This window comes from Micromonospora echinaurantiaca (assembly GCF_900090235.1).
GTDB lineage: Bacteria > Actinomycetota > Actinomycetes > Mycobacteriales > Micromonosporaceae > Micromonospora > Micromonospora echinaurantiaca.
Map to the genome: position 1 here is coordinate 56,749 of NZ_LT607750.1, position 56,801 is coordinate 113,549.

50 protein-coding genes (2 of these 50 only partly in view) are annotated in these 56,801 nt (G+C 74.4%); 27 read left to right on the forward strand and 23 right to left on the reverse strand.

Translation table 11 applies throughout. The features are described from left to right. The 3 genes from rplM to glmM form a co-directional block, all read left to right on the forward strand. Positions 1–342, forward strand: the 3' portion of a protein-coding gene (gene rplM / locus GA0070609_RS00290) for a 50S ribosomal protein L13 (protein WP_018720634.1). It extends 102 nt beyond the left edge of the window; the window shows 342 of its 444 coding nt (coding positions 103–444); the start codon falls outside the window, past its left edge; its stop codon occupies positions 340–342. A gap of 20 nt (positions 343–362) precedes the next feature. After that, positions 363–827, forward strand: coding sequence for a 30S ribosomal protein S9 (rpsI, locus tag GA0070609_RS00295; protein WP_088991922.1), 465 nt, complete (start codon positions 363–365; stop codon positions 825–827). Between the two features lie 115 nt (positions 828–942). Next, positions 943–2,295: a phosphoglucosamine mutase gene (gene glmM, locus GA0070609_RS00300; protein ID WP_088991923.1), complete on the forward strand. Its 1,353-nt coding sequence runs from the start codon at positions 943–945 to the stop codon at positions 2,293–2,295. A 42-nt stretch (positions 2,296–2,337) separates the two neighbouring features. On the opposite strand, the gene GA0070609_RS00305 is transcribed toward glmM, so the two are convergent. Together GA0070609_RS00305 and GA0070609_RS00310 are read right to left on the reverse strand one after the other, a co-directional pair. Then, positions 2,338–3,087, reverse strand: a complete 750-nt coding sequence (locus GA0070609_RS00305; protein WP_088991924.1) for an ABC transporter ATP-binding protein — start codon at positions 3,085–3,087, stop codon at positions 2,338–2,340. A 5-nt stretch (positions 3,088–3,092) separates the two neighbouring features. Further along, the gene (locus GA0070609_RS00310) at positions 3,093–5,921 is read right to left on the reverse strand and encodes an FtsX-like permease family protein (RefSeq protein WP_157748021.1); all 2,829 of its coding nucleotides are present in this window, start codon (positions 5,919–5,921) and stop codon (positions 3,093–3,095) included. Between the two features lie 75 nt (positions 5,922–5,996). Between GA0070609_RS00310 and GA0070609_RS00315 the strand changes: the two genes are divergently transcribed. Continuing rightward, on the forward strand, positions 5,997–6,602 hold the full coding sequence (locus tag GA0070609_RS00315) for a PadR family transcriptional regulator (protein WP_088991926.1): 606 nt from the start codon (positions 5,997–5,999) through the stop codon (positions 6,600–6,602). A gap of 51 nt (positions 6,603–6,653) precedes the next feature. Here the strand turns inward: GA0070609_RS00315 and GA0070609_RS00320 are convergent, their stop codons facing one another. The 5 genes from GA0070609_RS00320 to GA0070609_RS00340 all read right to left on the reverse strand — a co-directional run bounded on the left by GA0070609_RS00320 (position 6,654) and on the right by GA0070609_RS00340 (position 13,684). Then, entirely contained in the window at positions 6,654–9,494 is a 2,841-nt protein-coding gene (locus GA0070609_RS00320; protein ID WP_088991927.1) for an FtsX-like permease family protein, read from the reverse strand. Between the two features lie 92 nt (positions 9,495–9,586). Then, the gene (locus GA0070609_RS00325; protein ID WP_088991928.1) at positions 9,587–10,696 is read right to left on the reverse strand and encodes a threonine aldolase family protein; all 1,110 of its coding nucleotides are present in this window, start codon (positions 10,694–10,696) and stop codon (positions 9,587–9,589) included. Next, the gene (locus tag GA0070609_RS00330) at positions 10,693–11,892 is read right to left on the reverse strand and encodes a pyridoxal phosphate-dependent aminotransferase (protein WP_088991929.1); all 1,200 of its coding nucleotides are present in this window, start codon (positions 11,890–11,892) and stop codon (positions 10,693–10,695) included. The genes GA0070609_RS00325 and GA0070609_RS00330 overlap by 4 nt, the downstream gene beginning before the upstream one ends. A 43-nt stretch (positions 11,893–11,935) precedes the next feature. Then, positions 11,936–12,769: an MmpS family transport accessory protein gene (locus GA0070609_RS00335; protein WP_088991930.1), complete on the reverse strand. Its 834-nt coding sequence runs from the start codon at positions 12,767–12,769 to the stop codon at positions 11,936–11,938. Positions 12,770–12,979: 210 nt separating this feature from the next. Beyond that, entirely contained in the window at positions 12,980–13,684 is a 705-nt protein-coding gene (locus GA0070609_RS00340) for an MmpS family transport accessory protein (protein ID WP_088991931.1), read from the reverse strand. A gap of 231 nt (positions 13,685–13,915) precedes the next feature. Here GA0070609_RS00340 and glmS point away from each other — a divergent pair, with 231 nt between their 5' ends. Next, a complete protein-coding gene (gene glmS / locus GA0070609_RS00345) occupies positions 13,916–15,829 on the forward strand; it encodes a glutamine--fructose-6-phosphate transaminase (isomerizing) (RefSeq protein ID WP_088991932.1) in 1,914 nt (637 codons plus the stop codon). Between the two features lie 219 nt (positions 15,830–16,048). Here glmS and GA0070609_RS00350 read toward each other — a convergent pair whose 3' ends face one another. After that, the gene (locus GA0070609_RS00350; protein WP_157748023.1) at positions 16,049–17,749 is read right to left on the reverse strand and encodes an alpha/beta hydrolase; all 1,701 of its coding nucleotides are present in this window, start codon (positions 17,747–17,749) and stop codon (positions 16,049–16,051) included. Positions 17,750–17,802: 53 nt separating this feature from the next. Beyond that, complete coding sequence (locus GA0070609_RS00355) at positions 17,803–18,099, reverse strand: hypothetical protein (RefSeq protein WP_088991933.1); 297 nt, start codon at positions 18,097–18,099, stop codon at positions 17,803–17,805. A 175-nt stretch (positions 18,100–18,274) separates the two neighbouring features. Between GA0070609_RS00355 and GA0070609_RS00360 the strand changes: the two genes are divergently transcribed. From GA0070609_RS00360 to ung, 6 genes are all read left to right on the forward strand, one after another. Beyond that, complete coding sequence (locus GA0070609_RS00360) at positions 18,275–18,643, forward strand: holo-ACP synthase (RefSeq protein ID WP_088991934.1); 369 nt, start codon at positions 18,275–18,277, stop codon at positions 18,641–18,643. Between the two features lie 38 nt (positions 18,644–18,681). Further along, positions 18,682–20,151 (forward strand): NAD(P)H-hydrate dehydratase, encoded by a 1,470-nt coding sequence (locus tag GA0070609_RS00365; RefSeq protein WP_088991935.1) that lies wholly within the window; start codon positions 18,682–18,684, stop codon positions 20,149–20,151. A gap of 57 nt (positions 20,152–20,208) precedes the next feature. Then, positions 20,209–21,327 (forward strand): alanine racemase, encoded by a 1,119-nt coding sequence (gene alr, locus GA0070609_RS00370; RefSeq protein ID WP_088991936.1) that lies wholly within the window; start codon positions 20,209–20,211, stop codon positions 21,325–21,327. 76 nt (positions 21,328–21,403) lie between these two features. Next, positions 21,404–22,477 carry an alpha/beta fold hydrolase gene (locus GA0070609_RS00375; protein ID WP_231928823.1) on the forward strand — a complete coding sequence of 358 codons (1,074 nt, stop codon included), beginning with the start codon at positions 21,404–21,406 and terminating at the stop codon, positions 22,475–22,477. Between the two features lie 13 nt (positions 22,478–22,490). Beyond that, entirely contained in the window at positions 22,491–22,973 is a 483-nt protein-coding gene (gene tsaE, locus GA0070609_RS00380) for a tRNA (adenosine(37)-N6)-threonylcarbamoyltransferase complex ATPase subunit type 1 TsaE (RefSeq protein ID WP_088991938.1), read from the forward strand. Positions 22,974–23,033: 60 nt separating this feature from the next. After that, a complete protein-coding gene (gene ung / locus GA0070609_RS00385) occupies positions 23,034–23,735 on the forward strand; it encodes a uracil-DNA glycosylase (RefSeq protein ID WP_088991939.1) in 702 nt (233 codons plus the stop codon). 58 nt (positions 23,736–23,793) lie between these two features. Here the strand turns inward: ung and GA0070609_RS00390 are convergent, their stop codons facing one another. Then, complete coding sequence (locus GA0070609_RS00390) at positions 23,794–24,507, reverse strand: helix-turn-helix domain-containing protein (RefSeq protein ID WP_088997392.1); 714 nt, start codon at positions 24,505–24,507, stop codon at positions 23,794–23,796. Positions 24,508–24,787: 280 nt separating this feature from the next. Between GA0070609_RS00390 and tsaB the strand changes: the two genes are divergently transcribed. The 7 genes from tsaB to GA0070609_RS00425 all read left to right on the forward strand — a co-directional run bounded on the left by tsaB (position 24,788) and on the right by GA0070609_RS00425 (position 32,519). Beyond that, positions 24,788–25,465, forward strand: a complete 678-nt coding sequence (gene tsaB, locus GA0070609_RS00395) for a tRNA (adenosine(37)-N6)-threonylcarbamoyltransferase complex dimerization subunit type 1 TsaB (RefSeq protein ID WP_088991940.1) — start codon at positions 24,788–24,790, stop codon at positions 25,463–25,465. Continuing rightward, entirely contained in the window at positions 25,462–25,941 is a 480-nt protein-coding gene (rimI, locus tag GA0070609_RS00400) for a ribosomal protein S18-alanine N-acetyltransferase (RefSeq protein WP_088991941.1), read from the forward strand. Before tsaB ends, rimI begins: the two co-directional genes overlap by 4 nt. Beyond that, positions 25,934–26,980 (forward strand): tRNA (adenosine(37)-N6)-threonylcarbamoyltransferase complex transferase subunit TsaD, encoded by a 1,047-nt coding sequence (gene tsaD / locus GA0070609_RS00405; RefSeq protein ID WP_088997393.1) that lies wholly within the window; start codon positions 25,934–25,936, stop codon positions 26,978–26,980. The genes rimI and tsaD overlap by 8 nt, the downstream gene beginning before the upstream one ends. Positions 26,981–26,991: 11 nt before the next feature. Continuing rightward, positions 26,992–27,246 carry a hypothetical protein gene (locus GA0070609_RS00410; RefSeq protein ID WP_088997394.1) on the forward strand — a complete coding sequence of 85 codons (255 nt, stop codon included), beginning with the start codon at positions 26,992–26,994 and terminating at the stop codon, positions 27,244–27,246. 58 nt (positions 27,247–27,304) lie between these two features. Further along, complete coding sequence (locus GA0070609_RS00415) at positions 27,305–29,005, forward strand: ABC transporter transmembrane domain-containing protein (protein WP_088991942.1); 1,701 nt, start codon at positions 27,305–27,307, stop codon at positions 29,003–29,005. Beyond that, complete coding sequence (locus GA0070609_RS00420; protein WP_088991943.1) at positions 29,005–30,801, forward strand: ABC transporter ATP-binding protein; 1,797 nt, start codon at positions 29,005–29,007, stop codon at positions 30,799–30,801. The genes GA0070609_RS00415 and GA0070609_RS00420 overlap by 1 nt, the downstream gene beginning before the upstream one ends. Positions 30,802–30,941: 140 nt before the next feature. Next, a complete protein-coding gene (locus GA0070609_RS00425; RefSeq protein WP_088991944.1) occupies positions 30,942–32,519 on the forward strand; it encodes a Na+/H+ antiporter in 1,578 nt (525 codons plus the stop codon). A gap of 12 nt (positions 32,520–32,531) precedes the next feature. On the opposite strand, the gene GA0070609_RS00430 is transcribed toward GA0070609_RS00425, so the two are convergent. From GA0070609_RS00430 to GA0070609_RS00475, 10 genes are all read right to left on the reverse strand, one after another. Next, entirely contained in the window at positions 32,532–33,266 is a 735-nt protein-coding gene (locus GA0070609_RS00430) for a DUF4142 domain-containing protein (RefSeq protein WP_088991945.1), read from the reverse strand. 124 nt (positions 33,267–33,390) lie between these two features. After that, positions 33,391–33,687: a DUF1707 SHOCT-like domain-containing protein gene (locus tag GA0070609_RS00435; RefSeq protein WP_088991946.1), complete on the reverse strand. Its 297-nt coding sequence runs from the start codon at positions 33,685–33,687 to the stop codon at positions 33,391–33,393. A 188-nt stretch (positions 33,688–33,875) separates the two neighbouring features. Next, entirely contained in the window at positions 33,876–35,066 is a 1,191-nt protein-coding gene (locus GA0070609_RS00440; RefSeq protein ID WP_088991947.1) for an ROK family protein, read from the reverse strand. A gap of 28 nt (positions 35,067–35,094) precedes the next feature. Beyond that, positions 35,095–36,354, reverse strand: a complete 1,260-nt coding sequence (locus GA0070609_RS00445) for a sugar ABC transporter permease (RefSeq protein ID WP_088991948.1) — start codon at positions 36,352–36,354, stop codon at positions 35,095–35,097. Beyond that, positions 36,351–37,169 (reverse strand): ATP-binding cassette domain-containing protein, encoded by an 819-nt coding sequence (locus GA0070609_RS00450; protein ID WP_088991949.1) that lies wholly within the window; start codon positions 37,167–37,169, stop codon positions 36,351–36,353. The genes GA0070609_RS00445 and GA0070609_RS00450 overlap by 4 nt, the downstream gene beginning before the upstream one ends. A 116-nt stretch (positions 37,170–37,285) precedes the next feature. Further along, positions 37,286–38,383 carry a sugar ABC transporter substrate-binding protein gene (locus tag GA0070609_RS00455; RefSeq protein ID WP_088991950.1) on the reverse strand — a complete coding sequence of 366 codons (1,098 nt, stop codon included), beginning with the start codon at positions 38,381–38,383 and terminating at the stop codon, positions 37,286–37,288. A gap of 259 nt (positions 38,384–38,642) precedes the next feature. Then, positions 38,643–39,125 (reverse strand): Cys-tRNA(Pro) deacylase, encoded by a 483-nt coding sequence (ybaK, locus tag GA0070609_RS00460; protein WP_088991951.1) that lies wholly within the window; start codon positions 39,123–39,125, stop codon positions 38,643–38,645. A 91-nt stretch (positions 39,126–39,216) separates the two neighbouring features. Then, a complete protein-coding gene (locus GA0070609_RS00465) occupies positions 39,217–40,407 on the reverse strand; it encodes a THUMP-like domain-containing protein (protein ID WP_088991952.1) in 1,191 nt (396 codons plus the stop codon). 202 nt (positions 40,408–40,609) lie between these two features. Further along, positions 40,610–40,801 carry a DUF397 domain-containing protein gene (locus GA0070609_RS00470; protein ID WP_088991953.1) on the reverse strand — a complete coding sequence of 64 codons (192 nt, stop codon included), beginning with the start codon at positions 40,799–40,801 and terminating at the stop codon, positions 40,610–40,612. Beyond that, positions 40,792–41,592, reverse strand: coding sequence for a helix-turn-helix domain-containing protein (locus GA0070609_RS00475; protein WP_088991954.1), 801 nt, complete (start codon positions 41,590–41,592; stop codon positions 40,792–40,794). The genes GA0070609_RS00470 and GA0070609_RS00475 overlap by 10 nt, the downstream gene beginning before the upstream one ends. Before the next feature lie 356 nt (positions 41,593–41,948). Here GA0070609_RS00475 and groES point away from each other — a divergent pair, with 356 nt between their 5' ends. From groES to GA0070609_RS00490, 3 genes are all read left to right on the forward strand, one after another. Next, positions 41,949–42,263, forward strand: a complete 315-nt coding sequence (gene groES / locus GA0070609_RS00480; protein WP_018222648.1) for a co-chaperone GroES — start codon at positions 41,949–41,951, stop codon at positions 42,261–42,263. A 70-nt stretch (positions 42,264–42,333) separates the two neighbouring features. Then, positions 42,334–43,983: a chaperonin GroEL gene (gene groL / locus GA0070609_RS00485; protein ID WP_088991955.1), complete on the forward strand. Its 1,650-nt coding sequence runs from the start codon at positions 42,334–42,336 to the stop codon at positions 43,981–43,983. Positions 43,984–44,268: 285 nt separating this feature from the next. Next, entirely contained in the window at positions 44,269–46,029 is a 1,761-nt protein-coding gene (locus tag GA0070609_RS00490; RefSeq protein WP_088991956.1) for a molybdopterin-dependent oxidoreductase, read from the forward strand. Positions 46,030–46,209: 180 nt separating this feature from the next. Here GA0070609_RS00490 and GA0070609_RS00495 read toward each other — a convergent pair whose 3' ends face one another. Next, positions 46,210–46,593, reverse strand: coding sequence for a WhiB family transcriptional regulator (locus tag GA0070609_RS00495; RefSeq protein ID WP_088997395.1), 384 nt, complete (start codon positions 46,591–46,593; stop codon positions 46,210–46,212). A 255-nt stretch (positions 46,594–46,848) separates the two neighbouring features. Between GA0070609_RS00495 and GA0070609_RS00500 the strand changes: the two genes are divergently transcribed. Then, the gene (locus tag GA0070609_RS00500) at positions 46,849–47,676 is read left to right on the forward strand and encodes a helix-turn-helix transcriptional regulator (RefSeq protein ID WP_088991957.1); all 828 of its coding nucleotides are present in this window, start codon (positions 46,849–46,851) and stop codon (positions 47,674–47,676) included. A gap of 94 nt (positions 47,677–47,770) precedes the next feature. On the opposite strand, the gene GA0070609_RS00505 is transcribed toward GA0070609_RS00500, so the two are convergent. Next, a complete protein-coding gene (locus GA0070609_RS00505; RefSeq protein WP_088991958.1) occupies positions 47,771–48,181 on the reverse strand; it encodes a DUF5319 domain-containing protein in 411 nt (136 codons plus the stop codon). Positions 48,182–48,366: 185 nt separating this feature from the next. On the opposite strand from GA0070609_RS00505, the gene guaB reads away from it, so the two are divergent. From guaB to GA0070609_RS00525, 4 genes are all read left to right on the forward strand, one after another. Next, the gene (gene guaB / locus GA0070609_RS00510; RefSeq protein ID WP_088991959.1) at positions 48,367–49,929 is read left to right on the forward strand and encodes an IMP dehydrogenase; all 1,563 of its coding nucleotides are present in this window, start codon (positions 48,367–48,369) and stop codon (positions 49,927–49,929) included. Between the two features lie 30 nt (positions 49,930–49,959). Further along, on the forward strand, positions 49,960–51,078 hold the full coding sequence (locus tag GA0070609_RS00515) for a GuaB3 family IMP dehydrogenase-related protein (protein ID WP_088991960.1): 1,119 nt from the start codon (positions 49,960–49,962) through the stop codon (positions 51,076–51,078). Positions 51,079–51,167: 89 nt separating this feature from the next. After that, positions 51,168–52,586: a M1 family metallopeptidase gene (locus GA0070609_RS00520; protein ID WP_408630622.1), complete on the forward strand. Its 1,419-nt coding sequence runs from the start codon at positions 51,168–51,170 to the stop codon at positions 52,584–52,586. 127 nt (positions 52,587–52,713) lie between these two features. Continuing rightward, positions 52,714–54,168, forward strand: a complete 1,455-nt coding sequence (locus GA0070609_RS00525) for a M1 family metallopeptidase (protein ID WP_088991961.1) — start codon at positions 52,714–52,716, stop codon at positions 54,166–54,168. A gap of 34 nt (positions 54,169–54,202) precedes the next feature. Here GA0070609_RS00525 and GA0070609_RS00530 read toward each other — a convergent pair whose 3' ends face one another. Then, entirely contained in the window at positions 54,203–55,330 is a 1,128-nt protein-coding gene (locus GA0070609_RS00530; RefSeq protein ID WP_088991962.1) for an LCP family protein, read from the reverse strand. A gap of 142 nt (positions 55,331–55,472) precedes the next feature. Here GA0070609_RS00530 and GA0070609_RS00535 point away from each other — a divergent pair, with 142 nt between their 5' ends. Then, positions 55,473–56,801 carry the 5' portion of an FAD-dependent oxidoreductase gene (locus tag GA0070609_RS00535; RefSeq protein WP_088991963.1) on the forward strand. It continues 369 nt past the right edge of the window, so only the first 1,329 of its 1,698 coding nucleotides appear in the window; the start codon lies at positions 55,473–55,475; the stop codon falls past the right edge of the window.

The following is a 56,801-nucleotide window of genomic DNA, read 5'->3' on the forward strand; positions in this document are numbered from 1 at the left end:
TTGCTGCGTGGTAAGCACAAGCCGACTTTCGCGCCGCACGTCGACACGGGCGACTTCGTCGTCATCGTGAACGCGGGCAAGGTCGCGCTGACCGGCAACAAGCGGCAGCAGAAGATCGCCTACCGCCACTCCGGCTACCCGGGTGGCCTGAAGCAGGTCGGCTACGACGAGCTGCTGACCAAGCGTCCCGAGCGGGCCATCGAGCTCGCCGTCAAGGGGATGCTCCCGCACAACAAGCTCGGCCGTAAGCTGATCAAGAAGCTGAAGGTCTACGCCGGTGCCGAGCACCCGCACGGCGCGCAGCAGCCGGTGCCGTTCGAGATCAAGCAGATCGCGCAGTGAGCGCGGGCGAAGGAAACAGCATGACCGACATCACCGCCACCGAGGTTGCCCCCGAGGCCACCGAGGCGCCGGCGCCCGTCGCCCGCGCGCCTCGTGGTGACCGGCCGATCCAGACCGTGGGTCGCCGCAAGGAGGCCATCGTCCGGGTCCGCATCGTGCCGGGCTCCGGCAAGATCACCTGCAACGGCCGGGACCTCGAGGCCTACTTCCCGAGCAAGGTGCACCAGCAGCTGATCAAGGACCCGCTGGTCACCGCCGAGAAGCCCGAGGCGTTCGACGTCATCGCCAACCTGCGCGGCGGCGGCACCACCGGTCAGGCGGGCGCGCTCCGGCTCGCCATCGCCCGGGCGCTGATCGTCAGCGAGCCGGACGACCGCCCGGCGCTGAAGAAGGCCGGCTTCCTCACCCGGGACGCCCGGGTCAAGGAGAGCAAGAAGTACGGCCTCAAGAAGGCCCGCAAGGCTCCCCAGTACTCGAAGCGCTGACCAACAGCTTCACGTTGTACTTCTGACGGACGGCCGGTCCGCCTCCCCGCGACGGGAGGTGGGCCGGCCGTTCCGCTTTCTCCTTCATCGGCAGTTTCCACGGAGGTTGGCGGGTATGGGCCGGTTGTTCGGCACGGACGGCGTACGCGGGCGGGCGAACGCCGATCTCACCCCCGAGTTGGCGCTCGCGGTGGCCGTCGCCGCCGCCCACACGCTCGCCGAGTCGGATCGGAGCCATCCGCCGCTCGCCGTGGTGGGCCGGGACACCCGGGCCAGCGGCGAGATGCTGGAGGCCGCCGTGGTGGCCGGCCTGGCCAGCGCCGGGGCGAACGTGGTCCGGGTCGGCGTGCTGCCCACCCCGGCCGTGGCGTTCCTCACCGCGGAGGCCAAGGCCGACCTCGGGGTGATGCTCTCTGCCTCGCACAACCCGATGCCGGACAACGGGATCAAGCTCTTCGCCGCCGGCGGGCACAAGCTGCCGGACGAGATCGAGATGCGGATCGAGGCGGCCGTCGAGGCGAACGCCACCACCGCCTGGGAGCGGCCGGTCGGCGCCGGGGTGGGCCGGGTGCACGACCTGCTCGACGGCGCCGACCACTACGTGCAGCACCTGGTCGGCACGGTGCCGCACCGGCTGGACGGGATCAAGGTCGTGGTCGACTGCGCCAACGGGGCGGCCGCCGAGGTGGCCCCGGTGGCGTACCGGGAGGCCGGCGCCGAGGTGATCGCGATCCACGCCGAGCCGGACGGGCTCAACATCAACGACGAGTGCGGCTCCAACCACATCGAGGCGCTGCGCGCCGCGGTGGTCGAGCACGGCGCGCACCTGGGTATCGCGCACGACGGCGACGCCGACCGGTGCGTCGCGGTGACCGCCGACGGCGACGAGGTCGACGGCGACCAGGTGATGGCCATCCTGGCGCTGGCCATGCGGGAGGCCGGCACGCTGACCGGTGACACCCTGGTGGCCACGGTGATGAGCAACCTCGGCCTGCGGCTGGCGATGTCCCGGGAGGGCATCCGGCTGGTCGAGACCAAGGTCGGCGACCGGTACGTGCTGGAGGAGCTGCGGGCGTCCGGGCTGGCGCTGGGCGGCGAGCAGAGCGGGCACATCGTCATGCCCGCGTACGCGACCACCGGCGACGGCGTGCTGACCGGGCTGCACCTGATGTCCCGGATGGCGGCGACCGGGAAGTCGCTGGCCGACCTGGCCGCGGTGGTGACCCGGCTGCCCCAGGTGCTGATCAACGTGCCGGTCGGCGACCGTACCGTCGGCGCGGCCGCACCCGCCGTCCGGGCCGAGGTCGAGCGGGCCGAGGCCGAGCTGGGGGAGACCGGCCGGGTGCTGCTCCGCCCGTCCGGCACCGAACCGCTGGTCCGGGTGATGGTCGAGGCCGGCACCGAGGCGACCGCCCGCGACATCGCCGAGCGGATCGCCGAGCAGGTCCGCGCCGCCAGCCCAGCCTGATCCCGCCGCCCGCCCGGCTCTACCCGGACGGCGGGCCGGGCGTCAGAGCCGCAGGCCGCTGGCCCGGGCGTACGTGGTGGCCGGGTCCTCGCCGCCGGTGAGGTCCACGTCCTCCACCACCCGACCGTCGCCGAGCCGGACCAGCCGGTCGCAGCGGGCGGCGACCGCCCGCTCGTGGGTGGCCAGCAGGATCGTCATCCCGTGCTGGTCGCGCAGGCCGAGCAGCAGGTCGAGGATCTGGGCGCCGGTGGCCGAGTCCAGGTTGCCGGTGGGCTCGTCGGCGAGCAGCAGCCCCGGCCCGCCCATCAGCGCCCGGGCGATCGCCACCCGTTGCTGCTGGCCGCCGGAGAGCTGCGCCGGCAGCGCTCGCTCCCGGCCGGCGAGGCCGACGGCGTCGAGCAGTTCGCGCGCCCGGGCCGCGTGGTCGCCGTGCCCGCGGCGCGGGAGCACGGGAGCGATCACGTTGTCCAGCACGGTGAGCGCGGGCAGCAGGTGGTAGCGCTGGAAGACGAAGCCGACCCGCTGGCGGTAACGGGCCAGCGCGGCCCGGCGCAGGCCGGTCACGCTCACCCCGTCGACCGTCACGGTGCCCTCGTCGGCCTGCTCGATCGCCCCGATCAGGTGCAGCAGCGTCGACTTGCCGGATCCGCTCGGCCCGGTCAGGGCCACCACCGAGCCGGCGGCGATGTCCAGCGTGACCCCGTCGACCGCGCTGATCGGCTCCGCGCCGCCGCCGAACCGTTTCACCAGACCCGCGATCTCGACGCGGCTACCGGCGGTGTCGTCGTCCATCGGTCTCACTCCTCTGCCAGTAGTCGTGCCGTGGGTAGGCGGCGTAGCAGCGTGGCGGGTGCCAGCGCCGCGGTGGCGGTGAGCAGTACGCCGCTCGCCGCGGTGAGCCCGGCGACCAGGATCAGTGCGCCGGGGAGGTCGCCGACGAGCCAGGCCGCGCCGGTCATGCCGAGTGCCGCGCCGGTGAGTGCGCCGAGTGTGCCGAGGAGTAGTCCTTCGTAGCCGATGAGCCGGCCGAGTTCGAGGTCGGTCCAGCCGGTGGCGCGCAGGGCGGCCAGTTCGGTCGCCCGGTCGCGGATGTTGAGGTAGAGCACGTCGGCGACGGCGGCGGCGCCGAGTAGCACGGTCGCGGCGGCGGCGAGGGCGTCGGCGCCGCGCACGGTGAGTGCGACGGTGTCGCCGAGGAGGTTGCCGACGATCGCGCCGTGAAAGGCGTAGCTGACGGCGGCCACGACGGTGAGTGCCGCCACGCCGATGGCCAGGGCGCCGGCGCCGAGCAGGGTGCGCCCGGGGGTGCGCACCAGGTTGACCAGGGCCAGGCTCAGCAGGGTGCGGGGTCGGCGTACCCAGCCGGCGGTGGCGACCGGTGGGCGCAGGGCGGCGGCGGGGTGGGCGCGTGCGGCCCGCAGGGCCGGCGTCAGGCCGGCGACCAGCGCGAGCAGCAGGGCCACCGGTACGGCGAGCAGCGCCCGCCGCCAGTCGACGTCGATGCCGAGCGCGGCGCCGAGCGGCCCGGTGAGCCCGATGGCGAGCAGCCCGGCCACCAGGCCCAGCAGCGCGACCTCGCCGAGGATCAGCGCGGCGATGCGCCGGGCCGGCCAGCCGAGGCAGGCCAGCACGGCCAGCTCGGGGCGGCGGTCTCGGACGGCGGCGGAGACCGCGTTGCCGAGGAAGAGCCCGCAGACCACCAGCACGAGCAGGAAGAGCACGGCGCTCTTGCGGTCGACCGCCTCGACGATGGTGGACGCCACCCCGAGCGCCGACCAGTTCTCGGTCAGCCGCAGCTCGGGTCGCCCGAACTCGCCCGCGGGCAGCGTGACGGTCTGCGGGGCCGGGGAGGAGCCGAGGGTGATGTCGACGTCCAGGCCGGTCGCCCGGTTGATCTGCTCGGCGATCAGCCGGACCCGCTCGGCGGCGGCCTCGTTGTAGCCGTCCACACCGGCGACCCGGACCCGGATCGCGCTGATCGGCGCGCCGCGCTGCGGGCTGTTGCCGCCCTCCAGCAGCTTCGGCACGCTGGCGAGGTTGGTGAGCACCAGCGGCGGCGCGGAGAGGTAGCCGGCCGGGTTGCCGCTCGGCTCCAGCGGTCGGCCGCCCAGTGCGGCGCGGCTGCGGTCGTCCGCCCCCTCGGCGCGCGGCGGCTCGTACGTCTCCAGCGGGACCGCGCCCAGGTCGCTGAAGCCGGTTAGCTTCTCCGGGTCGAAGATCCCGACGGCCTGCCACTGGTGGTAGCGGGTGGCCGCACCACCTTCACCCCGGGCGAGGGCCCGGACCGACCGGAAACCGTTGTCCTCGGCCAGCCAGGGCCGGGGCAGGAAGTTGTGGGTGAACTGGGTGCCGTACAGCTCGGGGTCGGCGGGCGGGACCGGACCGGCGCGCAGGGTGCCGTCGGGCAGCTCCTGGTATGCCACCGGCCCGGCCTGGATCACCCGTTGGAACTGGCCGCGGCAGCAGGCGGTGCCGTCGATCCCCTTCGCCAGCTGGTCGCGGTAGGCGGCGCCCGCGTCGACCTCGGCGGACCCGGCCGGGATTCCGGTGGCCCGGCCCAGGGTCCGCTCCAGCTCGACGGCCGGCACGGTGGCCGGCCGGGCCGTGGGCAGCCGGGTGAACCGGGCGCGCATGATGCTGTCGATGAAGGGACGGCTGGTGACGAGCGCCGGTGCGGTACGGGTGACCACGGTGCCGCCGCGCTGCTCGGTCACCGGCTCGTCGGCCCGGACCGACCGTCCGCTGACCACCGCGGCGTCCAGTCCCACCAGCCGGTTCTCGGCCACGGGGTCGATGGCGGCGATCAGCAGCGGCACGGTCAGCTGGTAGGTGAGCACCAGCCGGTCGGCGGTGGTGGGATCGGTGCCCGGGTTGAGCACACCGTTGGCTGCCTCGAACCGGCCGTCCGGCAGCAGCCGCACCGAGTCGAGGCTCCACAGCTCCCGCTCGGAGAGGGTGGCCGGGTTGCCCTGGAGGGCACCGAACTGGGGGTCGCAGATCGGCCGGCTCCGCCCGTCGGGGAGCACCTCCCGGGGCACGGGTCCGCACACGATGTCCCACGGGTACGACCGGCCGTCGGTGTACGGCGTCCCTCGTTCGGACAACTCGCCGTCGAAGCGGGGATAGATGAGGCGGTGCTTCGTCACGTACACGTAGCGCGGCTTGGCGTCGGCCGTGGAGAGGCCACGTTCGGCGACGAAGGTGGGTTCGATGCGGATCACCTGGCGGTCCAGGCTGCGGTCGACGGCGTCGGTGACGTCGAACGACATCGGCACCGGTGCGGTGGAGTGGCCCAGCATCGCGATGGGCGCGGCGACGTCGACGCCGGCCACCGCCTTGACCTGCTCGTACTGTTCCGTGGTGATGCCGCCGAAGAGGCCGGAGAGGTAGTTCGGGCGGACCAGCCGCCGCTCGACCTCCAGTGGGGTGCGCGTCCCCTGCGGACGGACCAGGATGTCGTAGGCGGCCCGGGTGTTCCGCTCGACGGTCCCGGTGACATCCAAACGCGAGGTGGCGGTGGCCCCGGTCAGGGCGACGAACCCGGTGGTCGCCACCAGTACCCCGACCAGCAGGGCCACCGACCGCCCCGCACGGCCGCGAAGCTGCCTCCAGACGAAGCTGAGCATGTCGCGCCTCCCCGTGTGCTGCCCACACTCTGCGCGATACATTGTGACAATGCAAGACCCCGACCCGGAGGTGACATGGCGATCCAGCACGCCGTCCTGGCCCTGCTCGCCCACGGCCCCAGCCACGGCTACCAGCTCAAGGGCGCGTTCGAGGCCGCCGTCGGCCCGCAGTGGGGGCCGCTGAACATCGGCCACCTCTACCAGATCCTGGACCGGCTCTCCCGGGACGGCCTGGTCGTCTCGGCGCGCGAGCCGCAGCCGGTCAAGCCCGACCGGGTGGTCTACGAGATCACCCCCGACGGCCGGGCCGAGCTGGGCCGCTGGCTGTCCGAACCGAGCCCGCGCAGCGGCGGCTTCCGGGACGACTTCTTCCTCAAGGTCACCGCCGCCGCCCGGACGGGCGCGCCGGAGACGGTGCGGTCCGTCCTGGCGAACCAGCGCGGGCACCTGATGCGGGAGCTGCGCAACCTCGACGGGCTGCGTCGGGGCGCCACCGACCCGGTGGTCGGGCTGCTGCTCTCGGCCGCCAGCCGGCACGTCGAGGCCGACCTGGCCTTCGTCGACGACGCCGAGTCGGCGCTGCTCGCCGACGGTGGCGCGACGCTCGCCGCGCTGGCACTCGACCGCCCGGCGGCCACGGACCGGGACGAGGGCGTGGGACCGAGCCGGGCGGCCGGCTGACGACAAACCCGATCCGCCCGCCAGGCCAGCGCGACCGCCGCGCCGGCGGTCTCACTCTTCCGCCAGTAGTCGTGCCGTGGGTAGGCGGCGTAGCAGCGTGGCGGGTGCCAGCGCCGCGGTGGCGGTGAGCAGTACGCCGCTCGCCGCGGTGAGCCCGGCGACCAGGATCAGTGCGCCGGGGAGGTCGCCGACGAGCCAGGCCGCGCCGGTCATGCCGAGTGCCGCGCCGGTGAGTGCGCCGAGTGTGCCGAGGAGTAGTCCTTCGTAGCCGATGAGCCGGCCGAGTTCGAGGTCGGTCCAGCCGGTGGCGCGCAGGGCGGCCAGTTCGGTCGCCCGGTCGCGGATGTTGAGGTAGAGCACGTCGGCGACGGCGGCGGCGCCGAGTAGCACGGTCGCGGCGGCGGCGAGGGCGTCGGCGCCGCGCACGGTGAGTGCGACGGTGTCGCCGAGGAGGTTGCCGACGATCGCGCCGTGAAAGGCGTAGCTGACGGCGGCCACGACGGTGAGTGCCGCCACGCCGATGGCCAGGGCGCCGGCGCCGAGCAGGGTGCGCCCGGGGGTGCGCACCAGGTTGACCAGGGCCAGGCTCAGCAGGGTGCGGGGTCGGCGTACCCAGCCGGCGGTGGCGACCGGTGGGCGCAGGGCGGCGGCGGGGTGGGCGCGTGCGGCCCGCAGGGCCGGCGTCAGGCCGGCGACCAGCGCGAGCAGCAGGGCCACCGGTACGGCGAGCAGCGCCCGCCGCCAGTCGACGTCGATGCCGAGCGCGGCGCCGAGCGGCCCGGTGAGCCCGATGGCGAGCAGCCCGGCCACCAGGCCCAGCAGCGCGACCTCGCCGAGGATCAGCGCGGCGATGCGCCGGGCCGGCCAGCCGAGGCAGGCCAGCACGGCCAGCTCGGGGCGGCGGTCTCGGACGGCGGCGGAGACCGCGTTGCCGAGGAAGAGCCCGCAGACCACCAGCACGAGCAGGAAGAGCACGGCGCTCTTGCGGTCGACCGCCTCGACGATGGTGGACGCCACCCCGAGCGCCGACCAGTTCTCGGTCAGCCGCAGCTCGGGTCGCCCGAACTCGCCCGCGGGCAGCGTGACGGTCTGCGGGGCCGGGGAGGAGCCGAGGGTGATGTCGACGTCCAGGCCGGTCGCCCGGTTGATCTGCTCGGCGATCAGCCGGACCCGCTCGGCGGCGGCCTCGTTGTAGCCGTCCACACCGGCGACCCGGACCCGGATCGCGCTGATCGGCGCGCCGCGCTGCGGGCTGTTGCCGCCCTCCAGCAGCTTCGGCACGCTGGCGAGGTTGGTGAGCACCAGCGGCGGCGCGGAGAGGTAGCCGGCCGGGTTGCCGCTCGGCTCCAGCGGTCGGCCGCCCAGTGCGGCGCGGCTGCGGTCGTCCGCCCCCTCGGCGCGCGGCGGCTCGTACGTCTCCAGCGGCACCTTGCTGAGCTCGCCGAAGCCGGTCAGCCGGTCAGGATCGAACACGCCCACCGCCCGCCAGTCGTGCAGGGCCTCGTCGCTGGGGATGACCAGCCGGCCCACCCGGCGCGAACCGGTGTCGTCGCTGAGCCAGGGCCGGGGCAGCAGGTTGATCTCCGTCCGGTCGCCGAAGACCGCCGGGTCGGGCGGTGACACGCGGGCGATGCGCAGGGTGCCGTCCGCCCCGCGCTCGTAGTCCACCGGGCCCGGCTGGGCGAGCACCTGGAGTTGGCCGCGGCAGCAGCTGTCGAAGGCGTCGTCACCGAGGCCGGCGGCGAGCATGCCCCGGTAGCTCTCCGCGAGGTCGATCTCGGCGCTGCCGGCCGGGGTCCCCTCGGCCCGCCGCAACGCCCCGTCCAGCACCGTGGGCGGCAGCCCCGCCGGGCGGGCCGTCGGCAGCCGGGTGAGGCGGGTGCGCACCGCGCCGTCCAGGAAGGGCCGGCTCGGGACCAGCGCCGGGACGCTCCGGTCGGGGACGAAGCCCGGAATCGAGGTGTCGGTGAGCGTGTCCGCCGCGTTCAGCGGACGGCCGTCGACCACCGCGTCGGCGAGGCCGACCAGGCGCTGCTCGGCGTCCGGGTCCACGGCGGCGATCAGGAACGGCACGGTCAGCGTTTCCTCCAGCGCCAGCCGGCTGACCGTGGTGGGGCCGGGGTCCACGGCGCCGACGGCCGCGCCGAGCGCGCGGTGGGTCACCTCGAAACGGCCGTCGGGCAGCAGGCGAGCGGTGAGCACCCGCCAGATCTCTCGCTCCGACCAGCCGGGGTTGCCGACGACGACGGCGCTCCGCGGGTCGCAGACCGGCCGGCTGCTCCCGTCCGGCTGGACCTCGCGGGGGACCGCCCCGCACTCGTCGGACCAGGAGTGGACGCGACCGTCGGTGTACCGGGCCGAGTCCATCGTGTCCGGCTCGATGACCGGGTAGATCAGCGGGTACCGGGTGACGTACACGTACTCGGGCCTGCCCGGGGCGGTGGAGAGGCCCCGCTCGGCGACGTACGTGCGGTCGATCCGGATCACCTGGCGGTCCAGGGAGCGGTCGACGGCGTCGGTGAGGTCGACCGACATCGGCACGCGCGAGGTCGAGTGACCGAGCATCGCGATCGGGGCGGCCACCTCCACCCCGGCGACGGCCCGCACCCGCTCGTACTGCTGCAGCGTGATGCCGCCGTAGATGCCGGAGAGGTAGTTCGGGCGGACCAGCCGGTGCTCGGCCTCCAGCGCGGTACGCGCCCCCGTCGGGCGGACGAGGATGTCGTACGCGGACCGGGTCTCGCGCTCGACGGCGCCGGTCACCTCCAGCCGGGAGGTGGTGGTGGCCCCGGTGAGGACGACGAACCCGGTGGTCGCCACCAGTACGCCGACCAGCAGCGCCACCGACCTGCCAGCACGGCCACGAAGTTGTCCCCACACCATCCGGAACATGTCGCGCCTCCCCGTGTGCTGCACCACACTCTGCGCGATACATTGCGACAATGCAAGGCCGGTTCCGCCGGGCCGGGCAAGGCCCGTGGCGGTCAGTCCACCGGCAGCCGGCGCAGGAAACGCTCGCCCAGCGCGGCCACCTGGCCCGCGTCCAGCTCCGCCGCCGGGCCGGCGACGGTCACCTCGGCCGTGGCCACGCCGGGCACCTCGGTGTCCCGCCAGCCGCCCACGAACCAGACCTTCTCCTGCTCGGCGAGGGCGAGGTTGGCGTCGTTCAGGGCGTCCGCCGGATGCGGCAGCCAGAGCCGGAACTGGTGGGTGTGCGGGGGCGCCGGGAACACCCGCGCGCCGGGCAGGCCGGCCAGGGCCGTGGCCACCGTGCGGGCGTGCGCCACGTAACCGGCCAGCCGGGGCAGCTCGTGGGTCAGGCCGGCGAGCGCGGCCAGCGCCACCGGCCACTGCTGGAACAGCGTGCCGCCGTGTCGGTGCCGCCAGGCCCGGGCGTACGCGACCAGCTCGGCGGAGCCGGCCAGGGCGGCGCCGGAGTGCCCGCCGAGCGACTTGTAGAACGAGACGTAGGTGCTGTCGGCGAGCCCGGCGATTTCGGCCAGCGAGTGCCCGAGGTGGGTGGTGGACTCCCAGAGCCGGGCGCCGTCCAGGTGCACCCGGGCGCCCCCGGCCCGGGCCGCGTCGACCACCGCGACCAGCTCGTCCCAGCTCGGCAGGACGAAGCCGACGTCGCGCAGCGGCAACTCCAGCAGCAGCGTGCCGATCGGCTCGTCCACCGCCGCCACCTCCTCCGCCGTGGGGTTGCGCGGGGCGTCGGTGGTGGAGATCGCGCGCAGGCCGCCGAGCACCGCGTACGCGTCCCGCTCGTGCAGTACTGGGTGACTCAGCGGGTGCAGCCCGACCGTTGTCCGGCCGGTCAGCTCCGCGCCGTACCGCATCGCGACCTGCTGCGCCATGGTGCCGCTCGGGAAGAACGCGACGGCCTCCGTGCCGAGCAGCTCGGCGACCCGGCGCTCCAGCTCCGCGACCGCGCCGCCCTCGGCGTAGTAATCGGGCAGCGCGTCGTCGGTGGCCATCGCGCTCAGCGTGGCGAGCTGCTCGGCGACCGAGTCCGGCCGTACGCCGGAGAGCACGGTGTCGCAGCCGCGCAGCGCGGTCAGCCGGCGGACCCGTTGGGCGTACGCGTCGGTCATCGCGTCGCCGCCAGCCGGCGCAGCCGGGTGACCGCCTCGGTGAGCACCTCCGGGCGCTTGCAGAAGGCGAACCGGACCAGGCGCCGGCCCGCCTCCGGGTCGTCGTAGAAGACCTGGGTCGGTACGCCCACCACGCCGCACCGCTCGGGCAGCGACCGGCAGAACTCCACCCCGTCCCGCCCGCCCAGGGCGGTGACGTCGGCGGTGACGAAGTACGTGCCCTCCGGCGCGAGCACCTCGAACCCGGCGTCGGTCAGCCCGCCGACCAGTTGGTCCCGGCGGGCCTGCAGGCCGGCCCGGAAGTCGGCGAAGTAGTCGTCGGGCAGGGTCAGCGCCACCGCGACCGCCGGTTGCAGCGGTGCGGCGTTGACGAAGGTGAGGAACTGCTTCACCCGCAGCACCGCGGAGACCAGCGCGGCCGGACCGCTGACCCAGCCCACCTTCCAGCCGGTGCAGGAGAACGTCTTGCCCGCCGAGGAGATGCGCAGCGTCCGCTCGCGCATCCAGGGCAGGGTGGCCAGCGGCACGTGCGGGGCGTTCGCGTCGGTGAAGACCAGGTGCTCGTAGACCTCGTCGGTCACCGCGTACGCGCCGTGTTCCTGGCACAGTTCCGCGACCAGGGCCAGCTCGGCGGGGGTGAAGACCTTGCCGGTCGGGTTGTGCGGCGAGTTCAGCAGCACCAGCCGAGTACGCGGGCCGAACGCCGCGCGCAGGGCGGCCGGGTCGAAGGCGTACCGGCCGTCGGGGCCGGGACGCAGCGTGACCGGGCGCCGGACCGCGCCGGCCAGCGCGATCGAGGCGGCGTACGAGTCGTAGTAGGGCTCGAAGCAGACCACCTCGTCGCCCGGCTCGCAGAGCGCCAGGATGCTCGCCGCGATCGCCTCGGTGGCGCCCGCGGTCACCACGATCTCGCCGTCCGGGTCGTACTCCAGCCCCCAGAACCGCCGCTGGTGCGCGGCCACCGCGGCACGCAGGTCCGGGACGCCCGGACCGGGCGGATACTGGTTCTGCCCGGCGCGCAGCGCCTCGGCCGCGGCGGCCAGCATCTCCGGCGGGCCGTCGGTGTCCGGGAAGCCCTGGCCGAGGTTGACCGCGCCGGTGCGCACGGCCAGGGCGGACATCTCGGCGAAGATGGTCGTCCCGAACGGGCGCATCCGCGCCACCAGCGGGTCGACCTGGGCGGGGGTGGTCGTCACGCCGCCAGCCTACGGACCACCGGCGCGGCTTCAACCCCTCGCCTCAGCCGGTGCAGTTCACCCAGTACAGCCGCTCGTCCGTCACGACGGTGCGCCCGTCGACGGTGATCCGGCAGCTGATCGGAGCCCGATGGTCGTGGTTCGCCAGGACCATCACCCGGCCGGCGTCGTGCATCCGCAGGCTCCGCCGCCACGGCAGCGTGACCTGCTCGACCTGGATGAAGTCGCCGTTGGCGTCGTAGTACTCCAGGTCCGCGGGGCCGCGCCCGGTCACCTCGTACACCACGGTGACGTCGCCCGGCCCGTCGGACGGGGTCAGCGCCGGCCGTACCGTCGGGCGCGTCTGGGTCGGCCAGGCCTCCGGCTCGTCGTAGTCGTAGTACGGGTCGTAGGTCTCCTGGGCGTACGGGTCGTCCGGGTAGGGGGTGTCGGCGCTGTAGATGAGGCCGGCGACGCCGAGGCAGGCGCAGAGCCCGAACGCGAGGACGGTGGTCACGGCGACGATGACGCCGACCACCGTCGACCGGTTGCCCGAGCGGGCCGGGGCCGGCGGCACGTACGGCGGCGGGTAGCCGGGCGGCAGGTGGCCCGGCGGGTACCAGGCCGGCCCCGGGGCGCCGGCCGGCGGCGGGAAGCCCGGCGGGGCGCCGGCCGGGCCCGGCGTGCCGGGTGGCGTCCACGGGCCGGGCGCCGCCCAGGGCTGGGGCGGCGGCGTCGGGTCCGGCGGGGTCCACGGCGGCGGCGTGTCCGGGCCGGGTGCCGCCGGCGGGCCGGACACGGCGGCGTCGGGTGCGGCCGGTCCGGTGGACGGCGCGGGGTCGGGTGCGGCCGGTCCGGTGGACGGGGTGGGGTCTGGGGGCGGCGGGGCCTCGGACATGGGGTCAGCTCCGGTGGGGCGGGTGGGGGCGTCCGCGACGCCGGTGGCGGCGTACCGGCGCTGCAAGCCGGCGGCTCAATGTACGCGGACGGACCGCGTGATGGGCGGCACCGGGACGCCGCTGACTGTGGAGGCCGGGGTGGGGCGGTCAGAGGGTGTCGTATGCGATCCGTCCGCGCAACCCTGTTGATCAGCCCGGCGGATGAGCTGTCACGCCGCGCCGAAGCAGCTGGCCCGCCACGCGCCGCGGCCGGCCGTCTCGGTCGCCGCCGGGCTGCCGTCCACGGTGACCGAACAGGAGACCGACCAGCTCGCGTCGTCGGGTTTGCTGGCCTGCACCATCACCAGGTCGAGCCGGTCGGTACGGACGCTGGTGCGCCACGGCAGCCGCACCGCGTCCAGCCAGATCGGCGCGCCGTTGGCGTCGTGGTAGAGGATGTCGGCCGCGCCCCGCCCGGTCACCTCGTAGACCACCCGGATCCGACCCGGTCCCTGCGACGGGGTGGCCGCCGGGCTGGCCGAGGGGCTCGGTGACGCGGAGACGCCCGGCGGCGGCACGTCGCCGGCCTCGGTGCCCAACTCGCCGGTCGTCGACTCGATTTGCGGCCGGTCGTCGGGGCGGAGCAGCTCGTAGCCACCGAACCCCAGCCCGGCGGCGAGGACGAGCACGCCGGCGAGCACGGCGGCCAGCGGCCCGCGCCGGGACCGGCGGCGGCCCGCGGAACCGCCGCCACCGGCCTCGGCGGCAGTGGGCCGCGGTGCCGGCGGATCGGTGTACAGCGGGGTGGCGGGGATCCACGGGTCCGGCTGTGCCGCGTGTCCCGGGTCGGGCCGCGGGTCGAGCGGCGCCCAGGGGCGCGGCTCGGCCGCCGGGGGCCGGGTCGGCGGATCGGTGGGCGGGGTCGTCTCGGACACGGTCGCTCCAGGTGCCGGGTCAGGTGCACCGGCGCGCCTACGGGGAACGCCGGCCCGGGCGAGCCTGTCGTACCGCCGCCGGGGTCCGCAACCCGGCCTCCGCGTCGGCCGACCTGGTGCGGGGTGTTTGCCCGGTTAGTCCACAATTTCGACCTGATCGCTCAAGTTCAGTGATCGTATACCCGGCTTTCGAGCACACCTGGTGAGCGATACTGGGTTAGGCTGCCACCCATGTGTGGAATCGTGGGGTACGCCGGATCGCGCCCGGCGCTGGGCATCGTGCTGGACGGACTGCGGCGGCTGGAGTACCGCGGCTACGACTCGGCCGGGGTGGCCGTCGTCTGCGACGGTGAGCTGCTCACCGAGAAGAAGGCCGGCAAGCTGGCCAACCTGGAGAAGGTCCTGTCCGAGCGGGCGGCCGACGACCCGACGTCCTGCGGCGCGAGCCCGATCGGGATCGGCGACGGCACCACCGGCATCGGGCACACCCGCTGGGCCACCCACGGCGGCCCCACCGACCGCAACGCCCACCCGCACCTGGCCCCCGACGGCCGGGTCGCCGTCATCCACAACGGCATCATCGAGAACTTCGCGAAGCTCCGCGCCGAGCTGGAGGCCGACGGCGTCCAGTTCACCAGCGACACCGACACCGAGTGCGCGGCGCACCTGCTCTCCGCCGCGCTGGCCGACCTGCGCGCCGCCGGCCACCCGGAGGGGCCGCAGCTGCTCGCCGCCGGCATGCGGGTGGTCTGCCAGCGGCTGGAGGGAGCGTTCACCCTGCTCGCCGTCGACGCCGCGGTGCCCGGCGCGGTGGTCGGCGCCCGGCGCAACTCGCCGCTGGTGGTGGGTCGTGGCGACGGCGAGAACTACCTCGCCAGCGACGTCGCCGCGTTCATCGAGCACACCCGGGACGCGGTGGAGCTGGGCCAGGACCAGATCGTCCTGATCACCGGCGACACCATCGAGATCACCGACTTCGCCGGCCAGCCCGCCAGCGGCAAGGACTTCCACATCGACTGGGACTCCTCGGCCGCCGAGAAGGGTGGCTACGACTGGTTCATGCTCAAGGAGATCGAGGAGCAGCCGCAGGCCATCGCCGACACGCTGCTGGGGCGGCTCACCGAGACCGGCGAGATCGCGCTCGACGAGGTCCGCCTCAGCGACCAGGACCTGCGCGACGTCGACAAGATCTTCATCGTCGCCTGCGGCACCGCGTACCACTCGGGCCTGGTCGCCAAGTACGCCATCGAGCACTGGACCCGGATCCCCTGCGAGGTGGAGCTGGCCAGCGAGTTCCGCTACCGCGACCCGGTCCTCGACCGGTCCACGCTGATCGTGGTGATCTCGCAGTCCGGCGAGACCATGGACACCCTGATGGCGCTGCGGCACGCCAAGGAGCAGAAGGCCCGGGTGCTGGCGATCTGCAACACCAACGGCTCCACCATCCCGCGTGAGTCCGACGCGGTCCTCTACACCCACGGCGGGCCGGAGATCGCGGTCGCCTCCACCAAGGCGTTCCTCACCCAGCTGGTCGCCTGCTACCTGATCGGCCTGCACCTGGCCCAGGTCCGCGGGGTCAAGTACGCCGACGAGGTGGCCGCGGTGGTGGCCCAGCTCCAGGAGGTGCCGGGCAAGCTGCGCGAGCTGCTGGACCGGATCGAGCCGGTCCGCGAACTGGCCCGGGAGCTGAAGAGCGAGCCGACCGTGCTCTTCATCGGCCGGCACGTCGGCTACCCGGTGGCGCTGGAGGGTGCGCTCAAGCTCAAGGAGCTGGCGTACATGCACGCCGAGGGCTTCGCGGCGGGCGAGCTGAAGCACGGCCCGATCGCGCTGATCGACAAGGGCACCCCGGTGGTCTGCGTGGTGCCGTCGCCGGCCGGCCGGGGCGTCCTGCACGACAAGGTCGTCTCCAACATCCAGGAGGTGCGGGCGCGCGGCGCCCGCACCATCGTGATCGCCGAGGAGGGCGACGAGGCGGTGGTCCGCTACGCCGACCACCTGATCCGCGTGCCGCGCACCCCGACGCTGCTCGCGCCGCTGCTCACCACCGTGCCGTTGCAGGTGCTGGCGGCCGAGATCGCCGCCGCCCGGGGGCACGACGTGGACCAGCCGCGCAACCTGGCCAAGTCCGTCACCGTCGAGTAGCCACCGCATCGGCACCTCCGGCCCCGGTCCGTCGCGTCGCCGACGACCGGGGCCGGCCCGTCCCGGCACCGGCCCGTCCCGGCACCGGCCCGTCCCGGCACCGGCCCGTCCCGGCACCGGCCCGTCCCGGCACCGGCCCGTCCTGTACCGGCGCGGGCCGAGCGCACCGGAGGAGGCGCCGCCCCAGCGGGCGGCTGCCCTCGGCGCGGCGGTCGGGGCTCACCGGCCCAGGACGATCCGGGCCATGCCGTCCAACGCCGGGTTGTCGGCCGCCCAGTAGCCGGTGTGGCCGTGTCGGCCGCTGGGGAACGTCCGCGCGCCGAAGCCCGGGTCGGTGGGGTCGCGCCCGAACCACAGCTCGTGACCGCCGGCCACCCCGGCCGTCGCGCCGAGCGGCGACGCGCCGAGCAACGCCCGCCGGGCCAGCTCGTCCGGCGGGCGGGCCAGCCGGATCACGTCGTCCGCCGCGGTGCTCGCCCAGACCTGGCCGGCGGGCAGGCCCAGCTCGGCGGCGTGCGCCACGCCGACCCCGGGCGAGCCGACGAAGACCAGCGCGTCGGCGGCCAGCCCGTGTTCCCGCGCGGCGGTGCCCACCACCAGCGAGCCGTAGCTGTGTCCCAGCACGGTCTGCCGGGCCGGTGGCCCCTCGTGGGTCGCCCGCAGCCCCTCCTGGAACCGGTGCAGCGCCGGCCCGGCGTCCCGGGCCTGCCCCGGCCAGACCGCCTCGTGCAGGAAGTCGGGGGCGTCGTAGTCCAGCCACAACACCGCCGCGGTCTCCGCGCCCGGGTCGAGGGCGCCGCAGCGGGCCAGCACCCGGCCCGCCCGGCCCAGCTCGCCCGGGGCGTCGTCGAGGCCGGCGGTCATCCCCGGCACGTACGTCAGCACCCGGCTCGACCGGTCCGGGTTGCCCAGCGCGACCACCGCCCGGCCCTCGCCACCCGGCTCCAGCCCGAGCAGATACGCCCGTGGCGCACCGGGCGCCGCCAGCCGGGCATCGAGCGCGTCCAGCCCGGACAGCGCCGCCCCGACCCGGAGCAGCCCGGCCACCTCGGCCGGCCCGCGCGGCACCCGGCCGAGCAGCCGCGACCGCTCGGTGAGCAGGTCGTCGCGCCAGGCCCCGAGCAGCAGCCGGTTGGCCTGGTCGCGGGCCGCGATCGGCACCCCGTCGAGATGGCCGACCAGCCCCGGTTCGTGCGCCACCAGCCACCGGCGCTGGGCCGGGGTGAGCCCCGCCCACCAGGCACGGACCAGGGCCGGGCCACCACCCGGCGCGGGTCGGCCCGGTGGTGGGGCGTCCACCCAGCCGGTCCCGGCGGCGGCGGACAGCTCGTCCAGCCGCGTCCTGGCCTCGCGGTCGGCCGCCCCGGCGAGGTCGAGGGCGTCGCGGATCGCCGCGGCGACCCGGGCGGCCGCGGGCCCGGCGCGTTCGGTCGCCGGCCGGGCCGGGTCGGCGCGGACCCGGCCGTGCCGGTCGACCAGCACCCCGGAGCCGTCGGCCAGCGCCACGGCGGCGGCCAGCCGGGCCTTCGCCGCGGCCAGTCGGGCGGCGAACTCGGCGAGCGCCTGGTCGGCCTCGATCAGGGCGGGTCGCAGCGTGGTCAGTTCGGCCCGCAACCGGACCAGCCGGGTGTCGGCCGCCCCGGCGGCCCCGCCCGACCAGCCGTCCCGTAACCCGGCGGCGGCACCGTCCAACGCACCGGACCGCCGGTCGGCCAGCCCGGTGAGCCCGGCCCAGGCGGCGCCGGCGGCCCGCCAGGCAGCCGGGTCGGCCGCCCACAGCTGGGCGTAGCCGACGCCGCCGGTGGCCGCCCCCGATCGCCCCGGCGGCTCCGTCCCGCCGGCCGCTCCGGGACGCCCCGGCGGCCTGGTTCCGCCGGCCGCCCCGGGTCGCCCCGCCGGGCGGGTCCCGCCGGCTGGCACCGGCCGCCCGGCGGGCCTGGCGGCACCCGCCGGACGAGCCGTCCTCGGCCCGCTCACCGGGGCAGGGCGGCGAGCCGGGCGGCCGCCCGGTCGTCCGCCGCCTGGTACGCCTCGACCGCCACCGTGACCGCCTCGCCGGTCGCCGCCACCCGCGCGCCGAGCCGGCCGCACCAGCCGTGCACCGCCGATTCCAGCCCGGCCAGCGCGGCACCGGCCGTCCAGCCCGGTGCCGGCACCACCAGACCGGGCACCCCGGCCAGCCCGTGCGCCAGCCGGTAGCCCTCGTCGGCGAGCCGCCCCGCGGCCCGTCGCAACACCTCCGGTCGGACGTTGATCGTCTCGTCGCTCATCCGGCCCCCGCCTCGCCGCTGGAACATCGACGGGCCCGACGCTAGGTGCCGGCGGCAGCGCGTCGCGTGCCCTGTGGACAACGGCCCCTGGCCGCCCGCCGCGGTTGTCCACAGGCGTTGCCGTGGACGACGTCGGCGGCTAATCTGCGGCCCGCCACGCCGGTAGGGTGGGTTCGTGATCGTGGCTGTCGGCATCGACGTCGTGCTGGTCGACCGGTTCGCCCGGGCCCTCGCCCGCACGCCGTTGCTCGCCGACCGGCTCTTCACCGAGGCCGAGCGGTACACCCGCTCGGGCAACCCGCGCTCGCCCGAGTCGCTGGCCGCCCGGTTCGCCGCGAAGGAGGCGGTGGCCAAGGCGCTCGGCGCGCCGGCCGGGCTGAGCTGGCACGACTGCGAGATCGTGCCGGATCCGGACGGCCGCCCCTGGCTCACCGTCTCCGGCACCGTCGCCGCGGCGGCCACCGAGCGCGGGGTCAGCCGCTGGCACCTCTCGCTGTCCCACGACGGCGGGATCGCCTCGGCCATGGTGGTCGCGGAACGGTGATCGGGAGCGTGCCGCGCCGGCACGCGGGACGGAGTGGCATGAGACCGGTGTGGCGGGTCGCGGACGTACGGGCGGCGGAGGCGGGACTGATGGCCACCCTGCCGCCCGGGACGCTGATGCAGCGCGCCGCCGCCGGGCTGGCCCGCCGCTGCGCGTTGCTGCTCGCCGACCGGGGCGGGGTGTACGCGGCCCGGGTGCTGCTGCTGGTCGGCTCCGGGGACAACGGCGGCGACACCCTCTACGCGGGCGCGCGGCTGGCCCGGCGCGGCGCGGCGGTGTCCGCGTTGCTGCTGAACCCGGGCCGGGCGCACGCCGGCGGGCTGGCCGCGTTCCGGGCCGCCGGAGGCCGGCTGGTGGACCGGCCGCCCGCCGTGGTCGACCTGGTGCTGGACGGGATCGTCGGGATCGGCGCCAGCGGAGGGCTCCGGGAGACCGCCGACCAGTTGGCGGCCAGCCTGGTGCGGCACTGCGGACGCGACGGCGACCGGGCCACCGTGGTCGCGGTGGACGTGCCGAGCGGGGTGGCGGTGGACACCGGCCACGTCCCGCTGGCCGCCTCCGGCCGGCCGAACGCGGTCCGCGCCGACGTCACGGTGACCTTCGGCGCGCTGAAGCCGGCCCTGGTGGTCGGCCCGGCCGCTCCGCTCGCCGGTCAGGTGGAGCTGGTCGACATCGGGCTGGCGCCGTGGCTGCGCGGCACCCCGGCGCTGCGGGTCACCGAGTGGTCGGACGTGGTCGACTGGTGGCCCCGGCTGGGCGCGGCGTCGGAGAAGTACAGCCGGGGCGTGGTCGGGGTGGCCACCGGCTCGGCGACGTACCCGGGCGCCGCGGTGCTCTCGGTCGGCGGCGCGCTGGCCGGCCCGACCGGCATGGTCCGCTACGCCGGTGGCGCCCGAGCGGAGGTGCTGCACCAGCACCCCTCGGTGATCGCCACCGGCCGGGTCGCCGACGCCGGCCGGGTGCAGGCCTGGGTCTGCGGCTCCGGGTTGGGCACCGGTGAGGAGGCGGCCGGCGAGCTGCGGGCCGTGCTGGCCGCGCCGGTGCCGGTGGTGCTCGACGCGGACGCGCTCACCCTGCTGGTCGACGGCTCGCTCGCCGACCAGTTGCGCAAGCGGGACGCCCCGATCGTGGTCACCCCGCACGACCGCGAGTTCACCCGGCTCTGCGGGGAGAGCCCGGGCACCGACCGGGTCGCCGCCACGCTGCGACTGGCCGCCTGGATGAACGCGGTGGTGCTGCTCAAGGGGGACCGCACGGTGATCGGCACGCCGGACGGGCAGGCGTACGTCAACCCGACCGGTACCCCGGCGCTGGCCACCGGGGGCACCGGGGACGTGCTGGCCGGGCTGCTCGGCTCGCTGCTCGCGGCCGGAGTGCCGGCGGCCCGGGCGGCCGCGATGGCCGCGTACCTGCACGGGCTGGCCGGCCGGGAAGCGGCCCGGGGTGGCCCGGTGACCGCGCCCGACGTGGCGGACGCGCTACGCCCGGTGCTGGCCCGGCTCGGCTGAGCGGCGGGCTCGGCCGGCCTCGGCCGACGTGATCGGCCCGGAAAGTAGGCTGGGCCCATGTGGCAGGCCGAGATGCGCGTCGACCTCGACGCGATCCGCGAGAACGTGAGCCAGCTCCGCGCCGGCACCGGTGCCGAGCTGATGGCGGTGGTCAAGGCCGACGGGTACGGCCACGGCATGGTCCCGGCCGCGCGGGCGGCGCTCGACGGGGGTGCCGACTGGCTGGGCGTCTGCACCCTGGACGAGGCGCTGGGTCTGCGGGCGGCCGGCATCACCGCCCCGGTGCTGGCCTGGTTGCTCGCCCCGGGGCTCCCGCTGCACCAGGGGGTCACCGCCGGGATCGACCTGGGCGCGGCGAGCCTGCCCCAGCTCGACGAGATGATCGAGGCGAGCCGGCTGGCCGGGCGTCCGGCCCGGCTGCACCTCAAGATCGACACCGGGCTGTCCCGGGGTGGCGCGACGGTCGCCGACTGGCCGGCGCTGCTCGACGCCGCGGCCAAGGCCCAGGCGGACGGCCTGGTCGAGGTGGTCGGGGTGTGGAGCCACTTCGTCTACGCCGACATGCCCGGGCATCCGACCACCGACCGGCAGCTCGCCGTCTTCCACGAGGGGCTGGCCATGGTCGAGCAGGCCGGGCTGCGCCCCCGCTACCGGCACCTGGCCAACTCCGCGGCCACCCTGACCCGGCCGGACACCCACTTCGACCTGGTCCGGCCCGGGCTGGCCGTCTACGGCCTCTCCCCGGTGGCCGGCGAGACCTACGGGCTGCGGCCGGCGATGACCGCCCGCGCCCGGGTGATGCTCACCAAGCGGGTCGCGGCCGGCTCCGGCGTCTCGTACGGCCACACCTACACCACCGAGCGGGAGGCCAACCTGGCAGTGGTGCCGCTCGGCTACGCGGACGGGGTGCCCCGGCACGCCTCCAACAGCGGCCCGGTCCAGCTCGGCGGCAAGCGCCGGACGATCTCCGGTCGGGTCTGCATGGACCAGTTCGTGCTCGACTGCGGTGACGACCCGGTGGCCGCCGGCGACGTGGTCACGCTGTTCGGCAGCGGCGCCGACGGCGAGCCCACCGCCGACGACTGGGCCGAGGCGGTCGGCACCATCAACTACGAGATCGTCACCCGGTTCGGCGGCAGCCGGGTGCCCCGGGTCTACGACGGCGAGCGTCCGTGAGCGCGAGGCGTGAGCCGGGTCTGCGAGCCCCGCAGGCGCGAGCCAGGGTGGTGCCGTGAGCGGTCAGAAACACCGCATCCCGCGCCCGCGTACCGCGACGGGCAAGGTCGCCGGCCTGGTGGGGGCCGCGGTCGGGGTGGCCGCCGCCGGGCTCGCCGCCGGCGTCGCCACCGAGCGCGCGCTGGTCCGCCGGCTCAAGGCCGACCCCGCCGACCGGTACGCCCACGAGGTCTTCGGCGAGCCGCCGTACGACGAGTCGTTCCGGCTGGAGATGCCGGACGGCACCGACATCCACGTCGAGGTGGTCGAGCCGACCCGGCCGGTGGCCGGCAACCCGACGGTGGTGCTGGTACACGGCTTCTGCCTGGACATGGGCACCTTCCACTTCCAGCGCAAGATGCTCGCCGAGCGGGGCGAGCACCGGGTGGTCGCGTACGACCAGCCCGGCCACGGCCGGTCCGGCCGGCTGGAGACCGGCGAGTACGACCTCACCGTGCTCGGCCGCACGCTGCGCGCGGTGATCGACCGGGCCGCCCCGGAGGGGCCACTGGTGCTGGTCGGCCATTCGATGGGCGGGATGACCATCATGGCCTTCGCCGAACTCTTCCCGGAGATGTTCGGTCACCGGGTGGTCGGCACCGTGCTGATGGCCACCTCGGGCGGCCTGCTCGCCGAGACCAAGCTGGTGGCGCCAGCGCTGCTCGGCCGGGTCGGCGCGCCGGTGCTCTACATGGTCGGCAACGTCACCCGCTACGGCGGCAGCGTGATCGACCGGGCCCGCAAGTCCACCACCAACGTCGCCTGGCTGCTCACCCGCCGGTACGGCTTCGGCACCCGGAACCCGAGTCCGGCCCTGGTCTCGTACGTGGAGATGATGAACTCCCGTACCTCGGCGGACACGGTGACCCGCTACCTGCGCACGCTGGCCACCCACTCGCGGTTCCCGGCGCTGGCCGCGCTGGCCGACACGCCGGTGCTGGTGGTGGTGGGCGACAAGGACATGATCACCCCGGTGACCCACTCGGAGGAGATCGTGCGGCGGCTGCCGCACGCCGAGTTCGTCAAGATCAACGACAGTGGGCACGTGGTGATGCTGGAGCACGCCGACGAGGTCAACGCCGCGCTGGCGCGCTTCCTCGAATCGTTGTGAGCATGGAGGAACCGTGACCCACGTGGTCAAGCTGCCCACCGTCACCGACACCCACGAGTTCGGTCGCCGGCTCGCCGGCCTGCTGCGCGCCGGCGACCTGGTGCTGCTCACCGGTCCGCTCGGCGCCGGCAAGACCGCGCTGACCCAGGGCATCGGCGCCGGGCTGGGGGTACGCGGGGACATCACCTCGCCGACCTTCGTGATCGCCCGGGTGCACCAGCCCGACCGGGCCCGGGGTGGCCGGGTGGCGCTGGTGCACGCCGACGCGTACCGGCTGGGCGAGGCGGCCGACCCGCGGGCCGAGATCGACGACCTCGACCTGGACGCCTCGGTGGAGGAGTCGGTGACCGTGGTCGAGTGGGGCGAGGGGATGGTCGAGCAGCTGGTCGACGCCCACCTGCGGGTACGCATCGACCGGCGGGACGACGACACCCGGGTGGTGGAGCTGGAGCCGGTCGGCGGCGACTGGGCACATCGCCTGGCCGGCCTGGGCTGAGCGCTGTCGTACCCGCTGCCTAGAGTTCGGCCGACCGATTCGACCGGCGAAAGGTTGCCGATGCCCGACGACGCCCCCACCCTCGACCTGCTGGCGCTGCTGCCGGCGGACTGGCGGGCCGTGCTCACCCCGCACCTCGACCCGGCCCGCACCGCCGCGCTGGCCGGCTTCGTCGCCCGCGAGTACGCGACCGCGACGGTCTACCCGCCGGTCGAGGACCTCTTCTCCGCCTACCGGCTCTGCCCGCCCGACGGCTGCCGGGTGCTGATCCTCGGGCAGGACCCGTACCACCGGGCCGGGCAGGCGCACGGGCTGAGCTTCAGCGTCCGCGAGGGGGTGACGGTGCCGCCGTCGCTGCGCAACGTCTTCAAGGAGCTGGGGGAGGACCTCGGCGTGCCCAAGCCGCGCAGCGGCAACCTCGACGGCTGGGCCGCCCAGGGCGTGCTGCTGCTCAACTCGGTGCTGACCGTCCGGCAGGGCACGCCGGGCTCGCACGCGAACTCCGGCTGGGAGGAGTTCACCGACGCCACCATCCGGGCCCTGGACGCGCTGGACACCCGGGTGGTCTTCCTGCTCTGGGGCGGCTACGCGCGCAAGAAGGCCGCCCTGGTCACCAACCCCCGGCACGTCGTGCTGGAGGCCGGCCACCCCAGCCCGATGAACCCCCGGGGCTTCCTCGGCAGCCGCCCGTTCAGCGCGGCCAACAAGGCGCTGGCCGACGCCGGCCTGCCCACCATCGACTGGGAGCGCTCGGCCGGCTGACGGCTGGGTAGTCCCGCGGGCTCGGCCGGCTGGGCCCGTTGGCTCGGCCTGTGCCGGGTCAGCGGGTCCGGTCGGTGGCGGCGGGGTGTGCGCGGCTCCGGTAGCGGCGCAGCAGCCCGGCGGCGCCCGGGTCGGCCAGCTCCACGGCGATCAGCGGCACCACCCGGTAGCCGCGTTCGCCGTGCCGCACCTCGACCGTCTCGGGCAGCTCGTCGCACATCACGGCCCGCAGCTCCCCGTACCGGGTCAGCCATCGGTGGGCGCCCGGTTCCTCGGGCTCCACCGGCACCCCGCCGAACTCGCCCCACCGGTCGTGCCACCGCTGTCCGTAGGCGGTCCTCAGCCAGGCGGTGAACCGGGCCGAGTCGCGCCAGCGGACCGCGATCTCCACGGCGTCGACCGGCACCGGCGCACCCTGGAGCGCCGCGGCAGTGGCACCCGCGAGCACGTGCGGCAGGTCGCCGAGGCGGTCCAGGATCCGGTCCAGCCCCAGGTCGCTGACCCGCTCGGCCAGCGGCCGGGCGGCCAGCTCGGCCATCCGGGCATCGAGTTGCGCGTCGAGCGGCTCCACCATGACCGCCAACTGGAGGTCCATTGCCGCGAGCAGCCGCTCCAGCAGCGGCACGCTGGGCGAGCGGTCGCCGCGTTCGATGCGGGCGACTGCCGCCTGGCTGACCCCGACCAGCTCGGCCAGCTCACGCTGGCTGAGTTCGCGCAACTCGCGCTGCTGCCGGACCGTGGTGCCGAGGAGGGTGACCAGACGGGATGACATCCCGGCATGGTGGGCCATTCGAGGAAGAGCCTGATACCTCAGAGTCATCAATATGACTCTCAGGTATCAGGCTCGAAGAGCAACATGGCCGGTCCCGACGACACGCCCACCGCTCAGCCCTGAGCCGAGGTGCGGGCAGAGCCAGATAAAGCCGACGGGCGAGGTGGAGCCGCGGCCAGGTGCGGCGGCGGTGTAGGGCGTGGTCGGGCTGTGCCGAGGGTTGGACGGGCGGGGCGGGCGTGCGTCAGGGGTGGGGGCGGGGCGGCTAGGCTGGCATACCGTGCTCGTACTCGTGGTGGACAGCTCCACGCCCGCGGTGACCGCGGCCCTGATGGAGGTCTCGGCCGACGGCGTCGCGCTCCGCGCGCAGCGGAGCACCGTCGACGCCCGCGCGCACGGCGAACTGCTCGCCCCGCAGGTCGACGCGGTCCTCGCCGACGCCGGCGCCCGTCCGGGTGACCTGGCGGCGATCGTCGCCGGTCTCGGTCCCGGCCCGTTCACCGGGCTGCGCGTGGGGCTGGTCACCGCCGCCACGATGGGCCAGGTGCTCGGCATCCCCACGTACGGCGTCTGCTCGCTGGACGCGATCGGCCACCCGGCGGCCGCCGGGGAGCCGGTGCTGGCCGCCAGCGACGCGCGGCGCAAGGAGATCTACTGGGCGGTCTACGACGGCGCCGGTCAGCGGCTGGTCGGGCCGGAGGTCTCCGCCCCGGCGGTCGCCGCCGAGCAGGCCCGGGGGCTGGCGGTCACCCTGGCGGTCGGCGACGGCGCCCACCGGTACGCCGACGCGCTCGGCCTGCCGCTCCGGGCGGAGCCGCGCTACCCGGATCCCGCGTCGCTGGCCGCCCTGGCCGCCGAGCGGATCCGGGCCGGTGCCCCCGGCGAGCGGCTCACCCCGCTCTACCTGCGCCGCCCGGACGCCGTGGCGGCGACCGCGCGCAAGCCGGTCCTGCCGTGAGCGTGGTCCACCTGGAGCCGTTCCGTTGGTGGCACATCGACGAGGTGCTGCCGATCGAGGCGGACCTGTTCGGCCCCGAGCAGTGGTCGGCGGCGATGTTCTGGAACGAACTGGCCAACGGGCACTTCTACCTGGTGGCCCGCGACGACGACGGCGCGCTGCTCGGCTACGCCGGGCTCACCGCCGTGCTGCCGGACGAGGCCTGGGTGCAGAACATCGCCGTCCGCCGGGACGCCCAGCGTCGCGGCATCGGCCGGCTGCTGCTGGAGGCGCTGCTCGCCGAGGCCGCCCGGCTCGGCGTCCGCAGCACCCTGCTGGAGGTCTCGGCGGACAACGCCCCGGCCCAACGGCTCTACGCCGCGTACGGCTTCGAACCGATCGGGGTACGACGCGGCTACTACCAACCGAGCAACACCGACGCGCTGGTCATGCAGCGCGTCGCGGCGGCGACCGGAGATGGGACCGACCGTGGCTGACGAACCACTGATCCTCGGCATCGAGACTTCCTGCGACGAGACCGGGGTCGGCATCGTGCGCGGGCACACGCTGCTCGCCGACGCGCTCGCCTCCAGCGTCGAGCAGCACGCCCGGTTCGGCGGCGTGGTGCCCGAGGTGGCCAGCCGGGCCCACCTGGAGGCCATCGTGCCGACCATGGACCGGGCGCTGGCCGAGGCCGGGGTGACCCTCGCCGACATCGACGCCATCGCGGTGACCTCCGGTCCGGGTCTGGCCGGCGCCCTGCTGGTCGGGGTGGCCGCGGCCAAGGGGTACGCGCTCGCCGCCGAGAAGCCCGTCTACGGGGTCAACCACCTCGCCGCGCACGTGGCGGTGGACACCCTGGAGCACGGCCCGCTGCCCGAGCCGGCGATCGCCCTGCTGGTCTCCGGCGGCCACTCGTCCCTGCTCCGGGTCGACGACCTGGCCCGCGGCGTCACCCCGCTCGGCGCCACCATCGACGACGCCGCCGGTGAGGCGTTCGACAAGGTCGCCCGCCTGCTCGGGCTGCCGTTCCCCGGCGGCCCGCCGATCGACCGGGAGGCGCGCGCCGGCGACCCGGCGGCGATCGCCTTCCCGCGCGGCCTGACCGCCGCCAAGGACCTCGCCGCCCACCGCTACGACTTTTCCTTCTCCGGCCTGAAGACCGCGGTGGCCCGCTGGGTGGAGGCACGGCAGCGGGCCGGCGAGCCGGTGCCCGTCGCCGACGTCGCCGCCTCCTTCCAGGAGGCGGTCTGCGACGTGCTGACCGCCAAGGCGATCGACGCGTGCCGGACGGACGGCATCGACACGCTGGTGATCGGCGGCGGCGTCGCGGCCAACTCGCGGCTGCGGGCGATGGCCGAGCACCGCGCCGCCAAACACGGCATCCGGGTCCGGGCGCCCCGGCCGAAGCTCTGCACCGACAACGGCGCGATGGTGGCCGCGCTCGGCGCGCACCTGGTCGCGGCGGGCATCGCCCCCAGCCGGCTGGACCTGCCCGCCGACTCGGCCATGCCGCTCACCACGGTCAGCGTGTGACGGGGGCCGACGTGATCGTCCGGATGTGGGAGGCGCGCGCCGAGCCGTACGGGGTGGCCGACCTGATCACCTGGGTCTGCGACACCGCGCTGCCGGAGTTCGACCACGACCCGCTGCACCTGTCCAGCGAGGTGTTCTCCTCCACCGACCACCGGGTGGTGGTCATCTCCAAGTGGCGGGGCAACCCGCGCGCGCTGCCCGATCCGCCTCCCACCCTGCTCGCCCGGCCGCCGCACTCGTGGGACTTCACGCAGGTCGACCGCTGACCGCCGGCCGGTAATTGGTTCGCGGGGCGGGCGGCCCGACGTCTAGCGTCGAGGGGCTATGCGCTCCTTACCGGCCGGTGATCCCGGCGTACCCGACTCGCGGTCGGCGACCCGCTACCTGGTGTGGCTGGCGCTGCGGCACAAGGCCGTGTTCAGCGCCGGCATCGCCCTCGGCGTGCTCTGGATGGTCGCCCAGGCGCTGATGCCCGCCGCCGTCGGCCGGGCCGTGGACGGGCTCACCCGCCGCGACGAGGGCGCCCTGGTCACCTGGGGGCTGGTGCTGCTCGGCCTGGGCGTGCTCCAGGCGGTCGCCGGCATCCTGCGGCACCGGTGCGCGGTGTTCAACTGGCTCGCCGCCGCGTACCGGACGGTGCAGCTGACCGTGCAGACCGCCAACCGGCTCGGCGCCGCCCTGCCCCGCCGGGTGGCCGCCGGCGAGGTGGTGAGCATCGGCACCGCCGACATCAGCCACATCGGCCACGCGATCGACATCACCGCCCGGGGCACCGGCGCGGTGGTCGCCATCGTCACCGTCGCGGTGATCCTGCTCGGCGCCTCGGTGCCGCTCGGCCTGGTCGTGGTGCTCGGCGTACCGCTGCTGATGGCGGTGGTCGGCCTGCTCATCCGGCCGCTGCACCGGCAGCAGCAGGCGTACCGGGACTCCGAGGGGGCGCTGACCACCCGGGCCGGTGACATCGTCTCCGGGCTGCGGGTGCTGCGCGGCGTCGGCGGCGAGCCGGTGCTGTCCGCCCGATACCGGACGCAGTCGCAGGCGCTGCGCGCCGACGGCGTACGGGTGGCCCGGGTCGAGTCGCTGCTGGAGGCGGCGCAGGTGCTGCTCCCCGGCGCCTTCCTGGTGCTGGTCACCTGGCTCGGCGCCCGGTTCGCGCTGCGCGGCGAGATCAGCGCCGGCCAGCTGGTCGCCTTCTACGGCTACACCGCGTTCCTGGTCAGCCCGCTGCGGCAGCTCACCGAGGCGGTGGACAAGCTGACCCGTGGCCACGTGGCCGCCCGGCGGGTGGTCCGGCTGCTCCGGCTCACCCCGGAACTGGCCGAACCGGCGCGGCCGGCGCGCCTGCCCGACGGTCCGGGCGAGCTGGTGGACGTCGAGTCCGGGGTGACGCTGCGCCCCGGCCGGTTCACCGCGCTCGCCGCGACCGCGCCCGAGGAGGCCGCGGCGATCGTGGATCGGCTCGGCCGGTACGTCGACGGGGAGGCGACCCTGCACGGCGTACCGCTGCGGGACCTGCCGCTGGCCGCGGTGCGTGAGCGGATCATGGTGGCCGACAACGACGCGCACCTGTTCACCGGGTCGCTCCGGGCGGAGCTGGACCCGCACGACACGGCCGACGACGCGACGATCGCGGCGGCGCTCGCCGCGGCGAGCGCGACGGACATCGTCGACGCGCTGCCCGACGGGCTGGACAGCGCGGTCGCCGAGCGGGGCCGGGAGTTCTCCGGCGGGCAGCAGCAGCGGTTGCGGCTGGCCCGGGCGCTGGTCGCCGACCCGGAGACGCTGCTGCTGGTCGAGCCGACCAGCGCGGTCGACGCGCACACCGAGGCGCGGATCGCGGACCGGCTCGCCGTCGCCCGCGCCGGCCGGACCACCCTGGTCTGCACCACCAGCCCGCTGGTGCTCGGCCGGGCCGAACATGTGATCTTCGTGGAGGACGGCAAGGCGGTGGCCGAGGGGACGCACGCCGAGCTGCTCGACGGCGAACCGCGCTACCGCGCCACGGTGAGCCGGGAGGAGGGCTGATGGGCACCGCACTGCCGGTCGCCGACGCGGCGCAGGTGCGGCGGTACGCGCGCGGCCTGGTCCGCCGGCACCCGCGCGCGCTCGCCGCGGCGCTGGCCCTGCACGCGCTGGCCGCCGCGGCCGGCCTGGTCGCGCCGCGGCTGCTCGGCGACCTGGTCGAGGGGATCTCCCGGGGCACCACCGGCACCACGGTGGACCGGATCGCCCTGCTCATCGCCGGGTTCGTGGTGGTGCAGTCGGTGCTGGTGCGCTTCGCCCACCTGGCCTCGGCCCGGCTCGGCGAGCGGGTGCTGGCCGAGCTGCGCGAGGAGTTCGTCGACCGGATGCTGGCCCTGCCGCTGGCCACCGTCGAGCGGGCCGGCACCGGCGACCTGCTCACCCGTACCTCCCGGGACGTCTCGGCGTTGTCCCGCACGGTCCGCTTCGCGGTGCCGGAGACGCTCATCGCGATCGTCACCGCCGGCTTCATCATCGGCGCGCTGGTGCTGGTCGGCCCGCTGCTCGCGCTGCCCTGCCTGATCGCGGTGCCGGTGCTCTGGGCCGGCACCCGCTGGTACCTGCGCCGCGCGCCGCAGGGCTACCTGCGGGAGAACGCCGCCTACTCCGACATCACCGACGGGATCAGTGAGACCGTCGAGGGGTCGCGGACCACCGAGGCGCTGCGGCAGCAGGCGCGCCGCCGGGCCCGCATCGACGCCGACATCCGCCGGTCGTACGCGGCCGAGCGGTACACCCTCTGGCTGCGCACCATCTTCTTTCCGGTCGCCGAGATCGGGTACGTGGTGCCGGTGGCCGCCACCCTGCTCATCGGTGGCTGGTTCTACCTGGAGGGCTGGGTCAGCCTCGGGCAGGTCACCGCCGCCACCCTCTACGTGCAGCAGCTCGTGGACCCGGTCGACCGGCTGCTCTCCTGGCTGGACGAATTCCAGGTCGGCGGCGCCTCGATGGCCCGGCTGCTCGGCGTGGCCGGCGACCCGCCCGCCACCCCGGCCGTCACTCCGGCCGCCGCTCAGGCAGCCCCGGCCGCCGCCGACCGGGCGGGCGACGCGGGGCCGGACGCGGACCGGCGGCTCGCCGCCCGCGACGTCCGGTACGCCTACCGGCCCGGCCGGGACGTGCTGCACGGGGTGACCCTGGTGCCGGAGCCGGGCGAGAAGCTGGCCATGGTGGGCCCGTCGGGCGCCGGCAAGTCCACCCTGGGGCGGCTGCTCGCCGGGGTGCACGCGCCCCGCTCCGGTTCGGTGACGGTGGCCGGCCGGCGGCTGGACGAACTGCCCCTGGACGAGCTGCGCTCGCACGTCGCGCTGGTCACCCAGGAGCACCACGTCTTCATCGGCACGCTCCGGGAGAACGTGGCGATGGTCCGCCCGGGCGCCGACCAGGCGGCCGTGGAGTCGGCGCTGGCCGCCGTGGACGCGCTGGACTGGGCGCGGGCGCTGCCGGACGGGCTGGAGACCGTGGTCGGCTCCGGCGGGCATCCGCTCTCGCCGGCCCAGGCACAGCAGCTGGCGCTGGCCCGGCTGGTGCTGGCCGACCCGCACACCCTGGTGCTCGACGAGGCCACCTCGCTGATCGACCCCCGGGCCGCTCGGCACCTGGAGCGTTCGCTGGCCGCCGTGCTGGCCGGCCGGACGGTGATTGCCATCGCGCACCGGCTCTTCTCGGCGCACGACGCGGACCGGGTGGCGGTGGTCGAGGACGGCCGGATCACCGAGCTCGGCCCGCACGACGAACTGGTCGCGGCCGGTGGCCCGTACGCCGCCCTCTGGCGCTCCTGGCACGGCGACCGGCCCTGACCGGCCCGGACCCCACGCTGTCCGGCCCTGGCCGGGTCTGATCGCACTGGTCCGGCCGGGCCGGACCGGCCCCCGCCAATTCGGACGAACGGCGGTGCGCCGCCGGTCCGCCGTACCACCATGTGTGCGGGGGTGGGGGCGTGGAGGCGCTGGTACTGATCGTGGTGCTGGGCACCACCGTGCTGATCGGCACGACCCTCGGCGGCCGGTACAGCGTGGCGCCGCCGGTGCTGCTGATCACCATGGGCGCGCTGCTCGCGCTGCTGCCCCCGCTGTCCCACGTGGTGCTCGACCCCGAGGTGGTGCTGCTGCTCTTCCTGCCGGCGATCCTCTACCGGGAGAGCATCACCACCAGCCTGCGGGAGATCCGGGCCAACCTGGTGCCGATCACGTTGCTCGCGGTGGGGCTGGTGATCGTGACCATGGTCGCGGTGACGATCTTCGTGGAGCGGTTCGGCATCGAACCGGCGGCGGCCTGGGTGCTCGGCGCGGTGCTCGCGCCGACCGACGCGGCGGCGGTCTCCGGCCTGGCCAAGCGGATGCCACGCCGGATCCTCACCACCCTGCACGCGGAGAGCCTGATCAACGACGGCACCGCGCTGGTGCTCTTCTCGGTCGCCGTGGGCCTGGTCGCCGGCGGCGTCGAGCCGAGCCTGTTCGCGCTGACGGAGCGGTTCCTGGTCGCGTCGGTGGGCGGCGTCGCCGCCGGCATCGTGGTCGGTCTGGTGGTCATCCTGATCCGGAAGCGGCTCGACGACCCGTTGCGCGAAGGCGGGCTGAGCGTGCTCACCCCGTTCGCCGCCTTCTTCCTCGCCGAGGAGATCCACGCCAGCGGCGTCCTGGCGGTGGTGGTGGCGGGGCTGATGCTCGCCTACGCCAGCCCGCGGGTGATCCGGGCCCGCTCCCGGATCATGGCGTTCGACTTCTGGGACCTGTCCACGTTCCTGATCAACGGCAGCCTCTTCATCCTGCTCGGGATGCAGATCCCGCGCGCCCTGCGCAGCCTCACCAGCACCTCCGCCGCACAGGCGCTGACCATCGCGGTGGGGGTGACCGGCGTGGTCATCGCGGTCCGGCTGCTCTACGTCCACATCACCACGGCCCTGATCCAGGCGGTCGACCGGCGCAGCTCCCGGCGGGCCATGCGGGTGCCGTGGCGGGTGCGGACCGCGACCGGGTGGGCCGGCTTCCGCGGTGCCGTCTCGCTGGCGGCCGCCCTCGCGGTTCCGGTGACCACCACCGCCGGCACCCCGGTGCACGAACGTGACCTGATCATCTTCACCACGGTGGTGGTGATCGTGCTGATCATGCTGATCGAGGGCACCACGCTGCCGGCCGTGGTCCGCTGGGCGGGCCTGGTCGGTGACGTCCAGCGGGAGGACGAGGTGCGGCTGGCCCGGCGGCGGGCCACCGAGGCCGGCCTGGCGGCGCTGCCCGAGGTGGCCGCCCGGCTCGGCATCGAGCAGGAGGTCGTCGACCGGATGCGCGGGGAGTACCAGAAGCACCTGGACTCGGTCGCCGCCGAGGAGCGGGGCGAGGAGCCGGAGCAGGCCCGGGAGCTGGACCGGCAGCTGCGCCTCGCCGTCCTCGACCACAAGCGCCGGGAGGTCACCCGGCTGCGCGACACCAACCAGATCGACGACTTCGTGCTGCGCGAGGTGCAGGCCGCGCTGGACATCGAGGAGATCCGCCTGCTCGGGCCGGCCCAGAACGAGTAGCCGGCCGGCGGGTCAGGTGCGGCGGAGCATCCGGTAGGTGGCGATTCCGCCGGTGCCCAGCGCGGCGAGGAAGACCAGCCAGACCACGGTGCTGCTGACGCCCATCTGCGGGCCGGTGTTGGCCGAGGCGGCGGCGAGCAGCCCGTCGTTGCCGGGGGCGGGCAGCGCGGCGGGCGGGAGTTCCGGCCACCGCACCAGGCCGGTGCTCTCCAGCATCTGCATGTGGTGCATGACGAACCGGTTGGCGTCCTCGGCGAGCTTGCGCACGATCGGGTCGCGGGTGCTGGCCCGGATGGCTCCGATCACCGGGAAGATCTTGCCGTGGGCGACCCGCAGCCGGGTGACGAAGATCTGGTCGAAGCGCGCGCCGGTGGCGTTCTGCATCTCCTTCAACCAGCCCTTCTGCTCGTCCGTCGGGTCGGTCGGGATGGTCGCGCCCAGCTTGTTGGCCGCCTCCACGGTCAGCCGGTCCAGCTCCTCGTGCTCGGTGGCGATGGCGGCGCCGATCTCCCGGACCTTGGCCGACTGGCCCTTCTCGGCGGCCATCTGCCCGGCCGGCATCTCCCAGAGCCCGGCCAGCCGGACGCCGTTGAGCAGGGCGGCGTCGGCGGCGTTGAGCTGCTGTCCGGCCGGCGCGGCGACGGCCACACCGGGCAGCACCAGCCCGGCGGCGATCGTGACGAGCAGCACCGCCAACCGACGGGTCCGGTGCACCTGCCGACGGCGGGCGGAACTGAGCGATGCCATGTCTGTGCTGCCTCCTCGGTGCGGGCCGGACGCCTCCGCCGGGCGACCGCATCCCGCCGGCCGCCCGTCCGCCCACTGGTACGGACTGATCGCCCGATCAGTTCATTGCGCCCGGCGGCAGCGGTCAGCGGACGACGGCCAGCACCAGCCCGAGCAGCAGCAGGGTGAGCGCGGCGGCGGCGAAGATCGCCAGCAGTTCCCGCCGGCCGTGCGCGCCGGCCGGGTCGGGGGTGGCCGGCGCGGCCGGCGGCGGCAGGTCCCGGGTGAGCGCGGCGAGGTCGCCGAGCGTACGCGCGGTCCAGACGGCACCGGCCCGGTCGGCGAACTCGTCCAGGGTGAGCCGGCCGGCGGCGGTGTGCCGTTGCAGCTCGGCGACCACCCGGTGCCGGTCGTCGTCGGAGGCGCGCAACTGGACGTCCACGGGGGACAGGCTACGCAGGACAGCGCGCCGGCGGGTCCGCCGGACAGCCGAGTGTTCCCCCCGGGCGGGGTCGCCGCTCAGCCCCCGCGTCGCCGATCACCGCGGGTGGTCGCTGCGGAGTTGCGGGCGGTCAGCGACCCGGCCGGGAGCAGCCGGTCCGCGTCGCCGGTCGGCCCCGGTGCCGCCGGTCAGCCGGCGTCGAGCGGGTCGGCGAGCAGCCGCTCGAAGGCCAGCTCGGCCGCACCGATCAGGGCGGCGTCCTCGCCCAGCTTGGGGGTGCGCAGCCGGACGTGTTCCAGGCAGGCGGCCAGCCCGTTGGAGTTGAGCCGGCTGCGGACCTGGGCCGCCGCGGCGAGGTAGAGGTCGCGCATGGTGCCGCCGAAGATGACCATCTCCGGGTTGAAGATGTTGACCAGGTTGGCCACCCCGAAGCCGAGCCAGTCGCCGGCCTGGCGGACCGCCGACTGGGCCCGGGCGTCGCCCCGGTCGGCGGCGTCGAAGACGGCCAGCAGCGCGTCCCGCCCCCGGGCGTCCGAGCGGCCGGCGTGGCGCAGCAACGCGTGCTCGCCGATCTCGGTCTCCCAGCAGCCCCGGGAGCCGCACTCGCAGCGCTCGCAGCGCTCGCCGTCGCGGACCACCTTCATGTGGCCCACCTCGCCGCCGTACCCGCCGTGCCCGGTCACCCGCCGGCCGCCGGCGATGATGCCGGCGCCCACGCCGACGTCCCCGTAGAGGTAGATGACGTTGTCGCAGCCGGAAGCCGCGCCCCGGGCGTGCTCGGCGAAGGCCGCCACGTCGGCCACGTTCCCGACGGTGACCGGCACGTCGCAGCCGAGTTCCGCGCTGAGCGCCGCGCCGATCGGCTCGTCCACCCAGCCGGTGGTCGGGCCCAGCCGGACCAGGCCGTCGGCGCGGCGCACCATGCCGCAGACGGCGACCCCGGCGCCGACGCAGATCGACTCGCCCGGCACCGCGTGCTGCATCTCCTTGACCGCCCCGGCGAGCAGCGGCGCGGCCTCCGCGGCGGTCAGGTCGCGGGGCCGGTCCAGCTCCCGGCGGTCGAGCACGGTGCCGCCGAGCCCGACCCGCGCGGCACGCAGCCGGTCCACCTCGATGCTGTACGCGTACGCGTAGACCCGCGCCGACTCGGGCCGGACGACCAGCGACGGTCGTCCGGCCCGGCCGGTCTCCTTCGGCGTCCCCTCGCTGACCAGCCCGGCGCCGGCCAGGTCGGCGGTCAGCGCACCGATGGTGCTGCGGTTCAACCCCAGCGCGGTGGTCAGTTCCGCGCGGGTGGTCGCCCCGTGGACGTGCACGTAGCGCAGCAGCGCACCGAGGTTCTGCCGGCGGATCTCGTCCTGGCTCGGCCCTGCGCGCATTACTGTCGCCACGTCGGTACCGCGGGGGTCAGCGGGTGCCGGTCGCCGCGGAACGGCGCCGGGAGAAGGCGTCCACGCTCGCCGCGAGCAGCAGCACCACGCCGGTGACCACGTACTTCACGCCCGAGCTGTACCCCATCAGACCCATCCCGTTGTCGATCACCGCGACCACCGCGCCACCGAGTACGGCGTCCAGCACCCGGCCCTTGCCGCCGAAGAGGCTGGTGCCGCCGATAACCGCGGCGCCCACGGCGTAGAGCAGTACGTTACTGCCACCGGTGTTGGGGTCCACCGAGTTGGCCCGGCTGGCCGCCACGATGCCGCCGACGGCCGCCATCGAGGAGCAGATCATGAAGACCGAGATGCGGATCCGGTCCACGTTGATGCCGGCCCGGCGCGCCGCCTCCTTGTTGCCGCCGACCGCGTAGACGTGCCGGCCGTAGCTGGTGCGCTGGAGCACGAAGGTCCAGAGGACCAGCAGCAGCGCGATGATCGGCACGACGATCGGCACACCCTTGAGCGAGCTGATCAGGACGTTGCGGCTGCGCTCCAGGTTGAGGATGAAGACCGCGACGCCGAGGATCACCGCGAGGCCGCCGATCCGGACGAACACCACGGCGAGTGGGTCGGTGACCAGCCCCCGGTTGGCGCGGTTGCGGTGCCGCAGCAGTTGCACCGCGGCGAAGCCGGCGACCGCGACGGCGGCCAGCAGCCAGCCGAGGACGGGGGGCAGGTTGCGGTTGGCGATGGCCACCAGCACGTCGTCCCGCACCGAGATGTTGGTGCCCTCCTCCATGAGCATCAGCACGACGCCCTGGAAGGCGAGGAACCCGGCGAGGGTCACCACGAAGGACGGGATCCCGATCTTGGCGACCAGGAAGCCCAGCGTCGTGCCGATCACCACGCCGGTGGCCAGGGCCGCGACCACCGCGACGTACCAGGGGTAGCCGAGCACGGTGACCACATTGGCCAGCACGGCGGCGCAGACGCCGCTGGCGAAGCCGGCGGAGAGGTCGATCTCGCCGAGCAGCAGGACGAAGACCAGCCCCATGGCGATCAGGGTGACCGCCGCGCCCTGGGTGAACAGGTTGGCGAAGTTGCCGGCGGTGAGGAACGACGGCCGCATGATCGAGAAGACAGTGCAGAGCACGATCAGGCCGAGCACGGCCGGCAGCGCGCCGATGTCGCCACCGCGTACCCGGCCGACGTAGTTGCGTACGTGGCTGCCGAGGGTGGGCGTCGGTGTGACCGCCGCCGGGCCTTCCTTCTGCACGACCGTGGTGGTCACTGGACGCCTCCTGTGGTGGTCTGGGTCGGCTCGGCGCCGTGGCCGTTGCTGGCCGCCTCGGCGGCGAGGCCGAGCCCGCCGGAGCGGCCGGCGGTGATCAGCTCCACCACCTGGGCGTGGGTGATGTCGGTGGTCTTCACCTGGGCGACCATCTGGCCGAGGTAGAGCGCGGCGATCCGGTCGGAGACGGCGAAGACGTCGTTCATGTTGTGCGAGATGAGCACGACCGCGAGGCCGTTGTCGGCCAGCCGGCGGACCAGCTCGAGCACCTGCGCGGTCTGCGCGACGCCGAGCGCGGCGGTCGGCTCGTCGAGGATGACCAGCTTGCTGTTCCAGAGCACCGCCTTGGCGATGGCCACCGTCTGGCGCTGGCCGCCGGAGAGGCTGGAGACGTGCTGCCGCAACGACTTCACGGTGCGGACGGAGAGCCCGGCCAGCGTCTCCGCGGCGAGCTGCTCCATGGTCGGCTCGTCCAGGACGATGCCGCTGCGCTTCTCCCGGCCGAGGAACATGTTCTGCACGATGTCGAGGTTGTCGCAGAGCGCGAGGTCCTGGTAGACGACCTCGATACCGAGCGCGGCGGCGTCCCGGGGACTGTTGATGGTCACCGGCCGGCCGTCGAAGAGGAACTCGCCGGCGTCGGTCTGGTAGATGCCGCTGATGCACTTGACCAGGGTCGACTTGCCGGCGCCGTTGTCGCCGACCAGCGCGGTCACCTCGCCGGGATGGGCGGCGAAGGCGACGTCACGCAGGACCTGGACGGGACCGAAGCTCTTGTCGATCCCGCGTAGCTCCAGCAGTGGTGTTGCGGACACGGGGTGTCTCCTTCGGATGGAGGGGAGATCTCGGAGCCCGTCCGGCGAGTGCCGCCCGGCACGGGGGAGTCCCGTGCCGGGCGGCTCGCCTCGGCGGGTACGACGTGGAGCGTCGGTCAGCTGATGCCGGCGTCGGCGCAGAGCTTGGCGTAGTCGGCCGTGCAGACCTCGTCCTTGGTGACGAAGCCGTCGGCGATCACGTCCTTGACGTTCTCCTTGTAGATCAGCTTCGGGGTGAGCAGCACGGACGCGACGTCACGGCCGCCCTCCGGGTCCTTGACGGTCTGCCCGGTCTCCTTCTTCTCACCCTTGGCGAGCGCGATGGCCAGGTCGGAGGCGGCCTTCGCCTCCTCCTTGATCGCCTTGTAGACGGTCATGCACTGGTCGCCGGCGAGGATGTTCTGCAGGCCCTGCGGGGTGGCGTCCTGGCCGGTGACCGGGACCTTCCCGTTGAGCTTGTTCTTCTTCAGCACCGAGATGGCCGCGTTGCCCAGCCCGTCGTTGGCGGCGAGCACACCGTCGATCTTGCCGCCGGTCTGGGTCAGCATCTGCTCGAAGATCGTCGCGGCCTGGGCGTTGTCCCAGTCCGGCACGGACTGGTCCGGGCCCTTGGTGTACTCCTTGGAGTCGAACTTCGGCTTGAGGATCGAGTCGTACCCGTTCTTGAACAGGGTGGCGTTGTTGTCGGTCGGCGAGCCGTTGAGGTAGGCCACGACCGGGTTCTTGGCGCCCTTGTCGGTCAGGCACTTGGCCAGACCCTCGCCCTGGAGCTTGCCGACCGCCTCGTTGTCGAAGCTGACGTAGTACTCGGCGGAGCCGCCGAGGGTGAGCCGGTCGTAGTCGATGGTGGCGACGCCCTGCGACTTGGCCTTGTCCAGGACGGCCTTGCCGGTGCCGGAGTCCAGGTTGACGATCATCAGGGCGGTGACGCCGTTGGTGATCATCTGGTCGGCGATGGTCTGGAAGGCGGTCTTGTCGCCCTGGGCGTTCTGGATGTCGTACTGGACGCCGGCGGCCTTGAACGCCTCTTCCAGGAACTTGCGGTCGGCGCCCTCCCAGCGGGCGGAGGACTTGCTGTCCGGGAGGATGACGCCGATCTTCGGGGTCTTGGCGCTGCCGGCCTGGTCACCGCTGCCGGATTCGTCGCCACAGGCGGCCACGCTGCCGACGGTCAGGAGGCCCACGGCGGCGAAGGTGAGGAAGCCCTTGCGCATGTGCAGGGTCCTTTCGAGGTGGGGGTAGGTGTTGTTTTGTTGTGCCCGGCAACGTATTCCGCTCGCCGACCCGACCACAAGGGTGCCGAGGTCATGAGTTTGTTGGCAGCGGTAACAATTCAGCAACGTCCCCGACACCCTCAAGAAAGCGCTCCCACCCCTGCCGCCGTCACACCGACGTGTTGATCAAGGGGTTCGCGTCATACGCTGCGCGATTTCCGCCCCAAACCCCTTGATCAACCCGTCGGGGGGTGCGGGGTCAGGGGCTGGTGGAGAGGGGGGCGAGGTGGGCGGTGGTGAGGGTGATCAGGTCGGCCGGGGCGAGTTGGAGTTGGAGGCCGCGCCGGCCGGCCGAGACGTAGATCGTCGGGAAGTCCAGCGCCGACGAGTCGAGCACGGTGGGCAGCCGCTTGCGCTGGCCCAGCGGGCTGATCCCGCCCCGGACGTAGCCGGTCACCCGCTCGGCCACCGTACGGTCGGCCAGCGCCGCCCGCTTGCCACCGACCGCCGCGGCGAGCGCCTTGAGGTCCAGCTCGCCGGTGACCGGCACGACCGCCACCGTGAGCGCCCCGTCGACCTCGGTGACCAGCGACTTGAACACCCGCTCCGGCGGCACGCCCAGCGCCTCGGCGACCAGCCCGCCGTAGTTCGGCGCGTCCGGGGAGACGTCGTACGGATGGGTGCTGTGCGTGATCTTCCGCTTCGCCAGCAGCGCCGTCGCCGGTGTTCCCTGTCCCGCCATGCCCGACAAGCTAGCGGCGCCCCGCCCGCCAGGCCATCCGATACCCGCGCCCTGGGACGGGCCGACCGCCGGGCGGCGAGCGGCGGGGTGGTCAGGGGGCCGGCACGGGTTGGCAGATCAGCGTGGTGGGGGCACCGGCCACCCGGGTGAGCACCAGGCTGGCGGCGTTGTCCCCGGCCAGCTTCAGGTCGCGGCGCAGCCGCTCCGGCTCCAGCGCCGAGCCGCGCTTGAGGATCTCCACCCGGCCCACCCGCCGCTCCCGGAGCAGGGCCCGCAGCCGCTTGAGCGAGAACGGCAGCACGTCGGTGACCGCCAGGCAGCGGGCGTACGGGGTGGCGGCCGGCGCATCGGCGTAGAGGTAGGCGATGTCGGGGTCGGCGAGCGTGGCGTCGAGGGTGTCGGCCAGCTCGGCGACCAGGTGGGCGCGGACCACCGCCGGGTCCGGGTCGTACAGGTGGCGGCGCACCGGCCCGACCGCCGCCTGCCGGTCGCCGGCGCCGGTCAGCACGTGTGCCGTCGCGCCGCGCAGCACGGTGGCCCGGCGGGGGACCTCGGCCAGCCGGCCGCACCACAGGGTCGCCTCGACCAGGTCACCGTCCACGCTGACCCACTCCGCCTCGGCGCCTGGCGGGATCAGCGCGTGGTCCAGCCCGGGCGCCACCTTCACCACGGTGTACGGCACCCGCTCGGCGAGCCCGAGCACGAAGTCCCACGGCGGCGAGTAGGCGCTCGGGTCGAACACCCGCCGCCCGGTGCCGGCCTTGCGCCGCGCCGGATCGCAGAAGACCGCGTCGACCCGGTCGACGTCGAAGGCGGTGGCGTCACCGCACTCGACGGTGAACAGCTCGGCCACGCCGGCCGCCTCGGCGTTCGCCGCGGCCATCGCGGCGGTCACCGGGTCGGCCTCCACGCCGTACACCCGGATGCCGGCGCGGGCGGCGGCGAGCGCGTCGGCGCCGAGGCCGCAGCCCAGGTCGGCCAGGGTGCGCACCCCGGCGGCGCGCAACCGCTCGGCCCGCCGGTCGGCGACCACCTGGCGGGTGGCCTGCTCCAGCCCCGGGCGGGTGAGGAACATGCCGGCGGCCGCCGGCCCGAACTTGCCGGCCGCCCGGCGGCGCAGCTCGACCTGGGTCAGCGCGGCGGCGGCCAGCCCGGCCGGAACGCCGGCCGAGCGGAGCGCCGACGCCGCGGCCAGCGGGTCGCCGCCGGCCACCTCGGCCGCCGCGGCGAGCGCGGCCGACCCCTCGGCGGTACGCAGGGCGGCGAGCTGGTCCAGATCCACCCGGCCATTGTCCCGGCCCCGTTCCGCCTCCTGCGCACGCCGTCAGGTCGGCGCGGTCACGGGCTCCCGCTGGGTTGATCCACTCCATGTGCGGGACATGGCGGCATCCCGAGCCTACGGACACCGCGATATGCCGGACACGGTGTGGATCACCGGGGCCGCCCTCGGCGTGGGAGGCGCGTTCGCGTCGTCGAGCGGGTGGTCAGTGACGGGTCGGGGTGGCGGTGACGAAGGCCCGCCAGCTCGCCGGGGCGAAGGTGAGCACCGGGCCGGTCGGGTCCTTGCTGTCCCGGACGGCGACCACGCCGGGCAGGTTGTCGGCGACCTCGACGCACGCGCCGCCGTTGTTGGTGCTGCGGGAGGACTTGCGCCAGGCGGCGCGGGTCAGGTCCATGTCTTGGCCACTTCCTCGATCAGCCGGGCGGACTGCCGGCAAGGCAGTGCCTCACCCGTCACAGTCTCCCAGCGTCGTTCGAGGGCGGCAACGTCGTTAGGGCTGTCCACGGTCAGGCCCCGGAGCTGGTTGTCCAGGTGAATCAGCTCGGCGCCGTTGGCGAGCCTGGCCAGGATGAACGAGCCGCCGAGCCCGGTGTGCCAGGGAGAGTCCGCCGGCACGACGCGGATCTGCACGTTCGGTTCAGCGCCAACGGCCAGCAGATGTGCCAACTGATCGCGCATGGTGGCCCGGTCGCCGACCTGCCGGCGCAGCGCCTGCTCGTCCAGCACGGCGACGAACTGCGGCCGTAGGTCGCCGGCCAGCACGGCCTGTCGGGCGAGCCGGGCCACCACCCGCGCCTCGACCTCTTCGGCGATCAGCTCACCACCCACACCGAGCATCGCCCGCGCGTAGCCCTCGGTCTGCAGCAGGCCGGGGACGGCGCTCGCTTCACACCAGCGCAGCGCTATCGCCTCCCGCTCGACCTCCTCCCACGGGCGGAACCAGTCCGGCGCGGCGTGGAGCCGGATCAGCTCCAGCATGGCGACGAAGAGGCCGCCGGTGTCGAGCACCGCGTCGACCCGGGCCAGATAGTCCCGCTGGACCGGCCGCTCGCCGATCTCGACGGCGCTCACCTGTGACGACGAGTAGTTGATCAGCTTGCCCAGCTCCTCCTGGCTGAGCCCGCGCGCCTGGCGGGCCCGGCGAAGCTGATCTCGCAGGAATGTCAGTGTCGGTACCCGGGACATCGGTCGCTACCTCCCCTCGGCATCGTGCCGGCACCGGAGAGTAGGGGGTCGATCACGCTGCGGCGAGGCGTTGCCGGCGTGTCGCGGTATCCCGTGGCGGAACAGTGGCAGAAGGTTGGCGGGACAGTGGCGACACGAGGTCTGGAGCGTTGGCACTCTCCTTGACGGAGTGCTAGCCGAGGAATAACCTGCGATTAGCACTCTCACCCTGAGGGTGCCAGCTTCCGGGCCGCGCGGTCCGGGCGCTGAACGCCAGGCGGACCGGCACCCGCGACGACGGCCCCGCCCGGTGGCATGTGGCAGATTGACGCTGGTCGGCCCGCCGACCGGTAACGAAACCAGTACCCCAGGAGGGTATGCCCGTGACTACCGCGACCAAGGTTGCGATCAAGCCGCTCGAGGACCGGATCGTGGTCCAGGCGAACGAGGCTGAGACCACCACGGCGTCGGGCATCGTGATCCCCGACACCGCCAAGGAGAAGCCGCAGGAGGGCACCGTCCTCGCTGTCGGCCCGGGCCGGATCGACGACAAGGGCAACCGCGTGCCGATCGACGTCAAGGTCGGCGACACCGTCCTCTACTCGAAGTACGGCGGCACCGAGGTCAAGTACGCCGGCGAGGAGTACCTGGTGCTCTCCGCCCGCGACGTCCTCGCGGTCATCGAGAAGTAAGCAACCGATCAGTGTCGTTGCCCCGGTCCGGCTCGCCGGGCCGGGGCAACGTCGCTTCGAAGGGACATCCATGGCGAAGATCCTGAGCTTTTCGGACGACGCCCGGCACCTGCTCGAGCACGGTGTCAACGCCCTCGCGGACGCGGTCAAGGTCACCCTCGGCCCGCGCGGGCGCAACGTCGTCCTGGACAAGAAGTTCGGTGCGCCCACGATCACCAACGATGGTGTGACCATCGCCAAGGAGATCGAGCTCACCAACCCGTACGAGAACCTCGGCGCGCAGCTGGTCAAGGAGGTGGCGACCAAGACCAACGACGTCGCCGGCGACGGGACCACCACCGCGACCGTGCTGGCCCAGGCGATGGTCCGCGAGGGCCTGCGCAACGTCGCGGCCGGCGCCAACCCGACCGGCCTGAAGCGGGGCATCGACGCGGCGGCCAACAAGGTCTCCGAGGCGCTGCTGGCCCGGGCGGTCGAGGTGTCCGACAAGAAGGCGGTCGCGCACGTCGCGACGGTCTCCGCGCAGGACGCCGCCATCGGCGACCTGATCGCCGAGGCGATGGAGAAGGTCGGCCGCGACGGCGTCATCACCGTCGAGGAAGGCTCCACCCTGCACACCGAGCTGGACGTGACCGAGGGTCTCCAGTTCGACAAGGGCTTCATCTCGCCGAACTTCGTCACCGACGTGGAGGCGCAGGAGGCGGTCCTGGAGGACCCGTACATCCTGATCACCACGCAGAAGATCTCGGCGATCGAGGAGCTGCTGCCGCTGCTGGAGAAGGTTCTCCAGAACAGCAAGCCGCTGCTGATCATCGCCGAGGACGTCGAGGGCCAGGCGCTGTCCACCCTGGTGGTCAACGCGATCCGCAAGACCGTCAAGGTCTGCGCGGTCAAGGCTCCCGGCTTCGGCGACCGCCGCAAGGCGATGCTGCAGGACATGGCGATCCTGACCGGCGCCGAGCTGGTCGCCCCGGAGCTGGGCTACAAGCTCGACCAGGTCGGCCTGGAGGTGCTGGGCACCGCCCGCCGCGTGGTGGTGGACAAGGAGAACACCACCATCGTCGACGGCGGCGGCCAGGCCAGCGAGGTTGCCGACCGGGTGGCCCAGATCCGCAAGGAGATCGAGGCCTCGGACTCCGAGTGGGACCGGGAGAAGCTCGCCGAGCGGCTGGCCAAGCTCTCCGGCGGCATCGCCGTCATCAAGGTGGGCGCGGCGACCGAGGTCGAGATGAAGGAGCGCAAGCACCGCATCGAGGACGCCATCGCGGCGACCAAGGCCGCGGTCGAGGAGGGCACCGTCCCCGGCGGTGGCGCCGCGCTGGCGCAGATCCTGCCGGCGCTCGACGACGACCTGGGCTTCACCGGTGACGAGAAGGTCGGTGTCTCGATCGTGCGCAAGGCGCTGGTCGAGCCGCTGCGCTGGATCGCCCAGAACGCCGGCCACGACGGCTACGTCGTGGTGCAGAAGGTGGTCGGCAAGGAGTGGGGCCACGGCCTCGACGCGGCCACCGGCGAGTACGTCGACCTGGCGAAGTCCGGCATCGTCGACCCGGTGAAGGTGACCCGCAACGCGGTCAGCAACGCCGCCTCGATCGCCGGCCTGCTGCTCACCACGGAGAGCCTCGTGGTGGAGAAGCCGGCCGAGCCGGAGCCGGCCGCCGCCGGGCACGGGCACTCGCACGGCCACGGCCACAGCCACCAGCACGGCCCGGGCTTCTGACCCGGTAGCACCACCGGTCCGGGGCACACCGTCACGCCGACGGTGTGCCCCGGCCGGGTTTCCGGCCCCGCGCTCCCGCCTCCGGACCCCGGCGAGCGCCTGGGTCTCCACGTGGGTCTCCGGGCCCCGAGGCCATCGCGCCCCCGGGCCGCGGCGGGGTCGTGTCTCCGGGTCGAGGCAGTGTGGGCGGGCGGTGGCGGTGCGGGCGGGCCGCCGCTCCGAGGCGGGATTACGGAACGCTGACGTGGCTACCGACCGGGCCGGCCGATCGGAAAGACTGGCCCGATGAGCACCACGACACGCCGGTACGCCGCGCTGGCCGGGTTCACCGCCGCCGCGGTGGCGATCGGCTCCGCCGAACTGGTGGCGGTGCTGACCGGCCCCCGCTCGGCCCCGCTGGTCGCCGTCGGCGGACTGGTCGTCGACACCGTTCCGGAGCCGCTCAAGCAGCTCGGCATCGCGCTCTTCGGCACGTACGACAAGGTCGCTCTGCTGATCGGGACGGCGCTGCTGCTCGGCGCGGCGGCCGCGCTGCTCGGGGTGGTGGCCGTCCGCCGGTTGGCCGTCGCCCTGGCCGGCATCGCGGCCTTCGGGGCGCTCGGGGTGACCGCCGCGCTGACCCGGGCCGGCGCGGACCTCGCCGACGCCCTGCCCGCGCTGCTCGGTGCCGGGGCGGGGACGCTGGTGCTCTGGCTCTTCGTGGCCGGCCCGCTGGAACTCGACCCGTGGCCCTGGTCACCGCCCGAGCCCCTGCCCTCCGCCGCGCGGCCGGCCGGCCCGGGGATCGGGGCAACGAGGGCCGGGCCGGCCGCCGACGGGCCCGAGGGCCGGCCTGCGGTGGTGGCTCCGCGAGCGGCTGCCGGGCCGGCGGGGGACGAAGCGCGGGGCCAGCCGGCGGCAGCGGCCGGGGGACGGTCGGCCCAGGCCAGGGCGGCGGACCCGAGGCCGGCTGGGTGGGAGCCGCTGGAGCGCACCGATCCGGAGTCGCGGCGGCGGTTCCTCACCGGGGCCGGGGTGTTGCTCGGCGCGGCCACCGTGGCCGGTCTGGGCGGGCGGTGGCTGGCCGGGCGGCGGGGCGTCTCGGCGGCCCGGGCGGCGGTGCGGCTGCCCGCGCCGGTCTCCGCCGCGCCGCCGGTGCCCGCCGGGGCCGACCTGTCGCTGACCCAGCTCGCCCCCTACGTCACCCCGAACTTCGGCTTCTACCGGATCGACACGGCGCTGGTGGTGCCGCAGGTCGACCCGGAGACCTGGCGGCTGCGCATCCACGGCCGGGTCCGCCGGCCGCTCACCCTCAGCTTCGCCGACCTGCTGGCCCGGCCGCTGGTCGAGCGGTATGTGACGCTGGCCTGCGTGTCCAACGAGGTCGGCGGCGACCTGATCGGCAACGCCCGCTGGTTGGGCGTGCCGCTGAAGGAACTGCTCGACGAGGTGGAGCCCGAGGAGGGCGCCGACCAGGTGGTCGGGCGGTCGGTGGACGGCTGGACCTGCGGCACCCCCACGGCGGTGCTGCGCGACGGGCGGGACGCCCTGCTGGCGGTGGGGATGAACGGTGAGCCGCTGCCGGTCGAGCACGGCTTTCCGGTACGGATGGTGGTGCCCGGTCTGTACGGCTACGTGTCGGCCTGCAAGTGGGTCACCGAGCTGGAGCTGACCAGCTTCGCCGACTTCGACGCGTACTGGGTGCCGCGTGGCTGGTCGGCGCAGGGGCCGGTGAAGACCCAGTCGCGGATCGACCGGCCCCGGGCGCGCAACCGGCTCACGGCCGGCCCGATCACCGTGGCCGGGGTGGCCTGGGCCCAGCACCGGGGCATCCGCCGGGTTGAGGTACGCGTCGACGAGGGCCCCTGGCAGGAGGCGGAACTGGCCGCCACCGTCTCGGCGGACACCTGGGTGCAGTGGTCGTGGCGGTGGGACGCCACGCCGGGCGAGCACACCCTCCAGGTTCGCGCAACCGACGCCACCGGCGAAACCCAGACCGACCACCGCCAGGACGTCGCCCCCGACGGCGCCACCGGCTGGCACACCGTCCCCCTAACCATCCACTAACCCCCACCCCGCCCCGCCCCGCCCCCGCGCCGAGCCCGGTTGATCATGAGGTTAGCGGCGCGAATGGAGATCATCGCCGCCGTCAACCTCATGATCAACGTGGGGGGGAGGGGGTGGGGGTGGGGCGACGCCACGCCCTGGGGGCGTGGCGTCGCGTGGTGGGGCTGGGGGGGGGGTGGGTTAGGCGATCTTGCGTTGGGCGGGGACGGCGGACTTGTGCGGCCGGCCCAGGCGGGCCTCCAGCCGGGCTACGTCGACCCGGGTCTGCCGGCGGTCGGCCAGGTCCTCCCAGCCGATGGCGAGCAGCCGCAGCCGCTCGGACTCGCTGAAGCCGCCCCACACGCCGTACGGCTCGCGGACCGAGAGCGCGTGGGCCGCGCACTCGGCGCGCACCGGGCAGGTGCGGCAGACCGCCTTGGCGCCGGACTCGCGGCGCAGGCGGGAGGAGCCGCGCTCGCCGTCGGGGTGGAAGAACTGGGCGCTGTCGCGACCCCGGCAGGCGCCGAGCCGCTGCCAGTCCCAGAGATCGACGATGGGTCCGGGCAGTCTACGTACGTTCGACATCAGCACCCCTCCTCCCGCGCGGCACCGCGAGATACTCATGGCCGGCAACACCGGGCGGCGGCGCCGCGCAGGCGCACCCTTCCCGGCCTGGACATCCCGGTACCCGAGCTGTTGCCGACTCACACTTCTGTGATCGAAAACTTCCGGCAACTTGCGGCATATGCCCTAACTGTCGGAAAAGTTCGGAGGATTGCCGGGAACCACCTCGGCGGCGCACCCGGTCATGGTCTGCTCATTGGCGGAGAGGAGACCACTGTGCGTACGGTTCTCGTGTGCGTTCGGACACCGCTCGCCGCCCAGCACCTGACCTCGGCGGCGGCCCGGCTCGGGCTGTCCGCGGTCGTCCGGACCGCTGTCTCCGACCCCGAGGTGATGCTGCGCCTGGCCGAGCGGCCGGCCGACGTGGTGCTCGCCGACACGGCGCTCACCCGGCCGGACAGCGCCGGCTTCGTCCGCCGGGTGCTCGCCCGCGCGCCGCAGGCCGCCGTCGTGCTGCTCGGGACGGAGGAGTCCGAGGCGGCCGCCGCCACCATCAGCGCCGGCGCCCGGGGCCTGATCCAGGGCGCCGACCACGACCTGACCAGCGCGGTGGCCAAGGCGCTGCTGCTGCTCTCCGCGCCCGGCCGCGCGGCCCGGCACCGGATCACCGACCCGGCCCGGGACACCGCCGCGGTCGGCGGCCCGGGTCGCCCGGCGCAGGGCGGCCGGCCCTCGGGCGAGGCGAACCCGCCCTGGCCGGCCGGGTCCGCCGAAGCGGCCGGCGGCGCCCCGGCGGTGGTGCCGGTGCAGCGCGGTGACGACCCGGCCGAGCCGGCCGCCGGTGAGCCCGAGGAGGCCGCGCCGGAGGCGCGCCGCGGCACGCCGGGCAGCCGGCCGAGCCGACCGCCGGTCGGACTGACCGAGCGCGAACTCCAGGTGCTGCTGGGCATGGCGGAGGGCAAGAGCAACGCGGAGATCGGTCGCGAGCTGTTCGTCTCGGAGGACACCGTCAAGACGCACGCCCGCCGGCTCTTCCGCAAGCTCGGCGCCCGGGACCGGGCGCACGCGGTGGCCGCCGGCTTCCGCGCCGGCCTGGTGGCCTGATCCACAGCACCGCCCCGAGCGGCGTCGTCCGCGGTCTTCCGGGCCGGTTCCCCTCCGGAACGGCCGTGACCGCCCGGGGCGTCGCGGGCCAGGGTCAGTCGGCGGAGCTGGGCTCGTCCTCGGTGCCCTCGGTCAGGGTGTCGTGCACCCCGTCGGCGTAGCCGCGGGCGTAGTCCCAGGTGACGTAGTGGTCCGGATCCGGGTCGTAGGCCGGCTCGTGCACCCGGGGGCGGCCGGAGTTGAGCAGGTGGCGCAGGTTGCCGCGGAGCAGGTCCCAGTCGAAGTAGTGCGGCTCCCGGCAGTCCTCACACTCGATCACCAGCCCGCGGATCCCGATCGGGGCCAGCAGCGCCTGGTAGATCTCCAGGTCGGCGAGATCCTCCAGCACGTCCTGCCGCTCGCCCTCGGTCAGCGGGTCGAGCGGCGCGTCGTCCCCCGGATCGTGCAGGCCCGCTGCCGGATCGGCCGGGTCGCCGTTGAACGGGTCGATGGGCTCGTCGTGCACACCATCACCGTAGACCTACCGCAGCGGCGACGCCCGCCCCCCGGCCGGCGGCGTCCGCGCCCGCCGCCAGCAGGTCCGGCCCAGGTCACTGGGTACGATGGGGCGACGCGCCGTCACCCGGCGTACGCCGGTGCCCGTCCGCGCCACCTCGCTGAAGCCCGTCCGAGCAGCTCAGGGGAGCAATCGTGGAAATTTCGCCCAGCACCGACCTGTCGAGCGGCGCCGACCACGGCGAGCTGGCCGGTCACCTGCCGGAGCTGCCCGCCGGCTCCGCCCGGGTGGTGCCGCTCGGGCTGACCTTCGACGACGTGCTGCTGCAGCCGGGCGAGTCGGACGTGGTGCCGAGCCGGGTCAACACCGTGACGAAGCTGACCCGCAACATCAGCCTCTCCATCCCGCTGCTGTCCAGCGCGATGGACACGGTGACCGAGGCGCGGATGGCCATCGCGATGGCCCGTCAGGGCGGCATCGGTGTGCTGCACCGCAACCTGTCGGTGGAGGACCAGGCCCTGCAGGTCGACCTGGTCAAGCGCTCCGAGTCCGGCATGATCACCAACCCGGTCACCGCCAGCCCCGACGACACCCTCCGCGAGGTCGACTCGCTCTGCGGCCGGTACCGGATCTCCGGTGTGCCGGTGGTGGACGGCGAGGGCCAGCTGGTCGGCATCGTGACCAACCGGGACATGCGCTTCGTCACCGACCCGGCCACTCCGGTCCGCGACATCATGACCCGGACGCCGCTGGTCACCGCGCCGGTCGGCGTGAGCAAGGACGAGGCGCTGGCCCTGCTGCGCCAGCACAAGGTCGAGAAGCTGCCGATCGTCGACGGGGCCGGCAAGCTGCGCGGGCTGATCACCGTCAAGGACTTCACCAAGAGCGAGCAGTACCCGAACGCGACCAAGGACGAGGCCGGCCGGCTCCGCGTCGCCGCCGCGATCGGCGTCGGCGAGGACTCGTACAAGCGGGCCCGCGCGCTGGTCGACGCGGGCGTGGACGTGCTGATCGTGGACACCGCGCACGGCCACCAGCGGGCCGTGCTGGACATGGTCCGCCGGCTCAAGAAGGACGTGGGCGTCGACATCGTCGGCGGTAACATCGCCACGTACGCCGGGGCCAGGGCGCTGGTCGAGGCGGGCGCCGACGGGGTCAAGGTCGGGGTCGGCCCGGGTGCGATCTGCACCACCCGGATCGTCGCCGGCGTCGGCGTACCGCAGATCACCGCGATCATGGAGGCGGCCCGGGCCGCGCGTCCGGCCGGCGTGCCGGTGATCGGCGACGGCGGCATCCAGTACTCGGGCGACATCGCCAAGGCGCTCGTCGCCGGCGCCGACACGGTGATGCTCGGCAGCCTGCTGGCCGGCTGCGAGGAGAGCCCCGGCGAGCTGATCTTCGTCAACGGCAAGCAGTTCAAGGCGTACCGGGGGATGGGTTCGCTCGGCGCGATGCAGTCCCGGGGCCAGGCCAAGTCCTACTCGAAGGACCGCTACTTCCAGCAGGACGTGACCAGCGACGAGAAGCTGGTCCCCGAGGGCGTCGAGGGTCAGGTGCCGTACCGGGGGCCGCTGGCCCGGGTGGCCCACCAGTTGGTCGGTGGCCTGCGGCTCGCCATGGGGTACGCCGGCGCGGAGAGCATCCCCGAGCTGCACAGCCGGGGCCAGCTCATCCGGATCACCGCGGCCGGGCTCAAGGAGAGCCACCCGCACGACATCCAGATGACCGTCGAGGCGCCCAACTACCACACCCGCTGAACCCCCACCCCCAACCACCTGGAGTCCCCCATGCGTGACGTGGTCGAGATCGGGCTGGGTAAGACCGCGCAACGCGGCTACCACCTGGACGACATCGCCATCGTGCCGAGCCGCCGGACCCGGGACGTCGACGACGTCTCGACCAACTGGCAGCTCGACGCCTACCAGTTCGGCATCCCCTGCGTCGGGCACCCCTCCGACGCCACCATGAGCCCGGCCTCCGCGGTCCGGCTCGGCCAGCTCGGCGGCCTCGGCGTACTCAACGTCGAAGGGCTGTGGACCCGCTACGAGAACCCGACCAAGGTGCTCGAGGAGCTGGCCGCGCTCGACGAGGACGCCCGCGCCACCAAGCGGCTCCAGGAGGTGTACGCCGAGCCGATCCGCCCCGACCTGATCGCCGAGCGGGTCCGCGAGCTGCGTGCCGGTGGCGGGACGGTGGCCGTCCGGGTCTCCCCGCAGCACACTCTGGCGCTGGCTCCGGTGATCCTGGACGCCGGCGTGGACATCCTGGTCATCCAGGGCACCATCGTCTCCGCCGAGCACGTCTCGACCACCGACGAGCCGCTCAACCTCAAGGAGTTCATCGCCGACCTCGACCTGCCGGTCATCGTCGGCGGCTGCACCGACTACAAGACCGCGCTGCACCTGATGCGGACCGGCGCGGCCGGGGTGATCGTCGGCATCGGCGGCGACGAGTGGTCCACCACCGAGTCGGTGCTCGGCATCCGGGTGCCGATGGCCACCGCCATCGCGGACGCCGCGGCGGCCCGGCGCGACTACCTGGACGAGACCGGCGGCCGGTACGTGCACCTGATCGCCGACGGCGACCTGCAGACCTCCGGCGACATCGCCAAGGCGCTCGGCTGCGGCGCGGACGCGGTGATGCTCGGCGAGCCGCTGTCGCTCTGCACCGAGGCGCCGGCCGGCGGCGCCTGGTGGCACTCCGCCGCCAGCCACCCGTCGCTGCCGCGCGGCGCGTTCGAGGTGGCCGGCGAGCCGCTCGGCTCGATGGAGCAGCTGCTCTTCGGCCCGGCCGACGAGCCGGACGGGCAGCTCAACCTCTTCGGCGGGCTGCGCCGGGCGATGGCCAAGTGCGGCTACCGCGACCTCAAGGAGTTCCAGAAGGTCGGTCTGGTCCTCGACCGCTGACCCTGGACGGGTCCGGCCGAAGGCGGCCCGGACGCGCACCCGCCGCGAAGAGACACCACCCGCACCGGCCGCGCCGATAGGCTCGGCCGGTGCGCCGTACTCGTGACCTGATCCCGCTGGCGCTGGCCACCGTGGCGACGGTCGGGCTGCTGACCGCCTGTCCCGGCTCCGACGACCGGAAGGGCGACCCCGACGGTCTCCGCGCCGGCAGCGCCGACCTCGCCGACCCGTACGTGCCGGGCGCCGGCAACGGCGGGTACGACGTCTCGCACTACCGGCTGGCCGTCCGGTACGACCCGGCGACCGACCGGCTGAGCGGACGCGCCACGGTCACCGCGACGGCGAGCCACGGGCTGTCCCGGTTCACCCTCGACCTGGCCGGTCTCGACGTCAGCACGGTCACCGTCGGCGGCAAGCGCGCCGAGCACCGGCGCGACGGCGACGAGCTGGTGGTCACCCCGGCCGACGGGATCCCGCGGGGCGGGCAGTTCGCGGTCGAGGTCGAGTACGCCGGGGTGCCGGCCCCGGTCCCCGACGGCGTGCTCGGCAACGGCGGCTTCCAGCACACCGCCGACGGCGCGATCGCGCTCGGCCAGCCGCACTCGGCGGCCACCTGGTTCCCGGTCAACGACCACCCGTCCGACAAGGCCACCTACGACATCGAGGTGACCGTCCCGGACGGGCTGGAGGCGCTGAGCAACGGGGTGCCGGGGGAGCGGACGACCGCCGACGGCTGGACCACCTGGCGGTGGGCCGAGCGGGCGCCGATGGCCAGCTACCTGACCACCCTGGTGATCGGGGACTACCAGGTGCGGACCGGCACCCACGCCGGCAAGCCGATGGTCACCGCCGTGCCGGCGGGCCTGCCGGCCACCGGCCCGGAGGCCGCCTCGCTCGCCCGGACCGGGGAGATCGCCGACTTCCTGGCCAGCCGCTTCGGGCCGTACCCGTTCGACTCGTACGGCGGGATCGTGGTCACCGACGACCGGATCGGCTACGCGCTGGAGACCCAGTCCCGGCCGGTGTACGGGCCGGGCTTCTTCCGCGGCGGCCGGCCCAACACCGGGGTGGTCGCCCACGAGTTGGCCCACCAGTGGTTCGGCAACAGCGTGGCGCTGAGCAGGTGGCAGGACATCTGGCTCAACGAGGGGTTCGCCAGCTACGCGGAGTGGCTGTGGGAGGAGCACGACGGCGGCCGCACCGCGCAGCGCAACTTCGAGCTCCAGTACGCCGCCACCGACTGGTCCCGGCCGTCCGTCGACCCGGGACCGACGCAGATGTTCGGCTCCGCCGTCTACAAGCGCGGCGCGCTGGCCGTGCACGCGCTGCGCCGCACCGTGGGCGACGAGACCTTCTTCCGCATCCTGCGAAGCTGGACCGACGAGCGGCGGAACGGCAACGCCACCACCGCCGACCTGATCGCGCACGCCGAACGGGTCGCCGGGCGGTCGCTGCGCCCGCTCTTCGACGCCTGGCTGGTCGGCGCCAGCGCCCCCGCCCTGCCGTGACGGGTCCCTGATCGACGGTCGGTAGGCTGCCGCCGGGCGGACCGGCCGCGACGCGGGTCCCCCGGTGGCCACCGCCCGGCCGGACCGGTCGGCGGGACGGCCCGTCGGCACAGGGAGGGGCGAGGCGATGACGCTGCCGCGGCGGGTTCGGCTGGTTACCGGTCTGCTGGTGACCGGGGCGCTCGGCGTGAGCGGGTGCGGATCGTCGGCGGAGTCGGAGGCCGGCTCGGCCGCCCCGTCGCCGAGCAGCAGCCGGCAGTTCAAGCCCGGCGGCGCCGGGGTGGGCGACGACTACTTCCCGACCTATGGCAACGGCGGCTACGACGTCGGCCGCTACACGGTCAGGGTGCGCTACGATCCGGCGACGGACCGGCTCACCGGCACCACCACCGTGCAGGCCGCCGCGACCGCGAACCTGTCAGCGTTCAACCTGGACCTGGCCGGGCTGAAGGTGCGCGAGGTGACCGTGGACGGTGCCCCGGCCCGGCACTCCCGCAAGGGCGACGAGCTGGTGGTCACCCCGGCGCGCGGCCTGATCGCCGGCAACGGTTTCGTCGCCGAGATCAGCTACGACGGCGAGCCGGCGGCGCTGCGTAACGAGACCCTCGGCGCGGGCGGCTTCCTGCACACCTCCGACGGCGCCATCGCGCTCGGCCAGCCGGAGTCGGCGAGCACCTGGTTCCCGGTCAACGACCACCCCTCCGACAAGGCCAGCTACGACTTCGAGATCACCGTGCCGGAGGGGCTGACCGCGGTCAGCAACGGCGTGCCGGTGGGCCGGAGCAGCGCCGACGGCTGGACCACCTGGAAGTGGGCCGAGCGCAACCCGATGGCCAGCTACCTGAGCATGGTGGTGATCGGCAAGTTCCGGCTGACCCGGGGTGAGCACAAGGGACGGCCGGTGTTCCACGCGGTCACCACGAAGCTCTCCGAGGGGGCGGCGGACCGGTCGATCGCCGAGACGGTGAAGGTTGCCGACTACCTGGAGCGGCTCTTCGGGCCGTACCCGTTCGAGTCGTACGGCGCGGTGGTGGTCTCCGACGACCGGATCCGGTACGCGCTGGAGACGCAGAGCCGCCCGGTCTACGCCGCGTCCTTCTTCCGGCAGGGCGAGAACACCGGGGTGGTCGCGCACGAGCTGGCCCACCAGTGGTTCGGCAACAGCGTGGCGCTGACGAGGTGGCAGGACATCTGGCTCAACGAGGGGCTGGCCACGTACGCCGAGTGGCTCTGGACCGAGCACGACGGCGGGCGCACCGCCGCGCAGGCCTTCGACGCGCGGTACGCCGGCGCGGCGAGCCGGGTGTGGCGCACCCCGCCGGGCAAGCCGGGGGTGGAGAACCTGTTCGGCGAGTCGGTCTACCAGCGCGGCGCGATGACCATGCACGCGCTGCGGGTGACGGTCGGCGACAAGGCGTTCTTCGAGATCCTCAAGACCTGGGCGGCGGAGAAGCGGCACGGCAACGGCACCACTGCCCAGTTCGTGGCGCTGGCCGAACGGATCTCCGGCGAGCGGCTGGACGACCTGTTCGACGACTGGCTCTACGGCACCGAGCGCCCCGCCCGCCCCGAGCGGCGCTGAACCCGACCTGCCCGGCGGGCACCGCCCGGCCGGGTCAGGTCTTGACCCGCAGCTGTGGGTGGTCGGCGAGGTACGCGTCCGCCCGGCCGGCGCGCAGCGCGGTGAGGAAGTCCCGGCCCACCTTGGTGAGCTGCTCGCCCCGGTAGCCGCTGCCCCGGCCGACCGCGCCGCCCGGGAGCCCGACCAGGACGAACCGCTCCGCCGGCAGCTCGCCGAGGGCGTACGCGAAGTCGATGATCCGCCGCCCGCCGAGGGCGGAGTAGACCAGCGTGTCGCCGAGCGCGGCGACCACCTGCTCCACCCGTTCCGGCTGGCGGGCCAGGTCCTGGTCGAGGATCTTGCGGACCAGGGCCCGGACCAGCTGCTGCTGGTGCCGCTGCCGGGCGTAGTCGCCGCCGGTGAGGTAGCGCTGCCGGGCGTAGTCGATCGCCTGCCAGCCGGTCAGGTGCCGCTGGCCCTTCTCGTAGACCATCTGCGGCCCGGTGTAGCCGCCGGGCGCCGGGTCGCGGTGCCGGCCGTCCGGGCGGCGGTGTCGGGAGGCCACCCGCTGGTCGACGTAGATGTCCACCCCGCCGAGGGTGTCCACCAGCTTGTCGAAGCCGCCGAAGGTGACCACCGCGCCGGCGTCGATGCGCAGCCCGGTGTAGCCGCTGACGGTGCTGCGCAGCAACTCGTAGCCCTGCGCGGTGCTCGGCTGCTTCGGCTTGCCCGGCACCCGGCTGCCGTAGCTCATCGCGTGGGTGAGCTTGGTGCGCCCGCCCCGGTAGCCGGCCTTGGGGAACGCCGGGATGTCCACCACCAGGTCGCGGGGGAGCGAGAAGAGGTACGCCCGGCCGAGGCCCTTCGGCACGTGCAGCACCAGTACGGCGTCGGCGTGCGGCTCCCAGCCGGGCACGCTGACCCGGGTGTCCACGCCGACCAGCAGCAGGTTGAGCGGGCCGGTGATGTCCGCGCCCGGCGGTGGGCCGGTCGGGCTCGGGCTGCCGCTCGGCGTGCCGGCCGGGGTGGCGCTCGGGCTGCCGGCGGCCGGTGTCCCGGACCCGCCGTCGGAGCCGACCAGCCGGGTCACCACCACGGCGGCGGTCGCCGCCAGCACCACGACGGTGAGCACCGCCAGCCCCAGCAGCCAGCGGCGCCGTGGCGCCCGCGATCGGAGGACCATGTCGACCCCTCTCCCCGTACCTGACTCGACGCTCCGACGGCGGCCTCGGTTGCGTCCGGGGGGCGGCGGGCGGTGGACGGGGTGCATGATCGCGCGAAAACTGCCCCTGGCGCGACAGCTACTGACCGGTAATGATGCGTCCATGCGGTACGACGTGCTCGTCATCGGGTCCGGCTTCGGCGGCAGCGTGACCGCGCTGCGGCTGGCCGAGAAGGGCTACACCGTCGGCGTGCTGGAAGCCGGGCGGCGGTTCGCCGACGACGAGTTCCCGCAGACCTCCTGGCGGCTGCGCCGCTTCCTCTGGGCGCCGAAGCTGGGCTGCTACGGCCTGCAACGGATCACCCTGCTCCGCCCCGCCGACCGCCGGGCCGGCGGCGGGGTGATGGTGCTCTCCGGCACCGGGGTCGGTGGCGGCTCGCTGGTCTACGCGAACACCCTCTACGAGCCGCTGCCCGCGTTCTACGCCGACCCGCAGTGGCGGGACATCACCGACTGGCGCGACGAACTGGCCCGACACTACGACCAGGCGAAGCGGATGCTCGGCGTCACCACGTACCCGATGGTCACCGGCGCGGACCGGGCGATGCGGGCGGTGGCCGAGCGGATGGGGGTGGGGCACACCGTGCACGCCACCCCGGTCGGGGTGCACATCGGCCGCCCCGGCGAGCGGGTCGCCGACCCGTACTTCGGCGGCGCCGGCCCGGAGCGCACCGGCTGCACGCACTGTGGCGCCTGCATGACCGGCTGCCGGCACGGGGCGAAGAACACCCTGGTGAAGAACTACCTCTGGCTGGCCGAGCGGCTCGGCGTGCGGGTGCACCCGCTGACCACGGTGACCGCGGTCCGGCCGGCCGCCGACGGCGGCTACGCGGTGGAGACCGTCCGCACCGGGGCGTGGCTGCGCCGGCGCCGCCAGGTGATCCACGCCGACCAGGTGGTCTTCGCCGCCGGCGCGCTCGGCACCCAGCGGCTGCTGCACGAGATGAAGGCCACCGGCGCGCTGCCCGCGCTCTCGCCCCGGCTCGGCGAGCTGACCCGGACCAACTCGGAGGCCATCCTCGGCGCCTCGGTGCCCCGCCGGCAGGCCCGGGCGCAGGGGATCGACTTCACCGAAGGGGTGGCGATCACCAGCTCGTTCCACCCCGACCCGCAGACCCACATCGAACCGGTCCGCTACGGCCGGGGCTCCAACGCGATGGGGCTGCTCCAGTCGCTGCTGGTCGACGGCGGGCCGCACCGGGTACGCCGCTGGCTGGGCATCCTGCTGCGCCAACCCGGCACCGCGGCCCGGATGCTCAGCGTGCGCGGCTGGTCGGAGCGTACGGTGATCGCCCTGGTCATGCAGTCCGCCGACAACTCGCTGACCACCCGGCTCCGGCGTGGCCCGTTCGGCCGGCGGCTGGTCTCCGGCCCCGGCCACGGCACCCCCAACCCGACCTGGATCCCGGCCGGCAACACCGCCGCCCGGCTG

Excerpts from the sequence above, each read along its gene's own strand:
- rpsI (WP_088991922.1), top strand. The coding sequence starts at position 363 with ATGACCGACATCACCGCCACCGAGGTTGCCCCCGAGGCCACCGAGGCG.
- glmM (WP_088991923.1), top strand. The coding sequence starts at position 943 with ATGGGCCGGTTGTTCGGCACGGACGGCGTACGCGGGCGGGCGAACGCC.
- GA0070609_RS00305 (WP_088991924.1), bottom strand. The coding sequence starts at position 3,087 with ATGGACGACGACACCGCCGGTAGCCGCGTCGAGATCGCGGGTCTGGTG.
- GA0070609_RS00310 (WP_157748021.1), bottom strand. The coding sequence starts at position 5,921 with ATGCTCAGCTTCGTCTGGAGGCAGCTTCGCGGCCGTGCGGGGCGGTCG.
- GA0070609_RS00315 (WP_088991926.1), top strand. The coding sequence starts at position 5,997 with ATGGCGATCCAGCACGCCGTCCTGGCCCTGCTCGCCCACGGCCCCAGC.
- GA0070609_RS00320 (WP_088991927.1), bottom strand. The coding sequence starts at position 9,494 with ATGTTCCGGATGGTGTGGGGACAACTTCGTGGCCGTGCTGGCAGGTCG.
- GA0070609_RS00325 (WP_088991928.1), bottom strand. The coding sequence starts at position 10,696 with ATGACCGACGCGTACGCCCAACGGGTCCGCCGGCTGACCGCGCTGCGC.
- GA0070609_RS00335 (WP_088991930.1), bottom strand. The coding sequence starts at position 12,769 with ATGTCCGAGGCCCCGCCGCCCCCAGACCCCACCCCGTCCACCGGACCG.
- glmS (WP_088991932.1), top strand. The coding sequence starts at position 13,916 with ATGTGTGGAATCGTGGGGTACGCCGGATCGCGCCCGGCGCTGGGCATC.
- GA0070609_RS00355 (WP_088991933.1), bottom strand. The coding sequence starts at position 18,099 with ATGAGCGACGAGACGATCAACGTCCGACCGGAGGTGTTGCGACGGGCC.
- GA0070609_RS00365 (WP_088991935.1), top strand. The coding sequence starts at position 18,682 with ATGAGACCGGTGTGGCGGGTCGCGGACGTACGGGCGGCGGAGGCGGGA.
- alr (WP_088991936.1), top strand. The coding sequence starts at position 20,209 with ATGTGGCAGGCCGAGATGCGCGTCGACCTCGACGCGATCCGCGAGAAC.
- ung (WP_088991939.1), top strand. The coding sequence starts at position 23,034 with ATGCCCGACGACGCCCCCACCCTCGACCTGCTGGCGCTGCTGCCGGCG.
- GA0070609_RS00390 (WP_088997392.1), bottom strand. The coding sequence starts at position 24,507 with ATGTCATCCCGTCTGGTCACCCTCCTCGGCACCACGGTCCGGCAGCAG.
- GA0070609_RS00415 (WP_088991942.1), top strand. The coding sequence starts at position 27,305 with ATGCGCTCCTTACCGGCCGGTGATCCCGGCGTACCCGACTCGCGGTCG.
- GA0070609_RS00420 (WP_088991943.1), top strand. The coding sequence starts at position 29,005 with ATGGGCACCGCACTGCCGGTCGCCGACGCGGCGCAGGTGCGGCGGTAC.
- GA0070609_RS00430 (WP_088991945.1), bottom strand. The coding sequence starts at position 33,266 with ATGGCATCGCTCAGTTCCGCCCGCCGTCGGCAGGTGCACCGGACCCGT.
- GA0070609_RS00440 (WP_088991947.1), bottom strand. The coding sequence starts at position 35,066 with ATGCGCGCAGGGCCGAGCCAGGACGAGATCCGCCGGCAGAACCTCGGT.
- GA0070609_RS00455 (WP_088991950.1), bottom strand. The coding sequence starts at position 38,383 with ATGCGCAAGGGCTTCCTCACCTTCGCCGCCGTGGGCCTCCTGACCGTC.
- ybaK (WP_088991951.1), bottom strand. The coding sequence starts at position 39,125 with ATGGCGGGACAGGGAACACCGGCGACGGCGCTGCTGGCGAAGCGGAAG.
- GA0070609_RS00470 (WP_088991953.1), bottom strand. The coding sequence starts at position 40,801 with ATGGACCTGACCCGCGCCGCCTGGCGCAAGTCCTCCCGCAGCACCAAC.
- GA0070609_RS00475 (WP_088991954.1), bottom strand. The coding sequence starts at position 41,592 with ATGTCCCGGGTACCGACACTGACATTCCTGCGAGATCAGCTTCGCCGG.
- groES (WP_018222648.1), top strand. The coding sequence starts at position 41,949 with ATGCCCGTGACTACCGCGACCAAGGTTGCGATCAAGCCGCTCGAGGAC.
- groL (WP_088991955.1), top strand. The coding sequence starts at position 42,334 with ATGGCGAAGATCCTGAGCTTTTCGGACGACGCCCGGCACCTGCTCGAG.
- GA0070609_RS00490 (WP_088991956.1), top strand. The coding sequence starts at position 44,269 with ATGAGCACCACGACACGCCGGTACGCCGCGCTGGCCGGGTTCACCGCC.
- GA0070609_RS00495 (WP_088997395.1), bottom strand. The coding sequence starts at position 46,593 with ATGTCGAACGTACGTAGACTGCCCGGACCCATCGTCGATCTCTGGGAC.
- GA0070609_RS00515 (WP_088991960.1), top strand. The coding sequence starts at position 49,960 with ATGCGTGACGTGGTCGAGATCGGGCTGGGTAAGACCGCGCAACGCGGC.
- GA0070609_RS00525 (WP_088991961.1), top strand. The coding sequence starts at position 52,714 with ATGACGCTGCCGCGGCGGGTTCGGCTGGTTACCGGTCTGCTGGTGACC.
- GA0070609_RS00530 (WP_088991962.1), bottom strand. The coding sequence starts at position 55,330 with ATGGTCCTCCGATCGCGGGCGCCACGGCGCCGCTGGCTGCTGGGGCTG.